General features: G+C 62.9%; 50 protein-coding genes and 1 riboswitch (2 of these 51 only partly in view). Of the genes, 22 read left to right on the top strand and 28 right to left on the bottom strand.

Annotated elements, in window-relative coordinates; translation table 11 throughout:
- Nucleotides 1-1,067 carry the 3' portion of an LOG family protein gene (locus tag AC6CH8_RS00785; protein ID WP_498188268.1) on the top strand. The gene continues 67 nt to the left of window position 1, outside the view, so the window shows 1,067 of its 1,134 coding nt (coding positions 68-1,134); its start codon lies off the left edge, out of view; the stop codon is at nt 1,065-1,067.
- A 4-nt stretch (nt 1,068-1,071) separates the two neighbouring features.
- On the opposite strand, the gene AC6CH8_RS00790 is transcribed toward AC6CH8_RS00785, so the two are convergent.
- From AC6CH8_RS00790 to AC6CH8_RS00800, 3 genes are all read right to left on the bottom strand, one after another.
- Nucleotides 1,072-2,073: a matrixin family metalloprotease gene (locus tag AC6CH8_RS00790; RefSeq protein ID WP_498188269.1), complete on the bottom strand. Its 1,002-nt coding sequence runs from the start codon at nt 2,071-2,073 to the stop codon at nt 1,072-1,074.
- A gap of 52 nt (nt 2,074-2,125) precedes the next feature.
- Nucleotides 2,126-2,962 carry a matrixin family metalloprotease gene (locus AC6CH8_RS00795; protein WP_498188651.1) on the bottom strand — a complete coding sequence of 279 codons (837 nt, stop codon included), beginning with the start codon at nt 2,960-2,962 and terminating at the stop codon, nt 2,126-2,128.
- A 142-nt stretch (nt 2,963-3,104) separates the two neighbouring features.
- Nucleotides 3,105-4,271: a VIT1/CCC1 transporter family protein gene (locus tag AC6CH8_RS00800; protein WP_498188652.1), complete on the bottom strand. Its 1,167-nt coding sequence runs from the start codon at nt 4,269-4,271 to the stop codon at nt 3,105-3,107.
- Between the two features lie 255 nt (nt 4,272-4,526).
- Between AC6CH8_RS00800 and AC6CH8_RS00805 the strand changes: the two genes are divergently transcribed.
- Nucleotides 4,527-4,718 carry a hypothetical protein gene (locus tag AC6CH8_RS00805; protein WP_498188271.1) on the top strand — a complete coding sequence of 64 codons (192 nt, stop codon included), beginning with the start codon at nt 4,527-4,529 and terminating at the stop codon, nt 4,716-4,718.
- A gap of 24 nt (nt 4,719-4,742) precedes the next feature.
- Here AC6CH8_RS00805 and AC6CH8_RS00810 read toward each other — a convergent pair whose 3' ends face one another.
- Both AC6CH8_RS00810 and AC6CH8_RS00815 read right to left on the bottom strand, forming a co-directional pair.
- On the bottom strand, nt 4,743-5,042 hold the full coding sequence (locus AC6CH8_RS00810) for a hypothetical protein (RefSeq protein ID WP_420180331.1): 300 nt from the start codon (nt 5,040-5,042) through the stop codon (nt 4,743-4,745).
- A gap of 16 nt (nt 5,043-5,058) precedes the next feature.
- Nucleotides 5,059-5,178: riboswitch (SAM riboswitch) on the bottom strand.
- A 475-nt stretch (nt 5,179-5,653) separates the two neighbouring features.
- Nucleotides 5,654-7,171, bottom strand: a complete 1,518-nt coding sequence (locus AC6CH8_RS00815) for a sodium:solute symporter family protein (RefSeq protein ID WP_498188273.1) — start codon at nt 7,169-7,171, stop codon at nt 5,654-5,656.
- A 267-nt stretch (nt 7,172-7,438) separates the two neighbouring features.
- On the opposite strand from AC6CH8_RS00815, the gene AC6CH8_RS00820 reads away from it, so the two are divergent.
- Nucleotides 7,439-8,014 carry a helix-turn-helix domain-containing protein gene (locus tag AC6CH8_RS00820; protein ID WP_024819844.1) on the top strand — a complete coding sequence of 192 codons (576 nt, stop codon included), beginning with the start codon at nt 7,439-7,441 and terminating at the stop codon, nt 8,012-8,014.
- Between the two features lie 87 nt (nt 8,015-8,101).
- Here the strand turns inward: AC6CH8_RS00820 and AC6CH8_RS00825 are convergent, their stop codons facing one another.
- Nucleotides 8,102-10,075, bottom strand: coding sequence for an APC family permease (locus AC6CH8_RS00825; protein ID WP_498188275.1), 1,974 nt, complete (start codon nt 10,073-10,075; stop codon nt 8,102-8,104).
- 217 nt (nt 10,076-10,292) lie between these two features.
- Between AC6CH8_RS00825 and speB the strand changes: the two genes are divergently transcribed.
- Together speB and AC6CH8_RS00835 are read left to right on the top strand one after the other, a co-directional pair.
- Nucleotides 10,293-11,363 carry an agmatinase gene (gene speB, locus AC6CH8_RS00830; RefSeq protein ID WP_091465770.1) on the top strand — a complete coding sequence of 357 codons (1,071 nt, stop codon included), beginning with the start codon at nt 10,293-10,295 and terminating at the stop codon, nt 11,361-11,363.
- Nucleotides 11,360-13,060, top strand: a complete 1,701-nt coding sequence (locus tag AC6CH8_RS00835; RefSeq protein ID WP_498188277.1) for a thiamine pyrophosphate-binding protein — start codon at nt 11,360-11,362, stop codon at nt 13,058-13,060. The genes speB and AC6CH8_RS00835 overlap by 4 nt, the downstream gene beginning before the upstream one ends.
- Before the next feature lie 77 nt (nt 13,061-13,137).
- On the opposite strand, the gene AC6CH8_RS00840 is transcribed toward AC6CH8_RS00835, so the two are convergent.
- The gene (locus tag AC6CH8_RS00840) at nt 13,138-14,472 is read right to left on the bottom strand and encodes an MFS transporter (protein ID WP_498188279.1); all 1,335 of its coding nucleotides are present in this window, start codon (nt 14,470-14,472) and stop codon (nt 13,138-13,140) included.
- A gap of 34 nt (nt 14,473-14,506) precedes the next feature.
- Complete coding sequence (locus AC6CH8_RS00845) at nt 14,507-15,535, bottom strand: MBL fold metallo-hydrolase (RefSeq protein ID WP_420180335.1); 1,029 nt, start codon at nt 15,533-15,535, stop codon at nt 14,507-14,509.
- 94 nt (nt 15,536-15,629) lie between these two features.
- Between AC6CH8_RS00845 and AC6CH8_RS00850 the strand changes: the two genes are divergently transcribed.
- The 13 genes from AC6CH8_RS00850 (at nt 15,630) to AC6CH8_RS00910 (ending at nt 34,353) form a co-directional block, all read left to right on the top strand.
- Nucleotides 15,630-16,529 (top strand): LysR family transcriptional regulator, encoded by a 900-nt coding sequence (locus tag AC6CH8_RS00850; protein WP_420180336.1) that lies wholly within the window; start codon nt 15,630-15,632, stop codon nt 16,527-16,529.
- 84 nt (nt 16,530-16,613) lie between these two features.
- A complete protein-coding gene (locus AC6CH8_RS00855; protein WP_017197676.1) occupies nt 16,614-17,096 on the top strand; it encodes a MarR family winged helix-turn-helix transcriptional regulator in 483 nt (160 codons plus the stop codon).
- Between the two features lie 10 nt (nt 17,097-17,106).
- A complete protein-coding gene (locus AC6CH8_RS00860; RefSeq protein WP_498188282.1) occupies nt 17,107-19,197 on the top strand; it encodes an MFS transporter in 2,091 nt (696 codons plus the stop codon).
- 308 nt (nt 19,198-19,505) lie between these two features.
- Nucleotides 19,506-21,239 carry an ABC transporter ATP-binding protein gene (locus AC6CH8_RS00865; protein WP_091465775.1) on the top strand — a complete coding sequence of 578 codons (1,734 nt, stop codon included), beginning with the start codon at nt 19,506-19,508 and terminating at the stop codon, nt 21,237-21,239.
- On the top strand, nt 21,236-23,314 hold the full coding sequence (locus AC6CH8_RS00870; RefSeq protein ID WP_498188284.1) for an ABC transporter ATP-binding protein: 2,079 nt from the start codon (nt 21,236-21,238) through the stop codon (nt 23,312-23,314). Before AC6CH8_RS00865 ends, AC6CH8_RS00870 begins: the two co-directional genes overlap by 4 nt.
- Before the next feature lie 56 nt (nt 23,315-23,370).
- Nucleotides 23,371-23,787 carry an acyl-CoA thioesterase gene (locus AC6CH8_RS00875; protein ID WP_498188653.1) on the top strand — a complete coding sequence of 139 codons (417 nt, stop codon included), beginning with the start codon at nt 23,371-23,373 and terminating at the stop codon, nt 23,785-23,787.
- Between the two features lie 25 nt (nt 23,788-23,812).
- Nucleotides 23,813-24,577 carry a copper homeostasis protein CutC gene (locus AC6CH8_RS00880; RefSeq protein ID WP_498188286.1) on the top strand — a complete coding sequence of 255 codons (765 nt, stop codon included), beginning with the start codon at nt 23,813-23,815 and terminating at the stop codon, nt 24,575-24,577.
- Between the two features lie 144 nt (nt 24,578-24,721).
- Nucleotides 24,722-27,793, top strand: a complete 3,072-nt coding sequence (locus AC6CH8_RS00885; protein WP_498188288.1) for a glycoside hydrolase domain-containing protein — start codon at nt 24,722-24,724, stop codon at nt 27,791-27,793.
- Between the two features lies 1 nt (nt 27,794).
- Entirely contained in the window at nt 27,795-29,732 is a 1,938-nt protein-coding gene (locus tag AC6CH8_RS00890) for a DUF5107 domain-containing protein (protein ID WP_498188290.1), read from the top strand.
- A 101-nt stretch (nt 29,733-29,833) separates the two neighbouring features.
- Nucleotides 29,834-30,436: a DUF1349 domain-containing protein gene (locus tag AC6CH8_RS00895; protein WP_498188292.1), complete on the top strand. Its 603-nt coding sequence runs from the start codon at nt 29,834-29,836 to the stop codon at nt 30,434-30,436.
- Between the two features lie 85 nt (nt 30,437-30,521).
- Nucleotides 30,522-32,756 (top strand): McrB family protein, encoded by a 2,235-nt coding sequence (locus AC6CH8_RS00900; protein ID WP_420180344.1) that lies wholly within the window; start codon nt 30,522-30,524, stop codon nt 32,754-32,756.
- A 94-nt stretch (nt 32,757-32,850) separates the two neighbouring features.
- A complete protein-coding gene (locus tag AC6CH8_RS00905) occupies nt 32,851-34,059 on the top strand; it encodes a 5-methylcytosine restriction system specificity protein McrC (RefSeq protein ID WP_091465812.1) in 1,209 nt (402 codons plus the stop codon).
- 33 nt (nt 34,060-34,092) lie between these two features.
- Complete coding sequence (locus tag AC6CH8_RS00910; protein WP_498188293.1) at nt 34,093-34,353, top strand: PLD nuclease N-terminal domain-containing protein; 261 nt, start codon at nt 34,093-34,095, stop codon at nt 34,351-34,353.
- A gap of 3 nt (nt 34,354-34,356) precedes the next feature.
- Here AC6CH8_RS00910 and AC6CH8_RS00915 read toward each other — a convergent pair whose 3' ends face one another.
- On the bottom strand, nt 34,357-36,027 hold the full coding sequence (locus AC6CH8_RS00915; RefSeq protein ID WP_498188295.1) for a sensor histidine kinase: 1,671 nt from the start codon (nt 36,025-36,027) through the stop codon (nt 34,357-34,359).
- Nucleotides 36,028-36,126: 99 nt separating this feature from the next.
- Here AC6CH8_RS00915 and AC6CH8_RS00920 point away from each other — a divergent pair, with 99 nt between their 5' ends.
- A complete protein-coding gene (locus AC6CH8_RS00920) occupies nt 36,127-36,867 on the top strand; it encodes a response regulator transcription factor (protein ID WP_420180347.1) in 741 nt (246 codons plus the stop codon).
- A gap of 71 nt (nt 36,868-36,938) precedes the next feature.
- Here the strand turns inward: AC6CH8_RS00920 and fdxA are convergent, their stop codons facing one another.
- The 10 genes from fdxA to AC6CH8_RS00970 all read right to left on the bottom strand — a co-directional run bounded on the left by fdxA (nt 36,939) and on the right by AC6CH8_RS00970 (nt 46,547).
- Nucleotides 36,939-37,259, bottom strand: a complete 321-nt coding sequence (gene fdxA / locus AC6CH8_RS00925) for a ferredoxin (protein ID WP_420180348.1) — start codon at nt 37,257-37,259, stop codon at nt 36,939-36,941.
- A 6-nt stretch (nt 37,260-37,265) separates the two neighbouring features.
- Complete coding sequence (locus AC6CH8_RS00930; protein WP_498188297.1) at nt 37,266-38,744, bottom strand: aldehyde dehydrogenase family protein; 1,479 nt, start codon at nt 38,742-38,744, stop codon at nt 37,266-37,268.
- 26 nt (nt 38,745-38,770) lie between these two features.
- Entirely contained in the window at nt 38,771-39,583 is an 813-nt protein-coding gene (locus AC6CH8_RS00935) for an SDR family oxidoreductase (RefSeq protein ID WP_420180350.1), read from the bottom strand.
- Complete coding sequence (locus AC6CH8_RS00940; RefSeq protein ID WP_498188299.1) at nt 39,583-40,518, bottom strand: dihydrodipicolinate synthase family protein; 936 nt, start codon at nt 40,516-40,518, stop codon at nt 39,583-39,585. Before AC6CH8_RS00940 ends, AC6CH8_RS00935 begins: the two co-directional genes overlap by 1 nt.
- Before the next feature lie 38 nt (nt 40,519-40,556).
- Entirely contained in the window at nt 40,557-41,363 is an 807-nt protein-coding gene (locus AC6CH8_RS00945) for an enoyl-CoA hydratase-related protein (protein WP_498188301.1), read from the bottom strand.
- The gene (locus tag AC6CH8_RS00950) at nt 41,360-42,610 is read right to left on the bottom strand and encodes a CaiB/BaiF CoA transferase family protein (RefSeq protein WP_420180353.1); all 1,251 of its coding nucleotides are present in this window, start codon (nt 42,608-42,610) and stop codon (nt 41,360-41,362) included. Before AC6CH8_RS00950 ends, AC6CH8_RS00945 begins: the two co-directional genes overlap by 4 nt.
- The gene (locus tag AC6CH8_RS00955) at nt 42,607-43,971 is read right to left on the bottom strand and encodes an FAD-dependent oxidoreductase (RefSeq protein WP_420180354.1); all 1,365 of its coding nucleotides are present in this window, start codon (nt 43,969-43,971) and stop codon (nt 42,607-42,609) included. The genes AC6CH8_RS00950 and AC6CH8_RS00955 overlap by 4 nt, the downstream gene beginning before the upstream one ends.
- A gap of 9 nt (nt 43,972-43,980) precedes the next feature.
- Entirely contained in the window at nt 43,981-45,312 is a 1,332-nt protein-coding gene (locus AC6CH8_RS00960) for an MFS transporter (protein WP_498188302.1), read from the bottom strand.
- 164 nt (nt 45,313-45,476) lie between these two features.
- Nucleotides 45,477-46,076 carry a helix-turn-helix domain-containing protein gene (locus tag AC6CH8_RS00965; protein WP_017197698.1) on the bottom strand — a complete coding sequence of 200 codons (600 nt, stop codon included), beginning with the start codon at nt 46,074-46,076 and terminating at the stop codon, nt 45,477-45,479.
- 90 nt (nt 46,077-46,166) lie between these two features.
- A complete protein-coding gene (locus AC6CH8_RS00970; RefSeq protein WP_498188305.1) occupies nt 46,167-46,547 on the bottom strand; it encodes an Hpt domain-containing protein in 381 nt (126 codons plus the stop codon).
- Nucleotides 46,548-46,738: 191 nt separating this feature from the next.
- Here AC6CH8_RS00970 and AC6CH8_RS00975 point away from each other — a divergent pair, with 191 nt between their 5' ends.
- Nucleotides 46,739-46,927 carry a hypothetical protein gene (locus AC6CH8_RS00975; RefSeq protein WP_498188307.1) on the top strand — a complete coding sequence of 63 codons (189 nt, stop codon included), beginning with the start codon at nt 46,739-46,741 and terminating at the stop codon, nt 46,925-46,927.
- On the opposite strand, the gene AC6CH8_RS00980 is transcribed toward AC6CH8_RS00975, so the two are convergent.
- The 7 genes from AC6CH8_RS00980 to bioB form a co-directional block, all read right to left on the bottom strand.
- A complete protein-coding gene (locus AC6CH8_RS00980; RefSeq protein WP_498188309.1) occupies nt 46,924-47,364 on the bottom strand; it encodes a very short patch repair endonuclease in 441 nt (146 codons plus the stop codon). The two genes, AC6CH8_RS00975 and AC6CH8_RS00980, sit on opposite strands and share 4 nt — an antisense overlap.
- 9 nt (nt 47,365-47,373) lie before the next feature.
- Complete coding sequence (locus AC6CH8_RS00985; RefSeq protein WP_498188310.1) at nt 47,374-48,552, bottom strand: cytochrome P450; 1,179 nt, start codon at nt 48,550-48,552, stop codon at nt 47,374-47,376.
- The gene (bioD, locus tag AC6CH8_RS00990; RefSeq protein WP_091465834.1) at nt 48,549-49,232 is read right to left on the bottom strand and encodes a dethiobiotin synthase; all 684 of its coding nucleotides are present in this window, start codon (nt 49,230-49,232) and stop codon (nt 48,549-48,551) included. Before bioD ends, AC6CH8_RS00985 begins: the two co-directional genes overlap by 4 nt.
- On the bottom strand, nt 49,229-50,386 hold the full coding sequence (locus AC6CH8_RS00995; RefSeq protein ID WP_498188654.1) for an 8-amino-7-oxononanoate synthase: 1,158 nt from the start codon (nt 50,384-50,386) through the stop codon (nt 49,229-49,231). The genes bioD and AC6CH8_RS00995 overlap by 4 nt, the downstream gene beginning before the upstream one ends.
- 8 nt (nt 50,387-50,394) lie before the next feature.
- A complete protein-coding gene (locus AC6CH8_RS01000; RefSeq protein ID WP_498188311.1) occupies nt 50,395-51,720 on the bottom strand; it encodes an adenosylmethionine--8-amino-7-oxononanoate transaminase in 1,326 nt (441 codons plus the stop codon).
- Nucleotides 51,717-51,824 carry a biotin synthase auxiliary protein BsaP gene (bsaP, locus tag AC6CH8_RS01005; RefSeq protein ID WP_476116495.1) on the bottom strand — a complete coding sequence of 36 codons (108 nt, stop codon included), beginning with the start codon at nt 51,822-51,824 and terminating at the stop codon, nt 51,717-51,719. The genes AC6CH8_RS01000 and bsaP overlap by 4 nt, the downstream gene beginning before the upstream one ends.
- Before the next feature lie 113 nt (nt 51,825-51,937).
- On the bottom strand, nt 51,938-52,972 hold the full coding sequence (bioB, locus tag AC6CH8_RS01010) for a biotin synthase BioB (RefSeq protein WP_498188313.1): 1,035 nt from the start codon (nt 52,970-52,972) through the stop codon (nt 51,938-51,940).
- A gap of 194 nt (nt 52,973-53,166) precedes the next feature.
- Here bioB and AC6CH8_RS01015 point away from each other — a divergent pair, with 194 nt between their 5' ends.
- Nucleotides 53,167-54,894, top strand: coding sequence for a purine-cytosine permease family protein (locus AC6CH8_RS01015; protein WP_498188315.1), 1,728 nt, complete (start codon nt 53,167-53,169; stop codon nt 54,892-54,894).
- A 151-nt stretch (nt 54,895-55,045) separates the two neighbouring features.
- Here the strand turns inward: AC6CH8_RS01015 and AC6CH8_RS01020 are convergent, their stop codons facing one another.
- Nucleotides 55,046-55,231 (bottom strand): CsbD family protein, encoded by a 186-nt coding sequence (locus tag AC6CH8_RS01020; RefSeq protein ID WP_026005342.1) that lies wholly within the window; start codon nt 55,229-55,231, stop codon nt 55,046-55,048.
- Nucleotides 55,232-55,341: 110 nt separating this feature from the next.
- Here AC6CH8_RS01020 and AC6CH8_RS01025 point away from each other — a divergent pair, with 110 nt between their 5' ends.
- Nucleotides 55,342-56,322 carry an SDR family oxidoreductase gene (locus AC6CH8_RS01025; protein ID WP_498188317.1) on the top strand — a complete coding sequence of 327 codons (981 nt, stop codon included), beginning with the start codon at nt 55,342-55,344 and terminating at the stop codon, nt 56,320-56,322.
- A gap of 26 nt (nt 56,323-56,348) precedes the next feature.
- Here AC6CH8_RS01025 and AC6CH8_RS01030 read toward each other — a convergent pair whose 3' ends face one another.
- Nucleotides 56,349-57,430, bottom strand: partial view of a zinc-dependent alcohol dehydrogenase gene (locus AC6CH8_RS01030; RefSeq protein WP_498188319.1) — the 3' portion only. It continues 94 nt past the right edge of the window; the window shows 1,082 of its 1,176 coding nt (coding positions 95-1,176); its start codon lies beyond the right edge, outside the window; its stop codon occupies nt 56,349-56,351.

The following is a 57,430-nucleotide window of genomic DNA, read 5'->3' on the forward strand; positions in this document are numbered from 1 at the left end:
ACCAGCTGGTAAGCGCAGGGGCCAGGTCCATGAACGGATGGCACGCACAGTCTCTGGACCTTCGGGGCCGTTCGCAGGACCTCAGGGCTCTGGACCCCCAAGGTGCGATCTTCCTGGGATGCACTTTCGACGACGGTGTGGAAGAAAGCCTCCGCCGGCGGGGAGCCCTCATCTTCCCCCAGCTTCACAACGTGCCCTTCAACCCGTACCGAAGCAGCGTTTACACGGCCAGTGAACTGTACGAGGACATCGCCTCCACGGAGTACGAATCCACCCTCGATGCCCGCGTCTACCAGTGGAGCATCCTGCCCGGGCAGCGGGGCAGCCTGGACGCCACCCTCGCCGCAGCCCTGCACGATCACGCAATCGGCGATGCCTTGGACGAGCTGCTGGACCATGGCGCGCTCTCCGGGAGAAAGATGGTTGGCGTCATGGGCGGACACGCCGCGCAACGGGGCACCAATGCATTCGCCGACGCCGCGCGGCTGGGACGGCTACTGGCCCAAGCAGGCTTTACGGTAGCCACGGGCGGAGGCCCCGGCGCCATGGAAGCAGCCAACCTTGGTGCCTACTTGAGCGGACTGCCCGACGCCGACTCCACGGCTGCGCTTGAGTCGCTCGCCGCTGTGCCGGGGTTCCGGCCCTCCGTGACGGCTTGGGCGCGGCAAGCAGCCGCCGTCGTCGAACGTTATCCCGCCGGCACCCCGACGCTCGGTATCCCAACATGGTTCTACGGTCATGAGCCGCCGAATTTGTTCGCCACCCACATCGCCAAATACTTCGCCAACGCCGTCCGGGAAGCGATCTTGCTGGAGCTCTGCAATGGAGGGATCGTGTTCCTCCCGGGCGCGGCAGGGACGGTGCAGGAGATCTTCCAGGACGCGTGCGAGAACTACTACGGAGCCCCCGAGACCATCACGCCCATGGTGCTGGTGGGCCCCGAACACTGGGAAAAGACCTTTCCCGCCTGGCCCATGTTGCGCAGCCTCGCGGCCGGAAAGCCCATGGAGGACAGGATTTTCCTGGTGGACACGGTGGAGGACGCGCTCGCAGTGGTTGCCGGGTAGGCCCTCAGAAGTCTTTGCTGCAGGGACCCGTGCCCAGCTGGGCCAAACCAGTCCGGTCGCCCGCAGCGTAACCGCGTACCCAGGAGGCTTGGTCGAACATGAGCTGCCGGGGATCATCCACGTGATCCAAGCCGAGGAGGTGTCCCAGCTCATGCATGATGACTGCTACGCCGATCTCTTCTCCGCTGGGAGCGTCCACGATGTCCGCGAATTGTGGGGCATCCAGGGACACCGTGCCCGTGACGTAGGCCTTAAAGCCGTTGCTGAGGCCAATGGAGGAGCTTCCGCCAAGGCCCACGGTCTGCCCGCTCAGGCGTGGCACCTGCTCCGGCGTGCTCCACGCAATGAGCACGGGAGCCCAGCGGTCTCCGTACCTTTCGGGCTGGTACCCGGACCTGTTGGGGGAAGGAACCTCGGAACTGGGGCCGTCGTAGATGAACTTCAAACCTGTGGCTTCGCCGGCCTGGCGCACGGCTTCTTCCACCAGCGGCTGCCAGGAGGGCGGTGCGAGGTCCGAGTTGATCACATAGTGGATGGGCCGGCACGGCGAGTACGCCAGCGGAGTTCCGTCTTCCTTGACGGCCAGGAACTTGTACGAGGAACTGGGGCGGTTCAGAGGTGCCGGCGTTCCAAGCGGTGCGTCGGCTTCCTCAAGCCCCGGAACCGGCTCCTGGCGCTGGCCGAAAGGTGCCAGCCCGGGGCGGGGCGCCTGGCTCTGCGTGGCGGACGATCCGTAAAGGAGCTGCTGGAGTTCGCCGCTGAAGTAGGCTCCCGCGCACACCAAGCCGAGCACGCTGAAGAGGAACAGGATGGCCGCGATGCTGCTGTGCTTGATCGGCGGCCTGACCGGTGGAGGCTCCGGTGAGCGTGGGGCACGCGGAAGGTAATTCGGACGAGGGGGATCGGGGTCCGGCCACTTGGGCGACCCATAAGGTTCCATGGAACCCCCTGACGTGGCGGCTGCGACGGGAAGTGGGGCGCCGCCGTCGGCCGTATTCGTCAGCATAAGTCCCACTCCACCGGGAGTCCATGCCGGGAATGCTTGAAGCGTGAAAGAGTCAGATGTCCTTGCGGCAGGGTGCCGAGGCGAGAAGATGAAGGCCATTCAGGTCGCCCGCCGCGAGGCCGTCGGGGGCGCCGATTTCCGGGTACATGAGTTGGATCGGGTCATCCACGTGGTCAAGGCCCATGACATGGCCCAGTTCGTGTTGCATGACTGCCAGGACGTAGTCGGCCCCGCCGGGACTCGCGAGTAGTTCCGTTACCTGTGGGGTGTCCAGCTCCAGGCTCCCGGTGATGTAGCTTTTGGGTCCCTTGTTGAGGGAGTACATGGTGCTGCCTCCCGTGCCGATGACGTTGTCTGCCAGCGCAGGGGCTTCCACCGGTGTGGTCCAGGAAATCAGCAGGGGAGCCCACCGGTCGCCGTATTTGGACGGCTGGTAGGGCTCGCGTCGGTCCACCGGCAACTCGTCAGTGGTGCCATCGTTGATGAACTGGATGCCGGACGCCGCAGAAATATTTGCCAAGGCGGCGGTCAGGAGGGCGTCTGAGCCAATGGGTGCGGACGCATCGTTGACAACGTAATGGAGCGGACGGCAAGGCGAGTAACCTACCGGGGTGCCGTCGTCGTTCGTGGCCAGGAACTTGTACGAATCGTTGGTGGTGCCGGGCGCTGAAGGCGAGGCCAGTGGGGCGTCCGCCTCCTCAAGTCCGGGCGGCGGCGCGTCGAGGGGGCGCGCCGGTTCGGCTCCACCCGGCTGGTCCTCTGTGGTTCCCGGCACGCTCACGCCCGGGAACAGCGCGGTGATGCGAGGGTCGCCCTGCAGGAATCCACTGACCAGAACGGCGACGACGGCGGCAATGACGGCCATGAGGACGCCGCGGAGAACACGCAAGGCTGTTCCAGTGCGTCGGTGCTTCGGCACGCGCGTTGCTTCCCGCTCCGGGTCCACGGTTCTCCATTCCTGATGCCCTGGTCACGCGGGGCAGCGCGGAGGACGAACCAACATTACGGTCTCCGGACCGAGCCGTCCAAACTTAGACGATCGCTGCTCCGAACGCCAAGCCCAGACCATACGTGGCCGCCGCCGCACCCAGGCCGATGGCAAGCTGCCGGAGTCCGCGGCTCAGCGGCGAGGTTCCGGACAACAAGCCGACGACGGCGCCGGTAGCCAGGAGCGCGATACCCACCAGAACGCCGGCAACCAGCAAGGCGGCGATGCCCGTCATGCCGAAAATGAACGGCAGGATGGGCACAATGGCGCCCGAAGCGAAGAAGCAGAAGCTGGACATCGCTGCACCCCACGCCGAACCGACGGATTCATGATCGTCAGTGGGTGGCTTCTCCGGCTGCAAGGAAAGGCTGGGATCGCAGTCGCAGCTGAACAATCCCATGCGCTCGGCAGCACGATGCTCCGCGGCTTCACGCGTCATGCCACGGGCCAAGTACACCAGGACCAACTCGTTGTGCTCGATGTCCAAGGACGGTGCCGCGGTCAGAGTGGCCTGCGTGGGCAGGGTTGCGTTAAGGAGCTCCCGCTGCGAGCGGACCGAGACGTATTCGCCCGCACCCATGGAGAGGGCCCCGGCGAGGAGACCCGCGACGCCACTCATGAGCACCACGGGGCTGGGCACGCCGGTTGCGGCCATGCCCATGACCAGGGAAAGGTTGCTGACCAGGCCGTCGTTGGCGCCGAAAACGGCCGCGCGGAAGGTTCCGGAGAGCCGGTTGCGTCCGCGTGTGGCCAAGCCGCGGACTACTTCTTCGTGGATTTGTTCATCGGCCACCATGGCAGGCGTCGCGGCAGGTTCGGTGCCGTACGGGGAACGGCCTTCGGCGCGCTGTGCCAGAGCGAGGACGAACACTGAACCGAAGTTGCGGGCCAGGAAGCCCAGGAACTGGCTGCGGGTGGAAGCTGCCTTGGGCATACCGGCATGCTCGCCAAGGAGCTTGAGCCAGTGGGCTTCGTGCCTGCCTTCGGCTTCGGCCAGGGCGAGCAGGATTTGGCGTTCTTCGCCGTGACGTCGCTGGGCCAGTTCGCGGTAGACGGCGGCCTCGGCACGCTCATCGGCGAGGTACTGCCGCCACCGGCGAATGTCCGCGTGCGAGGGCGGCGCGGGTTGCGTGCTGGCGTTTTCGGCGGTTGCTGATTCGGGGGTGGGGTCCGGAGCGGAGCTCGACGAACTGTGGGATTCCTGGTGCATCTGCACTTTGTCTCCTGTGCTGGTTGGGGTAGTTGCGGCCCCATTGCACGCCCCACACTACCGCTTATCCGCGCGGATTTTTGGCTGGTATTCCTTAACTGGAATGTTCGGTGCACCGTAATTTCCTTGACCCTCGACGGTGCCGGTGCTCAGATGGAAGGACAGGGGCGGGGCCCTTCCGCCACTGGATTCCTGCATTCGGGTCAACGGGCTGAACCGCCCACCAGAACAGGCCCACGAGACGGAGGTTGCACCATGAACACCACCGAATCACACGCCAACTACCCGGAACGGACAACCATTGAGTCCGACCCGGCCTACGACTACGCCGAAGACCAGGAAGTGGACGAACCCTGGGTAGGGGAAGTGGACGCCCCCGAGGACGACGAACGCGTTGTCCCCATAGATGAAACCGAAGAGTTCCGCGAAGAAGACGAGGAAGCTTAGGCCTGGTCCCTGTGCCCTAGAGCCCTAGTGCCCTAGTGTGAAGTGACGTTGGACGCCCGCCCGTTTTCCGACGGCCGCAACAGTCACCGTTAGTGTCGTGGACGACTCACACCAGTGCGTCGGCCGGACGGCCTGGGCCAACGCCTGCGCGATGAGCTGCGGTTGGGCATGTCTGAACTGCTCGGTTCCAGCCTTGGCAGTGATGGTCACCGTGCCCAGGAAGAGGTCGACGGCGGGGATCACCGCGACCGTGGGGGTGGCCGTTCCGGCCGGGGTACTGGGTGCTGTTGTGTTTACCGGGGTGGTATCGCCTTGGTACGGCAAGGGACTGCTCCTTGGGGGAGTGCTCTTGCCCGCTCGGTTGTCTCTGGTCCGGGACGGGCCGCTTCCTCATCCGAACCACCCGTGAACATGGGGTTGGTGTGTGGCCAGTCGGAGCTTGGCACCACATCTCTTGAAGCTGGGACCACCCTACCGCATTGGTGTTCGGCCACCCGTTGTGGGGTGGGGGTGTCTTGTGGGGCCTGCTTTGCGCGCTTTGGGGTGGTTTTGGCGTGTAGAGCGGGCCTTGCAACGGGTGGGGGTGTGTTGTGGGGCCCGGTTGTGTTGTGGGGCCTGCTTTGCGCGCTTTGGGGTGGTTTTGGCGTGTAGAGCGGGCCTTCCAAGGGGTGGGGTGTGTTGTGGGGCCTGCTTGTGTTGTGGGGCCTGGTTTGCGCTCTTTGGGGTGGTTTTGGGGTGTAGATCGGGCCTTCCAAGGGGTGGGGGTGTCTTGTGGGGCCTGCTTTGCGCGCTTTGGGGTGGTTTTGGCGTGTAGAGCGGGCCTTCCAACGCATGCTTCCCGGGCATAGCGCAACGGCGGCGCCGCCCCGAAAAGGGGAGGCGCCGCCGTCGAACTTTACTTGTTTCCCGAACCTTGCCTGGTTCTTTGTGCCCGCCTAGGAAGCGGGGGTAGTGAGCTCTTCCTCGGCCACGCGGGTACCGGCAACGCGATCCGTCCAGGCCTTCATGACTGCCGGATCCGTGGGCTTGCTGGCAAGTGAGACCACTATGTACACCAAAGCCGAGGCGATCAAACCGAAGTAGATGGGCTCGTTGGCGTAGATGCCATCGAGGGGAACTTCGGCGTTGATCTCAAGGACGATCATGGTTCCGAGGGTTACCACCGAACCGGCCGCCATGGACCATGCTGCGGCGATGCCCGTTCCACGCTTCCACACCAAGCCGCCAATGATGGCCACGAGGAGGCCGCCAACCAGGATGTCGTAGGCAATGGTTAGTGCGGCCACCACATCCTTGGTGGAGATGGCGATGATGATTGCAACGATCCCCAGGCCGAGTACCCAGTAACGGTTGGCCTTGACGTCGTGCTCAGGGTTATCGGAGTCGGAGGTGTCCACCTTCTTGCCAAACCAGCTGGCAACGAAAGGCATTACGTCTGCGCGGGCAACGGTTGCAGCAGCAATCAGTGCGCCTGACGCCGTGGACATCATTGCGGCCACAGCTGCAGCAAGAACCAAGCCGCCGATGCCAATGGGCAGGAGTCGGGTAGCGACCTCTGCGTAGACGTCGTCCTTGGCGGCGATTTCGATGCCGGAGAGGGCGACGCTGGCAGCCATGCCGATCAGGGCACCCGCGAAGCCGTAGAGGATGCAGTAGACGCCGGCGGTAGCGCCGCCCCAGCGGGCAACTGTGGGGTTCTTGGCGGTGAACACGCGCTGCCAGATGTCCTGACCGATGAGGAGGCCAAGGGTGTACACGACGAAATAGGTGATGATCGTCTGGAGGCCGATGCCGCCGATGTCGAAGAAGCTCTCATCGACGCGGGCTCGGATGCCGTCGAGGCCACCCGCGGCGTTCAGGGCGAAGGGGAGCATGAGGAAGAAGATTCCCACGGTCTTGATGACGAACTGGACCTGGTCGGCCAAGGTGATGGACCACATGCCGCCAATGGTGGAGTAGACCAGCACGATCGCGCCGCCGATGGCGATCGCGAGCCAACGCTCCCAGCCGAAGAGGACCACGAAGATGGTGGCGTAGGCACCGGTGGACGTGGCACACAGCATCAGCGTGTAGGCCAACATGACGATGCCCGAGGTCTGGGTTGCCGTGCTGCCATAGCGGAGGGTCAGCATCTGCGAGACCGTGTAGATCTTGAGCTTTTGGATGGTTCCGGCGAAGAGCAGGCTGAGCAGTAGCACGCCTGAACCGATGGCCACAACCAGCCACATGCCGGAGATACCGAACTTGTAACCGAGGCCGACGCCGCCCACGGTGGATGCGCCACCGAGGACCACTGCGGCCATGGTGCCGGTGTAAAGGAAGGGTCCCAGGCGGCGGCCGGCCACCAGGAAGTCGCTGTTGTTCTTGGTGCGGGACTTGCCCCACCAGCCGAATGCCAGCATGGCGAGCAGGTACACCACCACGATTGCGATGTTTATAGCCGAAGATTCCATGAACGGTCCTTGGAGCTGATGCACGGAGGTTGGGGTTTTCGACGATACTCCTGCGAAGCGTCGAAGTCTCTGTGCTGACGATTGGAGATTGGGGGATGTGTTGTGTGCCTCACAGACAACACTTGTTGCCTATGAGGATATGTTGTGATGGGAGTAACAGTCAAGATCCTTTGGTCATGCTTTCGCGTATTCTGGCGCTCTTGTCCTGTCTCCCGGCTACTATTGCTCCAATGACAGGGCCACATGACAGGCCTGAAAGGTTCGTGAATGAAGGCTCTACCCGTTGAACCGAGCAATGTTCCCGTTGCCATCGGTTCCAGAATCCGCGCAGCCCGGCAAGCGCAGCGGCTCACCATCGAGCAAGTGGCGGATGCTACCGGCCTGACCAAAGGCTTCCTCAGCCGTGTGGAGCGGGACCTGACATCGCCGTCGGTCGCCTCGCTGGTCACTCTTTGCCAAGTGCTGTCCGTATCCGTGGGGGACCTGTTCGCAGCTCCGGAGACACACCTGACCAAGCGCGACGACGGCCCCCGCATCTCCCTGGGTGGCCAGGGCATCGTGGAGCGTTTGTTGACCGCCCGCTCCGAGCGTCGGCTCCAGATCCTGCAGGCAACCATCGAGCCTCGTGGCCGCGGTGAAAACGAGCTCTATGCCGTGGACTGCGACGTGGACGTCCTGCATGTGGTCAAGGGCCGGATCAAGCTCATCCTGACCAATGAGGAGTACGACCTCGAAGAGGGGGACACGCTCTCCTTCCCGGGCCGCGAACCCCACACCTGGATTAACCCCACGGACGAGACCGTGGAGGTGTTGTGGGTGCTGGTGCCGGCCGCGAGCCGCTAGGCCCACCCCTCGCGAGGTGACAGATAATGCCCATGTTTGCAGCAAACATGGGCATTATCTGTAGTATCGGCGCGCGGATCCGGGCGGTTAGCCCACGTGCACCCACGGCCGGCGGGTGATGTCCGGCTCGGCTTCCCTCAGCACTTCGCGGGTTACCGGCGCAATCTCTCCTTCGCCAAAGAAGAGGAACTTGCTGAGGTTGGAAATCGGGTTGCCCTCGGTCCAGCGGAAGTAGATGTGCGGCATGAATCCGGTGACGTCCCGGATGTGGAGGAGTACTGCGGCCACTGTGTTGGGCACGTTGTTGCTGTGCACTTCCAGGATTTTGAACCCGTGCCGGAGCTTGCCCACAACTTGGAGTTCCTGCTCGAAGTCCGAGCTGTCGTCCACAATGACCTCGATGAAGACGGCGTCGCAGTCAACGGGCAGGTGGCTTGCCTGCTGGGCGTGCTGAAGCTTCTCCCTATAACGGCTTGCACTGAGGTGCTTGGGCTCGTGGGCAATGATGCGGACAGGGCCTTCGGAAGCGTTGGCCGTGAATTCGAGGGCTTTCTCGTCCATCTTGATGTGCGTGGCCCGGAGTTCGAAGGCGCGCCGCATGCGGGAGGTAAAACTGACAACCATGATGCCCAGGATGAAGAGGGCGGCAATCTTCAGGCCGTCGGGGCGCTCGATCGAGTTGACCACGGTGGTGTAGACGAAAACGAGCGAGATCAGTCCAAATCCAATGACCTGCGCCCGCTGCTTCTTTCGCCGCGCGGACAGGGTCACGGCTATTGAAGCCGAGGTAATCAGGACCAGCACGCCCGTGGCGTACGCGCCACCCTGGGCGTTGACGTCCGCCTGGAAAATGATGGTGACGATGAAGGCGATGACCGTGAACACCAGAACCAGTGGACGGAGAGCCCGGGCCCACGCAGGTGCCATGCCGTAGCGGGGCAGATAGCGGGGGACAAGGTTCAAGAGCCCGGCCATGGCTGACGCGCCGGCGAACCACAGAATGGCAATGGTGCTGACGTCATAGACAGTTCCGAAGCCGTCCCCAAGGAACTTGTGAGCGAGGTAGGCCAGCGCGCGGCCCTCGGCCTTGCCGCCGTCCTGGAATTCTGCGGCGGGGATCAGCATGACGGTGGTGAAGCTGGAGGTGATGAGGAACGAGCTCATGATGATGGCGGCGGTGGTGAGGAGCTTGTGGGCGCCCTTGATCCGGCCTGCCGGGTTGGCTTCGGTGTCTGTGGCGTGGCCCTTGATCTGGGGCATGACGGCAACACCGGTTTCGAATCCGGAGAGTCCCAGTGCCAGGCGCGGGAACACCAGCAGTGCCAGGGCGATCATCATGATGGGGTCGCCGTGGGAGGTGGTGAGTGCGGTCCACCAGTCGGTTATGACGCGTGATTCCGTGAGGAGGTGGGTCATGGAGACGGCAATCACCACGAGGTTGAGTGCAAGGAACGCCGCCACCAGCACTACTGCCACGTTGATGGCTTCCTTGAATCCGCGCAGGAAGACGACACCCAGGCCGGCGATCAAAGCCAGCGTGATGACCACTTGTTGGCCTTCGAGGAAGTGCGGCGCGAAGGGGTTCTCGATGAGGTGGGCTGTGGCGTCGGCGGCGGAGAGCGTGATGGTGATCATGAAGTCGGTTGCGGCGAAGCCAAGGAGGGCAAGGACGAAGAGCTTGCCTCCCCATCGTGGAAGCAGGCGTTCAAGCATGGCGATGGACCCTTCGCCGCGCGGGCTTTCCTTGGCCACGCGCCGGTAGACGGGGAGCGCGCCGGCCAGGGTTGCCAGGACCAGAAGTAGCGTGGCCAGCGGGGAGAGCAATCCGGCGGCAAGGGCGGCGATGGCCGGCTGGTAGCCGAGCGTGGAGAAGTAGTCGAGTCCGGTGAGGCACATGACCTTCCACCAGGCTTGCGGCTTATGCGAGTCCGCAGGCCGGCCGTGAGGTCCCTGCCGTTTCCCTGAGGTGTCCGGCATTCCTTCCAGCAGCCAGGATTTGAGCTTGAAGGAATTTTTGGGCTGATCGGCCGGGTCGGCCGGAGGCCTCGTCAGGGTGGTCACGGTGTCCTTTCGTGCAGCCGGATGCTGCGTCCGCTAGGAGCGTATGGCCGTATTCGACGCCGGGGCCCCGGTTTTTATGGAATCATAACGCCCGCTGTGACCGGCATCTCAAGCTGAACGCAGCCGAATCCCTTGTAAACATGTGATGCATATAAGGCAACTTCGAGTGTATGATGGGAGTCACAGCAACTGATCCAACTCGAAGGAGAGGCATATTTTGGAAGAGCTTCGCATTACGGCCAACGGGAACCTCGGACCCATCGATTCATCCCGCATTCCGCGTTACGCCGGTGCCGCCACTTATGCCCGCCTGCCCCGACTGGACCAGGTCTCCAAGGCTGACGTCACAGTAGTGGGCGTTCCCTTCGACTCCGGTGTCTCCTACCGCCCCGGGGCGCGCTTCGGTGCCAACCATGTACGCGAAGCCAGCCGACTGCTGCGCCCGTACAACCCTGCCTGGGACGTCAGCCCCTTCGAGAACATCCAGGTTGCCGATGCCGGCGACATGGCCGTAAACCCGTTCAACATCAACGAGGCCATCGAGACTGTCCAACAGAACGCCTTGGACCTCACGGCCAATGGCAGCAAGCTGGTAACCCTCGGTGGCGACCACACCATTGCACTCCCGCTCTTGAGGGCAGCGGCGGAGCGGGCAGGAGAGCCCATTGCGATGCTCCACTTCGACGCCCACCTGGACACCTGGGACACGTACTTCGGTGCCGAGTACACTCATGGCACCCCGTTCCGCCGCGCGGTGGAAGAGGGCATCCTGGACACCGAAGCCATCAGCCACGTGGGTACCCGCGGCCCCCTGTATGGCAAGAAGGACCTCGACGACGACCACCGCTTCGGCTTCGGAATCGTCACTTCAGCTGACGTCTACTACCAAGGCGTCCTGGAAACCGTAGCCAAGATCCGTGACCGCATCGGCAACCGCCCGCTGTACATCTCCGTGGACATCGACGTTTTGGACCCAGCACACGCACCCGGTACCGGCACCCCCGAAGCCGGCGGCATCACCAGCCGCGAACTCCTCGAAATTATCCGTGGCTTCCGTGGCATGAACCTCGTGGGAGCGGACATCGTTGAAGTTGCTCCTGCCTACGACCACGCCGAGATCACCGGTGTTGCAGGCAGCCACGTAGCGTACGAGCTCGTGACCCTCATGGCGGACAACGCCGTGGAAGGCGACCGCCAAGGTGCCCCGAACGGTTACGCGCAGCAGGCCCTCGGCGCTCGCATGGCCGAACTCGCACAGGCAACCGCAACGGCCGGGGACCAGCGATGATTGATTTCGATCCCGGCACAGCGGCCCCCACCAAGGGCACCAACCAGCGCAACGGCGGGGACCTCGTCGTCGAGACCCTTGAAGCGCTGGGCGCTAAGACCGTCTTCGGTATCCCCGGCCAGCACGCATTGGGTCTCTTTGACGCCATGGGCCGCGGCAACCTGCACTTCGTCTCCTCCCGCGTGGAGAACAACTCGGCGTTCGCAGCCGACGGTTACTCCCGCGCCACCGGCGAGGTAGGTGTGCTGTTCCTGTCCACCGGTCCTGGCGCGCTCACCTCCCTGGCCGGCCTTCAGGAGGCTTACGCTACGGGTGTTCCCATGGTGGTTGTCGCCAGCCAGATCCCCCTCGACGGCCTGGGTGCACGCCGCAAAGGCATGCTGCACCAGCTCGATGACCAGAAGGCCTCGGCCGCGAACGTCACCAAGAGCCAGCGCCTGATCCAGCACGCCTCGGGTATCCCGTCGGCCATCCAGGACGCCTGGACCGAGGCGATTTCCTCGCCACAGGGCCCGGTCTGGATCGAAATCCCGCAGAACGTCCTCCTGGATCCCATCATGGTTCCTCCGGTGGAGGATGCGCTGGCCGAGGCATTCGATAACCCGCCGCGCGTCGAGCTGATCCGCGAAGCCGTGAAATGGCTTTCGACGGCGGAACGTCCGGCGATCATCGCAGGCGGCGGTACGCGTCGTGGCCGGGCCGAGAAGTCCCTGCTCTCGATTGCCGAGCAGCTGCGCGCGCCGGTGATCTGTACTCCCGGCGGCAATGGTGCGTTCCCGTGGACCCACGAGTTGTCGTTGCAGTCGTGGATCGAGGACCGGTACATGACCGATGTCCTGGAAGACGCCGACGTTTTGATCGTCATTGGCTCGTCCCTGGGTGAAGTGACTTCCAATTACTTCACATTCGAGCCCCGCGGCCGCATCATCCAGATCGACGCCGAACCCCGGGTCCTCGAATCCAACCGCCCCGGCCTGGGTATCCGTGCCGATGCCGGCCAAGCGCTCGCCGCGCTGGACGAAGCCCTCGCAACGGCAGGGGCTTCGGACGCAACCAAGCGTGATTGGCACGGCACCAGCCCCGAAGACGTCGTCAAGGAATCCCTGGCTAAGGTCAAAGCACGCCTGGAATCACAGGATCTGGCCAAGGAACTGAAGTTCATGGCCGACATCCGCGAGGCCGTCCCGGCTGACATGCAGACGTTCTGGGACATGACCATCTCCGCGTACTGGGGCTGGAGCTGCTGGGACGCCCGGCAGGGTCAGTTCCACTCCGCCCAAGGGGCCGGCGGCCTCGGCTACGGCTTCCCGGCAGCAATCGGCGGTGCCGTGGGTCTTGAAACCACGGGCAAGCCGAGTCGTGTGCTGGCCGTATCCGGTGACGGATCTTCCATGTACTCCATCTCCGAGCTAGCCACCGCCAAGCAGCACAACGTCCCGGTCACCTGGCTGATCGTGGACGACGGCGGCTACGGCATCCTGCGCGAGTACATGGTGGGCGCCTTCGGCCAGGCCACTGCTACCGAGCTCGCCCGCCCGGACTTCGTCAAGTTGGCCGAGTCCTTCGGTGTGCCTGCCCGTCGGGTTGCCCCGGAGGAAGTGGGGGACGCGCTCAAGGCGTCCTTCGCAGCGGACGGTCCCAACGTCGTCGTGGTTGAAACATTGCTGAAGATGTTCGGCCCCACGCATCTGGACTAAACAGACGCGACTAACCCCACCAAAACAGCCAGCCCCCGCACGGAACACCGTGAGGGGGCTGACTGCGTTTCGTGGCACTAGTCGAGTTCGCGATGGGTGCCCTCGGGAGTTAGCCTCACGGCAACCACTGCCGCAAGCATCGCGGCGATCCAGAACGCCGCTATCAGCCACAACCCACCGCCGGCTGCGAGGCTCAGGCCAGCGACGATCATGGGTGTGAAGCCCGCACCGACCATCGAGGCACCTTGATACGCCAGCGAAGCGCCTGTGTAGCGGTTACGGGTGGGAAATTGTTCGGCCACGTAGGCGGCGATAGGGCCGTAGAGGAAGCCTTGCACCAAGCCGTTGCCCAGCACGATCGCCAGGGCAAACGCCCACAGTTCACCGTTGTCGATGAGCAGCAGGATGGGGTAAGCAAGGACGGCGCCCAAGAGGGATGCGCCGACGAGGACCCGACGCCGTCCGATCCTGTCGCTGAGTCGCGCCGAGTAGAAGCAGATAATCAACGTCAGCAGCGCTGCGAACGCTTTGATGTTCAGCACGCCGTTCTTGTCGGCGCCGTTCTCCACGGCAACCGATACGCCCCACACCGTGGTCATGGATTGGCACACGTAAAAGGCCGTGGTGGCGAGCAAACCGAGCACCACGGCGCGACGGTTGTTTTTGAGGACATCCAGTAGGGGCACCCGGCGCTTGGCTCCTTCTGCTTCAAGTTTCTGGAAAGCCGGTGTTTCGGACACCTTTAGGCGGATGACCATTCCCACCGCGATCAGCGCGGCGCTGAGCAGGAATGGTACGCGCCAACCCCAAGCCAGGAAGTCGTCGCCGGACAGTGCTGCGAACAGGGACAGCGCGAGGGTGCCCAGGATGGCTCCGGCCGGTCCGCCGGCGTTGGCGAAAGCTGCCGCGAAGCCGCGGTGTTTCTTGGGCGCGTGCTCGATGGCCATTAGGGCAGCGCCACCCCATTCACCGCCCACCGCCACGCCTTGGACCAGTCGGAGGACCACCAACGCAATGGGTGCGGCAATCCCAATCTGGGATGTGGTGGGCAGCAAGCCGATCATCGTGGTGCCGAAGCCCATGATGAGCATGGAGAGAACCAGCATCTTCTTGCGGCCCAGCCTGTCCCCGAAGTGTCCGAAGATCAGGCCACCAAGGGGGCGTGCAACGTAGCCGACGGCGAGTGTTACGAAGGATGCGAAGAGGGCAAAGCCGGGGCCAAGATTTGCAAAGAAGACCTTGTTGAATACGAGGCTGGCGGCAGTGGCGTAGAGCATGAAGTCGTAGTACTCGATTGCACTGCCGATGAAGCTGGACGCCAGGATGCGGCGCATGTCCTTGGACTTCATGGAGTTTTCAGGCACGCTGCCGGGTGCTTCAGGGAGGGTGTCCTGGGATGGTGCTGAGCTCATGTGGTTCCTCAGTTCCGGGGATGGGGTTCGCGCATCAGCGCTGGCGCGCGAACGGAATGACGTCGAGATCGTTGGGGACGGTGAATTTTCCGTTGAAGTGCTCTTCTGCTTCGAGCCACACGGATGTGGATGCGTGCCCGGGCACAAGATGATGCAGGGCAAGGTGTCTGGCACCGGCGGCATCTGCCAGCTTCGCTGCCTCGCGGACACTGGTATGGGACTTGTAGTGGTGGTCGCGGGCGGCGCGGCTGCCGTCGTCGGTCTTATCGGCGTAGAGCGATTCCACCCAGTCGAAGTCGATGGCCTCGTGCAGCAACAGGTCGGTGCCTTGGGCCAGGGTGATCATGTTTTCCGTGTAAGCAGTGTCGCCGGAGATGGTCACAGAACCTTCTGCGGTATCGAAGCGGAAGGCGAAGGCCGGCGCCACTGGAGGATGTTCCACCAGGATGGCGGTCACTGTCACCAGCTCGTCGCGGTAGATCTCGAACGGTTCCATGTCCGGCGTCGGGTTGTTGTTGGGGTGGTAGCCGGCTCGTGCAGGTATCTGGATGTCTTCGGCTTTGAAGATGTCCAAGGGGCTGGGTCGCAGGCTGTCCAGAATGCGGTCGTTGAGATCCGTGGCGTGAGCGGCCATCAATTGCTCAAACATCTGGCGGGTGCCCGGCGTTGGGTTCTCCGGTGCCAAGGGAAGAGGATCGACGACGGCGCGTGGCGACACCGGGGGCAGCTCCCCACGATTGCCGGGTCCAATGATTCTCACTGGATTGTCGGCGCGGTCTGCGAGGGCGTATAGGCCAAAAATGCCGAGGCCGGCGAGATCATAGACGTGATCCGAGTGGAGGTGGGTAATGAAGAGCGCCCTCAAATCCTTGAGTTCCAGGGCTGACTGGCTGAGCCTGCGTCCGGCGCCTTGGCCGAAATCCACTAAGTAGAAAGCCTCTCCGACCACCACTGCGGTGGCTATTCCGGTGCGCTCGCCGGAATCCGCCGCCGCCCACCATCTGGGCCCGCCAGCGGTCCCCAGGGTGACGATATGCGGTTTCAGGGATGACGTCAGTGTCACGGGTGTCTCCTTCGACTTTGGCTTTTCTCCAGTGTGGCCCGGCTCACTGATCTTGTATAATCAATCAATTCAAAGAAGTTCATAAGGAGAGCTGATGGCCGAGTTCACCCTTCGCCAGCTTGAGTATTTTGTGGCGGTGCTCGATCACGGCTCCCTCACCAAGGCTGCGAACGAGAGCAATATCTCCCAGGCCGCCGCTTCAATGGCGATTGCCCAGCTGGAAAAGAGCCTCGGCCTCGACCTGCTCATTCGGACCCGGGCGAAGAGAGTGGAACCCACGCCGGCGGGGCTGGAACTGGGCGTCCGTGCCCGGCGAATCCTTGGGGAAGCGGCGGATTTGCAGGCCGGGGCACTGATGGGGTCCCACGAAGAGATGCGCGGACGGGTGTCCATCGGCTGCATGGTGGCCATCTCGCCCCGGGTGATCCCGGAACTCATCGGCTATTTCGCCGAGAACTGGCCCGAGGTGGAGCTCGACTTCGTGGAAGGCGCTGCCGAAGACCTGCAGAAGGCGGTGGGGGAGGGCGCGTTGGACCTCGCGTTTGTTTACTCCCTTCAGGTGGTGCCGGGCGTCGATGTGGTCAAGGTGGTGGAATCCCGTCCGCAGTTCATGCTGGCTGCAAGCCACCCGTTGGCAGGAAGGGCATCGCTAAGTTTCGCCGACCTTGCCGGCGAGGATGTCATCCTCTTCAACGTTCCGCCCAGTGCTGAGCGCGTCACGTCTATGTTCCTCTCGGCAGGCATTGAGCCGAGGGTTCGCTGGAAGAGTGTGGTGGCGCAGACCATCCGCGGCGTGGTGGCCAGCGGAAGGGCCATCTCCGTGACTCACGCGTGGCCGGGGGTTGCTTCTGTTTACGCGGACTCCAAAGTTGCCTTGGTGCCCATTGAGGACGATCTCCCGGAGAGTTGGCTCGTGGCTGCTGTACCCCCGGGGATCAAGCGGCCCCGCAGGGTGGATGAGGTCATCGAGGCGGCGACCCGACTGGCCCGGTAACGCCCTTCTCCCCATCTTTAGTTTCCCAAAGCAATCAATCTGCGTTATAGTTGCTTTAGGCAAACAAAAAGAGGGGTGTTTCGCATGTCCGTCGGTTCTGCCACAGCAACCGATCTTGTGCATCAGATTTTCGATCTCCAGCGCACGCTGCGCTGTGTGGTGACTGCCCACATGGCCCGCGTGCCCGACGTCGGAATGGCTGTGCAGGGGGTGATGCGCTTCATCGGCGAGGGGGAGACCCGCGCAACCCAACTGGCCACTCGACTCGGCGTCAGCGCCCCGGTCCTCAGCCGGCACATCACCGAACTCGAGGAGCTTGGCTTTGTTGTCAGGCGGCCTGATCCAGCTGACGGCAGGGCGCAGCTTCTCGCCCTGACGGAAAGCGGCGCGGCGAAACTGCGCGAATTCGAAGAACAACGCAGCGTGAGACTGCGCGATTACCTGGCGGATTGGAGCGAGGCGGACGCCCTCGAGGCCTCCCAGGTCATCAACAAACTCACTGTGTCCCTCAAGGACTCAATCCGGGCAACGGCGGCCGGCTCCATAACAACAAACCAGACAGCTTAGGAGCCCACGCATGGCTACACCAGCAGTACACGACTCCCAGGCGGTGGACGCCTCAGTTAAAGGGGCGTCCGCGCCCATGACCCATCGGCAGATCATGGAAGCCCTGACCGGGCTCCTCGCTGCCTTCTTTACAGCGATCCTCAGCAGCACGATCGTCGCCAACGCGCTGCCCACCATCATGTCAGAGCTTAAGGGCACGCAAACCGACTTCGCCTGGGTCATCACGGCCGCGCTGTTGGCGAACGCTGCCACCACGCCCATCTGGGGCAAGCTCGCGGACCTCTTCGACAAGAAGCTCCTGGTCCAGCTGAGCATCATCATCTTCGTCGCCGGCTCGGTCATGGCAGGCCTTTCTGAAACCATTCCGCTGCTGCTGACCGCCCGTGTCATCCAGGGTGTGGCGATGGGTGGCCTCACCGCCTTGGCTCAGGCGATCATCGGCTCCATGATTCCGCCGCGCGACCGCGGCAAGTATTCCGGTTACATGGGTGCTGTCATGGCCGTAGGAACCGCTGGCGGCCCGCTGCTGGGCGGCTTCATCGTTGACAGCCCGCTGGGCTGGCGCTGGACGTTCTTCGTCTGTGTGCCGCTGGCCGTCGTCGCGCTCATCCTGCTCCAGGTGACGCTGAAGATCCAGCACATCAAGCGTCCGGCGAAGATCGACTGGCTGGGTTCCATCCTGCTGACGTCCGGCGTGAGCCTGCTACTCATCTGGGTTTCCTTCGCCGGCAACCCTGACTACTACGACTGGTTCTCCTGGCAGTCCGCGCTCATGGTGGGCGGCGGCGTAGCCCTGCTGGCACTTCTGGTGCTGGTGGAAACCAAGGTTCCCGAGCCCATCATTCCGCTCAAGATCATCTCCGAGCGCACCACCGCCTTGGCTATCGTTGCCTCCGTTGCCGTTGGTATCGCCATGTTCGGTTCGTCCACCTTCCTGGGCCAGTACTTCCAGGTTGCCCGCGGCGCCACACCCACCGAGGCCGGCCTGCTGACGCTACCGATGATCGCCGGCAACCTGATCGGTTCCGTCGCATCCGGCATTCTGATCAGCCGCTTCGGCAAGTGGAAGAGGTTCCTGGTTGCAGGGTCCGTCCTCCTCATCGGCGGCCTCGCATTCGCCGGAACCATGGACCACACCACTGAACTGTGGATTGTGGCGATCTATACCGGCGTGTTCGGCCTAGGCCTTGGCATGCTGATGCAAAACCTGGTGCTTGCTGTTCAGAACACGGTCCAGGCCAAGGACATTGGAACCGCCAGTGCTTCGGTGGCGTTCTTCCGCTCAGTGGGTGGTGCGATCGGCGTATCCGTCCTGGGCGCCATCATGTCCAACCATGTGAAGGAACTTGCCGTTGAAGGCATGACTGCCGCGGGCATTCCGGCCCAGGGTGGTGCCTCCGGAGCCAGCATGGATCTGGCCGATATGCCCGCTCCCATCGCCGAGATCATGCGGGCAGCCTACGGTGACGCGACCGCGCAGATCTTCCTGATCTCGGCGATCATCAGCGTTGTGGCGCTCCTGGCTGTGCTGTTCATCAAGGAACGCCCACTGCGCCGCACGGTTGATGCTGCTCCGGAAAAGGAACTCATTGCCACGGCTTCAGGAGACGCTGGTATGTCGCTGGACACTGCGTCCATGGACGCGGTGAAAGCGTCCGACGACGGCGCGCGCCGCTTGGGTGCCGACCCTGCGGTTTCAGGGGGTCCCCGTCATGTTCCGGTGGTGGAGCGACCGGTTCCAGTGGGGGAGCGACCGGCTTCGAACGCGGAGTCCGGGTCCGATCTTGACCTGGAGTTCGCCCGGATCCTCACGCAGGAACGACCCCAGGGCACGGCTGATGTGAAGGAAGTTCAGGAACAACTGTCCCGTACCCAGTACGTCCTGGCCGAACAGCAGCTGCAGCTCAGTCGAGCCAACGTGGAACTCCAGGCCCGGTTGCGGGAGCAGCAAACCATCGCGGAGCAGCAGGCCCATACCGCGGAGGAACTCGCCGCGATCCGTAAGGAGCTCAAGCGCGAACGCAGGCAGCAGGAACGGATGGCGTTGTTGCTCCTCCAAGGCGTAGAAGCCCGGGCGGACCACGGCAAGCACGCTGGCTGACTCCTCCACGGAGCCCGCCCTTGTTTGACACTCCTCGCGTACTACGTGGAGCTTGACCAACGAGGGCGGGACTGAAAACGCCGGCTGGGAAACCAGCCGGCGTTTTTGTTGCCGGCAGGGTGTCTACCCAAGGGGGATACCCCAGAGCGGGCACGACCGACACAGGAAATACTCCGCTGGGATGATCTTTTCCGTAAGTTGTTTCGCCCGGGCAACGGATTTCGTAGAGTGGGGAGGCTAATACTGTCAGCCCCTGCTGCCAAACTTCTCTTATCTCATTCACGCACTCTTTCTAAGGACCCGTGGGCATGCTTGTCACCCTTATACGGCGCTACTCCAAGCCGTATTTGCCGCAGATTGTGGCTGTGCTGATTTTTCAGTTGGCGTCCACCATCGCCACGCTCTACCTCCCCAGCCTCAACGCCAAAATCATTGATGAGGGAGTTTCCCGCGGAGACACCGACTTCATCTGGCAAACCGGTGTGCTCATGCTCGGTGTCGCCCTTGGACAGGTGCTTACCGCTATCATCGCCGTTTACTTCGGCGCCCGCGTTGCCATGGCAATCGGCCGCGACCTGCGCCGAAGCGTCTACCGGCAGGTCAGCAGCTTCTCCGCCCAGGACGTTAACCGATTCGGTGCTCCCACGCTGATCACCCGCGGCACCAACGATGTCCAGCAGGTACAGATGCTGGTGCTCATGGGCCTGAACTTCATGGTTTCCACGCCCATCATGTGTGTTGGCGGCATCATCATGGCCCTCCGTGAGGACCTCAACCTCTCGTGGCTCGTATGGGTTTCCGTTCCGGTCCTGGTGGCCGTAGTGGGCTACCTCGTAGTCCGGTTGATGCCGCTTTTCCGTTCCATGCAGACCAAGATCGACGCGATCAACGGTGTGCTGCGCGAGCAAATCATCGGCATCCGCGTGGTCCGTGCCTTTGTGCGTGAACCCCACGAGGCAAAGCGCTTCGGCGATGCCAATGATGACCTCACCGCAGTGTCCGTGAAGATCGGCAACCTGTTCGTCCTCATGTTCCCGGCCATCGGCATGATCCTGCACCTGTCTACGGCTGCCGTGCTGTGGTTCGGTGGCCAGCGCGTGGACTCTGGTGACATGCAGGTGGGTGCGCTCACGGCCTTCCTCCAGTACCTGTTGCAGATCCTGATGGCCGTCATGATGGGCACGTTCATGGCCATGATGATTCCCCGCGCGTCCGTCTGTGCAGATCGCATCGGCGAGGTGCTCGACGTCGAACCTTCCATTCACAACCCCACTTCACCGGTGGTGCCGGCTGAGAAGAAGGGTCGCGTGGAATTCCGCGACGTCACGTTCAAGTACCCGGGTGCGGAGGCGCCGGTGCTGAGCAACATCTCCTTCACCGCCGAGCCGGGCAAGACCCTGGCCATCATCGGATCAACGGGCGCAGGCAAGACCACCCTGGTTTCGCTCCTGCCGCGGCTTTACGATGTCGCCTCGGGCGACGTACTGCTCGACGGCGTGCCCGTCACCAAGATGGACGCATCTGAAATCACCAGCCGGGTCTCCGCGGTTCCGCAGAAGCCATACCTGTTCTCCGGGACTATCGAGCACAACCTGCGCTTCGGCAAGCCCGATGCCACCGACGAAGAACTGTGGGAGGCGTTGGAGACTGCGCAGGCCAAGGGCTTCGTCGAGGAAAAGTCATCCGGTTTGAACAGGCGCATTGCCCAAGGTGGTACCAACGTTTCCGGTGGCCAGCGCCAGAGGCTGTCCATTGCCAGGGCGTTGGTTACCAAACCGAATGTGTACCTGTTTGATGATTCGTTCTCCGCTTTGGACGTCGCTACCGATGCCAGGCTGCGGAAGGCCTTGAAAGCCAAGACCAGGGACTCCACGGTCATCATCGTGGCCCAGCGTGTGTCAACCATTGCGGACGCGGACGAGATCCTTGTGCTGGATAACGGCCGGATCGTCGACCGTGGAACGCACGACGAACTGCTGGAGACGTCACCCACGTACCAGGAAATCGTTGAATCCCAGCTGAGCGTGGAGGAAGTGGCATGAGCGAGCAGAACCAGCAGAAGAAGCGTGGCTGGGCTGCCAAGGCAGAGGCCGCCAAAGATGCCAAGGCGACGGCCGAGGCTGAGGTAGCAACCGAGCTGCTTGATGACGAGGACTTCGTCGAAGAGGAGTACGTCCCTTCCGAAGCCGACGGCGGCATGTTCGGCGACGTTCCGGCAAAGAAGGCCAAGGAGTTCTGGCCGTCCGCCAAGCGGCTCATGGGCCTGCTGAAGCCCGAGAGCGTTGGCGTGTACATCGTGATCGGCCTTGTCATCGTCTCGGTGGTGCTCAACGTGATCGCGCCCAAGGTCCTGGGTACTGCCATGGACGTCATTTTCGGCGGCGTCATTGGCAGGCAGGTGCCCGAGGGAGTCTCCCAAGAGCAGTTCGTGGAGCTCATGCGTCAGCAGGGGCAAGGCAACTTTGCGGACATGGTATCCAAAATGGAACTCACCAACGGGATTGACTTCCCCAAGCTGACGTTCCTGATTTCGATCGTGCTGCTCATGTACTTTGTGGCCAACATCTTCCTGTGGGCCCAAGGTTGGTTGCTCAACAGGATCGTCATGCGGGTCATCAAGAAGCTACGCAACGACGTCCAGGCCAAGCTCAACCGGCTCCCGTTGAACTACTTCGACACCCGCCAGCGTGGCGACATCCTGTCCCGCGTAACCAACGACGTCGACAACGTCCAGCAGGGTCTTCAGCAGGCGTTCTCCCAACTGGTCAGCTCCGTCCTCACGGTCCTGGGTATCACGGTCATGATGTTCATCGTGTCCTGGGAGCTGGCGCTGATTGCCTTGATCGCACTGCCGTTGTCCGGCATTGTTGCCGGCGTCATTGGTGCCCGCAGCCAGAAGCTCTTTGCTGCGCAGTGGAAGAACACCGGCGCACTCAATGGCCAGATCGAGGAATCGTTCTCCGGCCACGACCTCGTGAAAGTGTTCGGCCGAGATGCCGACATGCTGGAGCGTTTCGACGAGAAGAACGAGGAACTCTACAAAGCATCCTTCGGTGCGCAGTTCGTGTCCGGCGTGATCTTCCCGGCCATGAACTTCGTGTCCTACCTGTCCTACGTCGGCATCGCCGTGGTGGGCGGCCTCCGCGTTGCCTCGGGCTCCATGAGCCTCGGCGACGCCACGGCGTTCATCCAGTACTCCCGTGAATTCACCCAGCCGCTGGGCCAGATTGCCGGCATGGCCAACATGCTGCAGTCCGGCGTTGCCTCCGCAGAGCGCGTTTTCGAGTTCCTGGACGCCGATGAAGAAGTTGAAGAGAACGCCACTCGCCACCTGCCCTCCAAGACCGACGGCCACGTGGAATTCGAGCACGTCTCCTTCAGCTATGTGGAGGACAAGCCGCTGATCGAAGACCTGTCCTTCGCTGCGGAACCTGGTCACACGGTGGCTATTGTGGGGCCCACCGGTGCAGGCAAGACCACGCTGGTGAACCTCGTGATGCGTTTCTACGAGCTCAATGCCGGCCGGATCACCCTTGACGGCGTTGACATCAAGGACCTCAGCCGTGCTGAGCTGCGGTCCAAGGTTGGCATGGTGTTGCAGGATGCCTGGCTCTTTGGCGGGACCATCTACGACAACATCAAGTACGGAAACCTGGACGCCACCGAAGAGCAGATCATGGAGGCGGCGAAGGCCACCTACGTGGACCGCTTCGTGCGGGCCCTCCCTGACGGTTACCAGACGATCATCGACGAAGAAGGCAACAACGTCAGCGCAGGTGAAAAGCAGCTCATCACCATCGCCCGTGCCTTCGTCTCCGATCCTTCGTTGTTGATCCTGGATGAAGCCACGAGCTCCGTGGACACCCGTACCGAGCTGCTGCTGCAGAAGGCCATGGCAGCGCTCCGAACGGACCGTACGAGTTTCGTGATCGCCCACCGACTCTCTACGATTCGGGACGCCGACACCATCCTGGTGATGGAAAACGGCAAGATCGTGGAGCAGGGAAACCACACCAGGCTGCTCACTCTCCAAGGCGCGTACTACCGCTTGTACATGTCCCAGTTCGCGGGTGAGGAAGAGACTGCCATAGACGACTCGACGGCGGTGCACAGCTGAGCACGGAAACACTGAAGGAGCCCATGGCACCCCGGCGCATTGAGGTCCTTGTACCCATGCGCTGGGGTGACATGGACGCCTACGGACACATCAACAACGTCCAGATTGTGCGCATGCTCGAGGAAGCACGCATCGCAGCCTTCGGGCCGCCCCGCGGCGCTGGCCTCCCCGGCGTCGAACCTCCCGCTGCCCTCTTCAACGATGTTGAGGAGGGCATCATGACCCTGGTGGTGGAGCACAAGGTCCGCTACGTCCGGACGTTGGACTACCGCAACATCCCGGCTGTCGTTGAGATCTGGGTCGGTGCGGTCAAGGGCGCGAGCTTCGATCTCCACTACGTCATTAAGGACCCCGTCACGCGGGAAGACTGCGTCAAGGCCACCACTCACCTGGCTTTCGTGGCGGAGGCCACCGGACGGGTCCTTAGGCTCACTCCGGAGCAAAAGGAAAAGCTCGACCGCTACCGCGCGTAGGCCCTGCTGCCCGTAGAGTTTCAGCATGAAACTTGAAATTGCCGTGGTGAGCGCGGCGGGTGCAGGTACGGCTGCCGCCGAAGGAGCCAACCGCGTTGAGCTGTGCAGCGGCCTGGAACTTGGTGGAATCACTCCAAGCCAAGGACTCATGGAATCGAGCATGGAACACGTCGATGGCCGTCTGGAAATTCATCCGCTGATTCGCTCCAGGCCCGGCGATTTCCGGTACTCGGCGTCCGACCTGGACACCATGGTCCACGAGATCCGCCACCTGCTCGCCCAGGGTGCCCACGGGGTGGTGATGGGGGCGCTCACTCCCTCAGGCGAAGTGGACGTGCAAGCAGTACAGCGTCTGATGGGCTCGGCCAGGGATGCCAATCCTGAAGCGCAACTGACCTTCCACCGGGCCATCGACCATTCAAAAGACCCTTTGGCCGCCCTTGAGCAACTCATGGAACTGGGCTTCACCCGGGTCCTGACGTCAGGGCATGAAGCTACCGCCGGAGCAGGCCTGCAAACCTTGACCTCCATGGTGGAGCGGGCGGGGAGCGCACTGGAAATCATGGCCGGCGGCGGCCTTTCGCTGGAGGATATCCCGGCAATGCACGCGGCGGGCCTGTCCGCCGTTCACCTGTCCGCGAAGAAGACCGTCTCCACCCTTGGGGAAGGTGCCATCTCCCTGGGCGGCCAGGACGGCAGCGATCCCACTGCCTACACCGTCACCGACCGCGAGGTTGTCAGGGCAGCCAGGGCGAAAGTCAACGCGCTGAACCTCGCCATGCCCAGGTAGCCCCTGCTGTCCAGCTTACGGACGAGAAAATGGCAGTGATCGCGCATCGTAATGACTCTTTACGCCGCCGTGGAACCTCGGGATGATGTAAGGATTCACCAACTCGGTGAAAAGCCCCGGAAGCTACCTTCAGGAGTCCCAGCGATGCCGCTGCCCGTGCCGGTTTCACCGGCCCCCGTTTCCCCTCCCAAAACAAGCAGAAACAGTGCGCTGACCGAAGCCCACCCGGAGGTGGAATGTGGCATTGGGGCGTGGGACAAATTGCTCTACGGAAACCACCGGTTCGTGGTGGAAGTGGTCCAAGTAGGGGAAGAGGCCCAAGAGACCCACTTACCAGCCAGTGCTCACAGGGTGGTCATCCCTTGGCGACGGCAGGACCACCACCCGGCGTCGGTTGACGTCATCATCGTCTCGGAAAAGAGTGGCACCAGGGTCCGGAACGTGCTCGTGGAAGAGGCCAGCCGGGAGTCCGGAAGCATTATTTTCGAGGCGGTCGATGGCTTGGGGATCTACTTCGTCTATTACCTGCCCTACGCCATGCTGGGGAAACCCCACTATCCCCAGGCGCAGTACCTCCCGCATCGTCCGGCCGCAAACCCTGCCTGGGCTGCCGCCGTCGGGCGTTCAGCGTGGGTTCCGGCGAAGCGTGAGCTACCAAAGGCCACAGTCCTGCGATACGAGGCGGCCAGCGAGCGGGACACCTTCGCGCCGATGAACTTCACTGCCCGCATGGACGAACTGGAGAAGTTCCACCGGGCTTACGGGGGCGAGGCCTTCCTGGTGTTTCCCGAGGACCGCCTGCACCCCATCTCCATGCAGGGCGACCTTCCAGCACACTGGGTGATCAGCGGGCCGGGGACGACCTTCACAGCCAATGCCCGGCCCGGGGAGGACTACGTGGTCCAGCTTGGGTTGTACGCTCAGCAGGACCTCGCAGCCGTGACAGTCGAAGTCACAGCGCCGTCCGGGGGACACTGCATCAACACTGATGGCGTGGACCGTCTGGGCAGGCCATGGCAGAGGACCCTTGCGGTACCAGCCGGGAAAGTACAGGCGCTGTACGTGATCCTGCCAGTCCCGCGCAATGCTGCCGGAACCACCGTGGAGGCGTTGGTGAAGATTACCGCCACCGGTATAAGCGCCCCTGGCAAAGTGGCGCAGTACGTCGAGGTCACGCTTGATGTGGCTGCAGACGCGGACACAGAACCCGACGGCGGCTTAGGAGATCCGCGGTTGTTGGGGCGCCTGGCTTGGCTGGATTCGCGGGTGGCCCAGGACGCTGAGCTCGTTAGGCCCTTCACGCCCATCACGTTGGACGAATCGAGCAGGACGTTGGGGATTCTGGGCAGGTACCTGAGGTTGACGGAGTCGGGACTGCCGGCGCAGGTGACGTCCACCTTCACCGCCGCCGTCACCGCAACTGATGGTCCCGCCGTCGAGCTATTTAGTGCCCCGATGCGGCTGGACGTCGAGGGAATCGATTGGACGCATGGGCAGCTCATCTTCACTGAGGAGGGCCCGGGGCGGACGTCGTGGCGGTGCAGCTGGACGGGCCGAAAAGAGGGCAAGTCAGCGCTGACGCTGGAGCTGAACGGCGTTCTCGACGCCGATGGTGCCGTTTCGTACTCGTTGCACCTCAGTTCCGAGGGAACTGTGGACGTGAACGACGTCGGGCTGCAGCTTGAGTTTTGGGAGCCGGCGGTTCCGCTGGCCATGGGTTTGGGTGTCCCGGGTGGGCGGCGACCGGAATCTCTTGACTGGGCATGGGACGTATCGGCGAAGAACCAGGACGCGCTGTGGCTGGGAAGTGTGAACGCCGGAATCCAGCTTGCCCTTCGCGATGGCTGCTATGAACGGCCGCTCAACACCAACTTCTACCGGGAAAAACCGTTGGTGGAGCCGGGGTCGTGGGCCAATCGTCAACAGAGCAGCGGGGATGCCATAGTCCGAGGCGGGGTTAAGCTGCATACGGCAGGCGGCATGGTCACGCTGAACGCCTTCAGCGGCGCGCGGACACTGACTGCCGGCGAGCCCCTGGACTTCGATTTCCGCCTGTTGCTGACACCGTTCAAGCCGATCGAACCAACTGAGCACCTGGGGAAACGCTACTTTCACGCTCCTGAAAATCCGGCCGACATCAAGGCCGCGGGAGCCACCGTGGTCAACGTCCACCACGCAACGGCACCGGCTCCGTTCATCAATGATCCCCTGCTGACCCGGGACTCGCTTCGGAACTACGTTGCCGAGTGTCATGGGCAGGGTCTGAAGACCAAGGTGTACAACACGGTCCGCGAGCTCACATTCCGCAGTCCGGAGTTGTTGCCGTTGCTGCACCTGGACCAGGAGATCTTCAGTGATGGACCGGGCGAGGGACATATCTGGCTGCAGGAACATGCGGGAAGCGGCTACGTCTCAGCGTGGTTCGCGCCCAACGTGGATGACATTGCCGTGGTGACCACGGGTGAGTCGCGATGGGAGAACTTCTACGTTCGCAGCCTCCATGAACTGGCCAAGGGCGAGGACGGGATCGACGGCATCTACCTTGATGACATTGCTTATGACCGGCATGCCATGCTGCGGGTCCGCAAGGTCCTTGAGAGGGCCTGCCAATCCAGAGGTGTGGACGGACCGGAAATTGACCTTCATTCTGCCAACCAGTTCACAGCCCATGACGGATACGCGTCCTCAGCCAATCTGTACATGGAGCACCTGCCCTATGTGGACCGGCTCTGGCTGGGGGAGTACTTCGACTACCACACCACTGACCCCGACTATTGGCTGGTGGAGCTGTCCGGGATTCCCTTCGGACTCATGGGCGAGATGCTGGAAGGCGGTGGCAACCCGTGGCGTGGCATGGTGTTCGGCATGACAGGCCGGGCACCCGCCGTCGACAACCGCCCGCTCTGGGAGTTCTGGGCCGCAAGCGGGCTGGAAAGCGGGCAGATGCAGGGCTTCTGGGACCCTCAGGCACCTGTACGGACCAGCCACCCGGACGTGCTGGCCACCACGTGGGTGACAGAGCACGGAATGGTTGTAGCGCTGGCGTCATGGGCCGGTGAAACTGAGGATGTGACGTTGATTTTCGACGACGACGCTGCCGCCCAGGAGGTCGTAGCCCCGAGCATCCCCGGGTTCCAATCCGCCGCGAGCTACGCGCCCGGCGACCCCATCACCATTGAGCCGCAGCGCGGCCTCCTTCTCACGATTGGATACTGACGTGGCCATCACCGCAAGCTCCAACCTCACCGTCACCACTATTTCCCTGACAATGGCTGAGCTCGGCCCATTGAACCCGCTGCCGGTGGTGGCAGCCGAACTGGACCAGCCCTATACCGTGGGCGAGGGCGTGCCTGAGGAACTTCAAGCCTCGGCCCGCTACGGAGTGGTGCCCAACGTTTACCCGTACCTCCTGCAGGACGGCTACAGCCGCGACGCGGCACCCAAGGAACTGCCCGCCGTCGTGCTTGAAAACAGCAAACTCAAGGTGACCGTCGTCCCTTCATTGGGTGGCCGCATCTGGGAGTTGTTCGACAAAGCCACAGGCAAGCAGCTCCTGCACACCCACGATGCCCCGCAACTGGCCAACATTGCGCTGCGCAAGGCGTGGTTTGCGGGTGGGCTGGAATGGAATATCGGTACCCGTGGTCATTCGCCCACCAGTTGCGATCCGCTGCACACCGCGATTGTCCACACTCCGGACGGCAAACACATCCTGCGCCTGTGGGAGTACGAGCGGCTGCGGGAAGTGGTGTTCCAGGTGGACATCTGGTTGCCTGCGGACTCGGACGTCCTCTTCGCCGCCGTCAGGCTGCGGAACCCGAACGATCACGATGTCCCCATGTATTGGTGGAGCAACGCAGCCATCCCGGAAACGGATGGCACTCGGGTCATCGCTCCGGCGGATGAGGCTTTCGGCAGTGACTACGCCACCGACATCACCCGGGTCCGGCCTACTGACTATGAAGGGTATGACGGCACGTGGCTGGTCAACAGCCCGCACGCGGCGGACTTTTTCTTCGACATCGATCCTTCCGAGCGGCGCTGGGTTGTGGCAGCGGACGACGACGGCGACGGGCTGGCGATGCTGTCCACCGGCCTCCTCCGCGGAAAGAAGCTTTTCGTCTGGGGCCAAGGACAGGGAGGAAAGCGTTGGCAGGAGTGGCTGAGCCCCGGAGCCGGACCGTACGCCGAGATCCAGGCCGGCCTCGCACAGACGCAGTTCGAACACCTGGTGATGCCGGCCGGCGCCGAGTGGGCATGGGTTGAAGCGTACGGGAACGGGCACCTTGAGCCGCAGACCTCGCACGGTGCCGATTGGGATGCTGCGGTGGCCCACGCCAGCGAACGGTTGGAACAACTCCTGCCCCATGAGGAACTTGAGGCAATGCTTCCCGCGGCCATCAACGATGCCGACATCCCGCCGTCGAAAATGCTGCTGCACGGAAGCGGTTGGGGCGTTGTGGAGCGTGCCCGGCGCGACAGGGCAGGCATGGCCTGGATTGATGAAAGCGGGACACCTTTCGGGGAGGAGAGCGTCACGGCCGAGCAGGAACCGTGGCTTGGGCTGCTGCATGGAAAAGCGTTCGACGGCGCCCCCAGTTTCGTTGCGGGGGCGGACTGGGAAGACTTGCTGGCCGGGCAAGACAGTGCGGAGGCAAAGCTTCATTTGGCCACCATGAAGCATGCACGGCAGGACCTGGGCGGAGCGAAGGCGCTGTATCGCGAGGTATTGGCGGCCCGCGATGTGACGCCCGGTACCAAGGCGCTCGCGCACCGTGGTTTGGGCTTGGCGCTGCTTGCAGAGGGACAGGAAATGCAGGGTCTGGCTGAGCTTCGGAAAGGCGTGAAGATTGACCCTTCAAACTTAGCTTTGCTCACCGAAGCCGTAACGCTCAGCAACCGCCACGGTGACCCGGCCATGGCGCTGGAACTTGCAGAGATGGCACCCAAGGAGGCCGCCGCCGTCGGACGTTTGAGATTCCTGAAGGCGCTGGCGCTCGCGCGGACGGGAAACCCCGGTGAGGCGGCTGCCATCCTTCGCGCGGGCGTCGAAATTCCGGACCTCCGGGAGGGGGAGGACGCCATTGCGGCACTGTGGGAAGAGGTTTGTCCGGGAGAGCCTGTTCCGTTCAGCTATCAGTTCGGGATGCACTAGGGATTTTTCTGGTGGTGCCCGGGTGTGGCCTCCCGCACATCTATGGCAATCTCTGAAAGCGTGTTCTTGACCATTTTTTCAGGATACAGAGGAGCACCGAATTGATCCCCGAAATAGCTGGACTCCCGCCCTTGGAGTGGACGTCGTCCGCTGGTCACGCCAGCTATGACGAGACCGAGGGGACGCTGACGCTCGCAGCCGCGCCCGGGGTTGACTGGACCAACGACTCCCTCGGGGGAGAACCGCAGCACGGCGCCACAGCGCTGGGGTTCAGGGCTCCGGCGGCGTTCTCGTTGTCGGCCAGGGTTATGGTGGCCTCACCACGGACAACCTTCGACGCCGGTGTGCTGACCCTGTGGGCGGACAGTGAGCACTGGGCCAAGCTCTGCTTCGAGTATTCTCCGCAAGGGGAAGCCATGGTGGTCAGCGTGGTGACCAACAGCTATTCCGACGATTCCAACGGGCCTGTGGTGACCGCTCCGTGGGTTTACCTGCGGGTCAGCCGGGTGGGTCCAGCGTGGGCTTTCCACTCGTCACCGGATGGCCGGGACTGGTCCTTTGTCCGGTTGTTCAGGCTGGATACGGAGAAACCTGTGCACGTCGGGTTCATGTCGCAAGCCCCAATGGGGGAGAGCTGCGAGGCCCGTTTTGACACCATCGAATTGACGGAAGAACCTCCGGCGGACCTCCGCGACGGAAGCTAGCGGCGCGCCAACGCAGGCCACGCTGGTGGAACGGCAAGCCTGTGGATATCCAGATGCTTGGATAAGCCAAACAAGGTAAGTTGGCATGGTGATTCCCTCCGTAAAAACTGCCATTGACCGTGCCCCCGGAGTCTCCAAGGAGATCGAGGACGCAGCCTGGTATGTGCTCGGTCCGGCGCTTCACGGGAGACCTTCCGCGCTGGACGGCAGGACGTTGACGTGGACCGCGGATGCTGCGGGCGAGCTTCTCGAAAGGCTCGAACGCGGGGTTGAGGACTCAAAAGCCCCCATGATGACCAACCTGCGGCAGAACCTGGAAGGTGCGTCTCGGGAGGCCAAGCTGCTGGCCGTGGAACTGCTGTTCCTGCAATCCCTGCCGCTCGCGCACGAGGTCAAGTCCCTCAGGGTGAAGAGGGCACGCGTCGCCGAAGCGGCGTCATGGGTTGAGCCGCCCATCGAGCTGCCGGAAGAACTTTACGAGGGGATGACGGACCACGGTGTTATCCGCGACCGTACTGCCGAGTTCAACTGGACCATTTGGGATCATTTGAAGTGGCTGTGCCGTTTCGTGGCCCACGTGGACAGCCAAAGTACGGCCACCATCAACCAAGCCCTTGCTGACCCATTGAAGTTCCACGAACTAGCCGCAGCGACGCCCGAGGATCAGCCCGCCCTTCGCCGCAGCATCGAGTACCTGGTGTGGCCGAGCTACTTTGAGCCCGTGGTGGCCGATGTTGAACGCCAGGAGATCCGGGACGCCTTTGCTTCACTCGTCGGCGGTGCCAAAGGTGACACGGACGAGGACATCACTGCGGACATTCACCGCATTCGCCTCCACTTGGACGAGCAGGCCGGGCAGCGCATCGACTGGTATTCCCGCCAACTGGTGAGTCAGTGGCGCAAGGTGGGAGATCCGGGCCGTCGGTCCTGGCTCCTGCGCACCCATCATGACAACGGTGACCTCTTGGCCAGCTGGGTTGCCGAGGAAAAGGCCACTCTGGACGTGGAGCACCTGCGTACCCTCACGGCGGGCGTGACGGCTGGCGTGGTCCAGCATGCCGTGGACGAGGACTACAAGCACTTGGGCTACGTGGAACGAGAAGACACCAAGACGGCTGTTTTCGCCTTCCTGACAGTCATGAAGCCGGGCGACCTCACGCTGTACCAGCATGCCGGCCGAGTGCGCGTTGGTGTGGTTCTTGGTGAACCTGAACACCACGAGGACAACCGCCGTATCCGCCGCAAGGTCCGCTGGTTCGAGGACAGCTACGCCATCCCCGAGCTGCCCCGTCATGCCCAGCGGCAACTGTCCACTCCGGGCATCATCGTGGACGTCACCAGGGTGATCCAAGCCCTGCAGGAACTACTCCCTGTGGAGGCCGAAACCGATGGTGAGGACGAAGCTCCGCCCACCACCGTCGTCGAGGTTGTCCAGCAAGGTTTCCGGCCCCTGACGGAAGAGTTCGCGGCGTCCCTGCACATGGACCTCGAACCGCTCAAGGAGATCGCGGAACTGCTTGAAGAGAACCGCCAACTGGTCCTTTACGGTCCTCCGGGAACCGGTAAGACCTACCTGGCCAAGCACCTCGCCGCCGAGCTGGCCGGTGACCACACCGACGAACGCGTGAAGCTGGTGCAGTTCCACCCCTCGTATGCCTACGAGGACTTCTTCGAGGGCTACCGGCCGGACAAAACCGACGATGGCCAGGTGTCCTTCAAACTGGTCGCCGGGCCGTTGAGGCGTCTGGCCGAGGAAGCTGCCAAGGCTGAGAATGCGCACAAACCGTACTTCCTGATCATCGATGAAATGAACCGCGCCAACCTGGCCAAAGTCTTCGGTGAGCTCTACTTCCTCCTGGAGTACCGGGACGATCGCATTTACCTGCAGTACAGCCCCAACGAGCCCTTCAGCCTGCCGGACAACCTCTACATCATCGGCACCATGAACACTGCGGACCGCTCCATCGCCATGATGGATGCCGCCATCCGCCGTCGTTTCGCGTTTATCGAGCTGCACCCCAAGGAGGAGCCGATCCGCGGCACCCTGCGTCGCTTCCTCGAAGCCCGCGGGCTGGAGACCCTCAACGCGGACCTGCTGGACGCGCTCAATGACGCGATCGACGATTGGGACCGGGACCTGATGATCGGGCCGTCATACTTCATGAAGAATGCCGCGCAGAACCCCACGGGACTCCGTCGTATCTGGAAGTACGAGCTCATGCCGTTGCTGGAGGAGCACTACCACGGGCAGCTGAACCGGGCGCAGCTGGAGGAACGCTTCGGCCTGGACCAGTTGCTGGGACGTCTTGCAGCCCGCTAAAGCCATCCCGCCCAGGCCGGGCCGGGCGCCCGCTTCGGCCGGCAGCGCGCCTGCCTCTGCCGGGCGGGTCATTTCCGGGCCGCGGCATATCGTCATGGACGAGCTCTCCCGTGGGGTGGTGGACAAACTCGATCCCGAGTCGGCTGCGTTCATCAACACCAGCGGCCTGGCCAAGGCGTCGCCCATGGGCATGGGCCTTTACAGGATTGAGCCTGTTGGCAAGGTGGGTTCAGTCCGGACCGCCTCAGTGCAGCTGGAAGTCCGTCCCAAGGACCGGCTTGGCCTCAGCCGGCTTCTTTTCCTGCTCAGTTACGCCGGGGACCAAGGCTTCCGCGACCATTCCGTGGAGGCCGTGGAGCACCCGGATTTGTGGAGCGCGCTGGCCGAATCGCTCGCCCAGCTGGCAGATAAAGCCCTGAGCCGTGGCGTCCTGCAGGGCTATCTGACCGTGGAAGAGTCCCTGCGCACCGTCAAGGGCCGCATCCGTATCTCGGACCAGATCTCCCGACGCCCCGGAATGATGGTGCCGCTGGAGGTCTCCTACGACGAATTCACGGAGGACATCGCGGAGAACCGCATCCTCCGTGCTGCCTTGGAGCGCATGGGAAAGGTTCCCGGGGTGCGGCCGGATGTCTTGAGCCGCTTGCGGCAACTCAAGGGAAAGCTCGACGCCGTTACCCGGCTTCAGTCCGGAGCGCCGCTGCCGCCGTGGCGCGCCAGCAGGATGAACCTCAGGTATCACGCCGTGCTGCGTCTGTCCGAGGTAATTCTTCGGAACGCTTCCGCCGAGGCGGGCGAGGGCAAGCAGCAAACCGCGTCATTCGTGGTGGACATGGGCCAAGTGTTTGAAGAATTCGTGGGTACAGCCCTGAGGTCCGCCATGAGCGCGCACCCGGGGGAGATGCGCCTCCAGTACGGTGCCTTGCTCAATGAAGCCGTCAGGGACACCGATCGCCTGACGGTACGTCCCGACGCCGTCCACTTCCTGGGTGGCCGCCCCGTGGTGGTCTATGACTCCAAATACCAAGCAGCCTCCGACGCTGGTGCCTCGCTGAGCGCAGACCACTACCAGTTGCTGGCGTACTGCACGGCACTGCGGGTCCCCACCGCTTGGCTGGTTTACGCGGGGGCGGGGGAGATGAAGCTCCGCCGCATTCTCAACACGGACATCGACATCGTGGAGTACCCACTGGACCTGTCCCTGCCGCCGTCGGAAATCCTGGCCGCCGTAGCTGACCTGGCCGAGCAATCGTGGGGCGAAGTAGTACGCCAAGCTGTGGCGGGCCGGTCGGCGTCGGACTAGCCTGATAAGTAAATCTTCACGGATGGAGGCATCATGGCCCGCAAGAAATCGTGGCGCGATATGACCAAAGGCCAACGGATCATGCTGTTGGTCAGTGGAGCGCTGAATCTGGCCCTGCTAGGTGCTGCGCAGCGAAGCATCGGCAAGACCCCGGACGATCAGATCCGCGGCAAGAAGGCCATCTGGCGGGCGGTCTCCTTCATCAACTTCTTTGGGCCCGTCAGCTACTTCCTCTTCGGCCGCCGTCGGGATGCAGAGCATGCAGGGAAGGGCGCAGCGGCAGTAAAACACTGACGGTCAGGACGGCATCTTCACCGTAAAAGTGGTGCCCTGTCCGGGGACACTCTCCAGTGTGATGGTCCCGCCGTGGGCTTCAACAATGGCTTTGCTGATGGGCAACCCCAGTCCGACACCGGGGATGGCACTCTTGCGTACCCTGCCGGCGCGGAAGAATTTGGTGAAAGCCTCGGCCTGCTCCTGTTCGTTCATACCCATCCCGGTGTCAGTGACCCGGCAGAAAACAAAGTCCTGCTCCTCCCAGGCAGCTACTTCCACATCCCCGCCGTCGGGGGAGTACTTGATTGCGTTGGACACCAGATTGTCCAGCACCTGCGAAATCCGTGATGAGTCAACATGGGCTTCCAGCGCATCCGGGAGATCCATCGACAGTCGGATTCCGGCCTTGGCCGCGCGTGGTTCTGCTGAGGTGACGCTGCCACGCACCAACTCCACCACGTCCACTGAGTGCGGCTGTATGACGATCTGGCCCGAGCGCACGGCCAGCAGGTCCGAGACGAGCGTCAATAGCCGCTCTGCATTGCGCCTGACAATGTCGAGTTGTTTGCGGGCTCGGGCATCGAGGGTGTCCGGCTCATCCAGGATGAGCTCGACATAACCAAGGATGGACGTCAACGGGGTACGGAATTCGTGGGAGACATTAGCAACGAAGTCGTCCTTGGCGGCCAGCGCGTTCACCAGGTCCGTGACGTCGCTGAACACCACCACGGAACCGGCGAATTTCCCTGCGTCGTCCACCATGGGGCGTGCACTCGCTGTGAAGGCTCGTTGTTCCTTTCCGGAGCCCAACCACACCAACTGGTCCGTGAACCTTTCACCCAAGACAGCACGACGCACCGGTCGCCGGTCCGCAGCCAGTGGCGTTGTCCTGTCCGTGTCGAAGATCAGCAACTGGGATTCGTTGGGATCGTCGTTGTCCGGGGGAGTTGCCAGGGCATGAGTTTGGCGTTGGCGGCGGTTCATGAGGATGTCGTGCCCATCGCCATCCACAGCTACCACGCCAAGAGGCAGCGCTTCCATGACGGTGTTGAGGAGCCGTTCCTGTTTGGTACTGACGCTCAGTGCTTCCTTGAGTGCCTCGTCCTTCTCTTCCAGGGCGCGCTGCTGGCGCACCATGCTCAGCGTCAGGACACTGACGGAAACTCCGATGCCCAGCATGAGGATAGGGAACAGGAGCGGCTTGGTGAAGTCCTGTTCACTGAAGGTTCCGCGCACGAACAGGGGCACCCAGACAATCCCCAACGGTCCCAGGAAGGACATGACAATGGCGAGCTTCGGGTACAACCCTGAAGCGCACAGCCAGATGACCGGGAGTACCACCAGGACACTGAGGCCGGTGATGGATTCCATCGCGCCTTCCCGGGCGAAGCCGATGGAGACCATGTCCAGGATGGGGATGGTGAGGAAGCTGGCGAAAGGGAGCCGGTGCCACGGCACAATGATGCACAGCGCCAGCAGGAGTGCTTGGCTCAGCAGGAAAATGAGGAACAGCGGATTCTCAAGTGTGGCGGGGAAATACAGCCAAACCAGGATGGCTGAAATACAGACACACACAGACAACGGCAGTTGGCTAAGGACAACGCGCATACGCAGGGTATGTTCATGGAAAGAGCGCCTGAAAACCAACAATTTCTTCTTGTCACCAATATCCCAAGTTGAAGGGTGGGTCATGGCATATCCACCAGAGATGCGGAAGAAAGTCGGTTCATGAGATCAGCCTAACCATAATGGATATACTTCTGAGGTTATCGAAGGGGCTGAGGGGCAGCGATGAGTGAAGCACGTGTGGGGCTGGTCATTGAAGATGACCAGGATATCCGCGAATTGGTACGCGTAGTTCTATCCCAGGCGGGATTTGATGTACATGTCGCGTCCACGGGATCCGCAGGTGTGACATCGGCCCGCGAGCTGAATCCGGACGTTATTACGTTGGATCTCGGCCTCCCCGATATTGATGGTTTTGAAGTAGCTCGCCAGATCCGGAAATCCTCGGACGCCTACATCATTATGTTGACGGCACGCGCCGAAGAGCTGGACACCCTCATGGGTTTGGAAGCCGGCGGCGACGACTACCTCACCAAGCCTTTCCGTCCCCGGGAACTGCGCGCCCGTGTTGAAGCGATGATGCGACGCCCCCGCGCGTCGTCGGAATCCAAGAGCGTGCCGGAAGAAACGGACCCCGAAGTGAGCCACAACGGGCTGGCAGTTTCTGCCGGTTCCCGCACCGCGGTCCTGAACGGCAAAGAGCTCAAGCTGACCCGCACGGAGTTCGACCTCCTGCTTGCATTGCTGGAGACCGGACGGATAGTGCGGACCAAGGCAGACCTCGCGCGTCGCCTACGCAACGAACCATACGACGTCGGCAGTTACGTCAGCGACGCAGATGAGCGTGCCGTTGAGGTACATATGGGAAATCTGCGCAAGAAGCTCGGCGATAGCATCCAGGCACCACGCTGGCTTGAGACGGTGCGCGGGGTTGGTTACCGGCTGGCTCCCTCAAGCAACAACTAAACAAGCCCAACTGGGTCGCAGTTAAGCGCGTTATGAGCCCTTATAACGCGCACTACTGCGACCTACTTGGGTTAGCCGACGCGCAGAGGCTGGGCCGCGATCACTGGGTGATCGCGGCCCTGATTGCCCAACCCGCCCGCACCTTGCGGCGAGCCCAGTTCCTCGAAAAACTCAACGTTGGCCCTGACGTAGTCGGCCCATTCGTCCGGGACATCGTCCGCGAAGTAGATAGCTTCAACGGGACACACGGGATCGCACGCGCCGCAGTCCACACATTCGGACGGGTGGATATAGAGCGAGCGATCGCCCTCGTAGATACAATCCACCGGGCACTCGTCAATGCAGGCCTTGTCTTTCACATCCACGCAAGGCTGGGCGATCACGTAGCTCATGGCCCGCTACACGCCCGTGTAAACGGTTTTGCCCCACGTGTAGAAGTCCAGGGCGGACCTGCCTTGCTCGCGGAAGGTGTTGGTGGATGAATCCTTCACGCCACCGAAGGGAACGTTGAGGTCCAAGCCTGCGGTGGGGCGGTTTACCTTGACCACGCCTGCTTGCGCCCGGGCAGCGAAGTCCGTAGAGAGGGCCAACGAGTCCGTGCAGATGCCGGCGGTCAGACCGTAGCGGGAGTCGTTGATGGCATTCAAGCCGGCTTCATAATCGGCCACTTCAAGAACTGTAACCACCGGCCCAAAGATCTCCTCGGTGACCGCTGCGTCGTCCATCGGCAGGTCGGTGAGGACTGCGGCCGGGAAGAACAGCGGGCCGTTCGGGTCTCCGTCGTAGCTGCCGTGAAGGAGGGTGGCGCCGCGTTCGACGGCGGAGCGCACCGCGGCTTGGTCCTGCTCGAATTGCTGCCTGCTCACCACAGCGCCCATTCGCGTGCCGCTTCCCAAGCCATCACCAGAGGTGTACGCAGCGGCCTCCTCGATCAAGGCCTCTGTGAACGCAGCGCGGATCCCCGGTGTCACGTAAACGCGCGAGGTTGCGGTGCAGGCCTGGCCGGTCAGGCCAAACGCACCAGCAGCTACTACCTGAGCGGCTTTGCGGGCATCTGCGTCGTCCAGCACCAGGACGCCGTTCTTGCCGCCCATTTCCAGCTGGACCCGGGCTCGGCGGGCGTTCAGGATCTCCTGCAGCCCCAGGCCCACATTGGTGGAGCCTGTGAACGACATGCCAGCGATGCGCGGATCCCTGGCCAGCGCATCTCCTACTACACGGCCTTTGCCATGCACCACGTTGAATACGCCTGCGGGCAGTCCCGCGTCCTGCAGGGCACGGGCCAGGTGGTTTGCGGACAATGGTGTGAGTTCAGCGGGCTTGATGACAACGGTGTTGCCGCTAATCAGCGCCGGGGCGGTCTTCCAAGCCGGGATGGCGATGGGGAAGTTCCACGGAGTGATGAGCCCAATGACGCCCAGCGGTTCGCGGCGGGTGGTGATGGTGGTGTCCGGCAGGCCGCTGGGCAGTACCTCACCGGTGGCTGCCCAACCGAGAGAGCCGAAGAAACGAAGGACGTCCGAGGCACGTTTCACTTCGCCCTTGGCTTCGGCGAGTGTCTTGCCTTCTTCGCGGACCAAGTCCTCGGCGATGGCGGCCTGCCGCTCGATCAGCAGGTTCCCGGCAGCGATGAGAATGGCGCCCCGCGACGGTGCGGGCATTCCGGCCCATGAAGACTGGGCTGCTGCGGCTGCTGTGATGGCCGTATCAACGTCCTCGGCTGTGCCGCTGGGGGAGAGGGCTGCGAGTTCCCCCGGCCTGGCCGGGTTCATCCGCTGGGTGTCGGCTTCGCCCAGCCACTGGCCGTTAATGAGGTGTTGTGCGGTGCTTGTTTCGGCGTCGTTGGTGATGGTGGTTTCCAGGGCTGTGGACGTCATGGCGTTTCCTTTGAAAGTAGTGGCGTTTAGAGGCTGCGGATCAGGCCGCCGTCGCACCTGAGCGCGACTCCGGTGATGTACGACGCCGGCGCGCTGCACAGGAAGGCCGCAGCCGCACCGAACTCGGCGGGTTCCCCATAGCGGCGGGCGGGGATGGTCTTGCGCGACTCGAGCTGAATGTCTTCCAGCGTGGTGCCGCGTCGTTTGGCGGCGGCTTGGTCAAGCTGCGTCACGCGGTCCGTGGCGATCCTGCCGGGCAGCAGCAAGTTCACGGTCACCTCGTCCAGGGCGACTTCAGCTGCGAGTGTCTTGAGGTACCCGGCAAGTGCGGCGCGTCCGGTGTTGGATACTGCGAGATTGGGTAAGGGTGCCGACACTCCGCTGGACCCGATGGCCAGGATGCGGCCCCAACGCCGTTCCCGCATGCCGGGAAGGATGTGCTTGACCAGGGCGTGGTGCGGCTTGACCAGCAGATCGAACGCCGCAGCGATATCGTCGGTACTTAGCGTCGCAGCGGCCCCCGGCTTGGGACCCGGCCCGTTGAGTACCAGAATGTCGATTGGTCCGAGGTCGGCGACGGTTTGTTGGACGGCGGATTCGATGCCCTCCGGGGTGGTGAGGTCGGCCTCTATGGCCAACGCGTCAAAACCTGTAGAGCCCAGTGAGCCTATTCCGTACGCAGCGTGCAGTTCTTCGACGATCTCCTTGGCCCGGTCCCTGCGGCGGCCAATGATCGCCACCCGTACACCCTCTGCGGCCAGAGCCCGGGCAACGGCCAAGCCCAGCCCACCGGTGGATGCAGCAATCAAGGCGGTCTTGCCGGCGATTCCGAGGTCCATTAGAAGCTCCCTACAGTTGTTTTCGCGGCTTCCAGCGCCGCAGCAGCTTCGCGAAGGTGTGTTGCCATGCCGGTCCGCAGGCTTTCGGGGAACGCCGCGGCCGGCGAACGGACCCCGGAAGCCTTGATGAGGCCGCGCTCGCGCAGGCACTCCTTGCGGATGGCTAACGCCACCTTGGCTTGTTGCTCGAAATTGATGAGCGGCAGGTATGGCAGCAGCTCGCGATGGGCAGCCTCGTAACCGTCCTGGTGCCATGCCCGGACACAGGCAATGAGGGCTTCGGGGTACGAGAAACCGGTCATGGCGCCCGCCGCGCCGGCCATGAGTTCGTCCAGCAGTCCCTGCCCGCCCAGACCGCCAAAAACAGAAACGTCGACGGCGGGACTCAGCTCCGCGATCGCCACGCTGGTGGGCGGCGCTTCGGCCTTGACGGCGATGACGTAGTGGCAAGCCGAGACCACGGAGACCAGTGCCTTGGTGGGGATGCTGACGCCGCTGGCCAGAGGATAGTCCTGCAGGACTACTTTTGCTCCCGTAGCGCGGTGGATGGCGTCCAAGTGGGCGATCACAGTTTGGGGCGTGGCGGAGTTGGCCTGCACCATTACGGCCGCAAGCCGGGGTCCGGCCACGTCCTGGGCAGCGAGCACTTCCTGAATAGCGGGGCGGGTGGCCAAGGCGGTCACTCCCACAACGAGCGGAAGCGACGTGCATTCCACCACGGTTTCCAGTACCTGACTGCGTTCCTCGACGGTCAGTGCTGCGGCTTCCCCAAAGACGCCAAGGACGGTGAGCCCGGTAGCACCAATGGACTCGTAGTGCTCCACAAGCTCGGCCAAGCTATCCGTGTCCACGTCCAGCGTGCTGCCCTGGAACGGTGTGGCAACAACGCCCCACACACCTGCTGGCAAGGATTCACGCGCAACTGTTGGCTGCATCGGTATCTCCTTCTGTTCGTTTGAGTTGGTGTCCTGCATCAGCGGCCAGGCCAGACCGGCGGGCGCTTCTCCTGGAAGGCCCGGACACCTTCAGCAGAGTCGTCGCTGTCCAACGCCGCCATGAGGGCGGGCAGACGAAGCCCTCGCGCTTCCTTGGCAGTGAGGTGGGTCGTCTGCGTGACCATTTGCTTGACGGCACGGACCGAGGTGGGTGCGCAGGCAAGGATCTGGTCCACCCATCGCTGCACGGCGGCGTCGAGCCCTTCGGCGGGAACTACCTCGTTGACGAGTCCCATGGACTGCATTTCCGCGGCGTCCGCTTTACGGCCGGTCAACAGCATGCCCATGGCCTGCGTGTGGGGGATCCGCCGCACCAGCTGATGGATGCCGCCGTCGAGCGCCAACCGTCCAACACGGGGTTCGGTCAAGCCGAACTTCGCGGTATCGGCCGCCACCACGATGTCTGCGCCGAGCACCATCTCCATCCCGCCGCCCAGGGCGTAGCCGTTGACGCGGGCTATCACTGGGATGTCGAGGGTGGTGCGTAGGCTTAGGCCACCGAATCCGTTGGGATCCAAACCGGCCCAGTACTCCAGTCCGGTCTTATCCACGGCTGAGGCGGACATGTCTGCGCCAACGGAGAACGCCCGTGAACCGGCACCTGTAATCACCACGACGCGTACTGTGGGATCGTTCTCCAGCTGGGTCCAGATCTCGTTGAGCCGGGCCTGGGCGGTGGCGTCCACGGCGTTGAGCACGTGCTGGCGATCTATGACTACCGTGGCCACGTGACTCTCGATGCTGAGGGTGACGGTGTCAACGCGCTCTTGTACGGAAGCCGTCATCGCAGGACACCCAACTGCTGCAGGCGCTCGATGGTTTCCTCATCGAAGCCGTTTTCCAGCAGCACCTCCACGTTGTGCTCGCCGAGACGCGGCGCAGCACGACGGATGGTGGGAGGGGTCGCGGACAGCCGGATGGGCGCGTTCAACATACGGACCGTGCCCACAGCGGAGTGTTCCGCCTCCACGATCATTCCGTTGGCCTCCGTCTGCGCGTCCGCCAGCGCCTGCTCCAGCGTGTGAACAGGTGCGTTGAGTAGTCCCTGCTCCTCAAGCCGGTGGGTCCAGTACTCGGTGGAATTGGTTGCGATGTGCTCCCGGAAGATTGCCTGCAACGCCGGCTTGTTCTTGAATTGCTGTTCCAAGCTGGAAAACTCCGGTCGCTGCGTCAGGTCCTCGTCCAGTCCCAGGGCATCCGAAATGCGGGCCAACGGGTCCGGGGTGAAGCCGCCCACCATGCACACGGCACCGTCCGTGGTTTCGAACACACCGCTCAGCGGCATGGCACCCCAGTTGACCTCGTAACCGCGGTTGAGCTGCATGCACGCCTCTTGCATCTGCAGGTGCAGCATGGAGTCGTACATGGTCACCTCCACTTTTTGGCCCGAGCCGGAGGTTTCCCGGGTGCGCAACGCCAGCAGGATGCCCTGCATGAGGTGCATGCCCGTGATGTAGTCGCACAGGGTGGTGGGGTAGATGGAGGGCTTGGTGTCCTCGGACTCCCGCCGCCACATCACACCCGAGTACGCCTGGGCGATCGCGTCCTGGCCACCCTTATGGGAGTAGGGACCGTCCGGGCCGAAGCCGGTGCCCGATGCCCAGATGATCCCCGGGTTCGTGGCCTTGAGCTCTTCGTACCCGAAGCCCATGCGCTCCATGACACCGGAGCGGAAGTTACTGACCACGACGTCTGCATCGGCCAACAGCCGGTGCAGCACCTCGCGGCCTTCTTCGGTGCGGGTGTCGACGGAGACGCTGCGCTTGTTCCGGTTGATGGACAGGAAGATAGGGTTGTCCTGGCCATCCTGGTCCGGGAAGGAGTTGCGCGAGATGTCACCGGCGCCGGGGCGTTCAACCTTGATGATGTCCGCGCCGTAATCGCCCAGCAGTTGCGTGCAGGACGGGCCCATGAACACCTGGGTGAAGTCCACGATCTTGATGCCGTCCAGCGGGAGCGGGGTAGTGGCCGGGGCAGCTGCGGTGAGTGCCGCCGTCGTGCCTTCTGCCTGTTCCAAAGTCACAGTGCTCATGCCGGCACCGCTGTGGTTGCGTCTACAGTGGCGTTCGACGACGGGACGTCGCCCGGGTCTGCACCGTGGCGGCGCATGCCCTGCTGGATGTCCAGCGCGGAGACGTCGCGGACCAGGAGATTGTTCTCCACTGCCAGGGCTGCGGCGACGCCGACGGCTTGGCCCATGGCCATGCAGGGCGGGATCTCGCGGGACATCTTCTGGGCTTCCGGTGTGGCGGAGTAGTGCCGGCCGGCCACCAGGAGCTGGTCCACTTCCTTGGGCAGCAGCGAGCGGTACGGGTAGTAGTAGTCGCGGCCGCGGGCCACGGTGTCAGCGAAGTGGCGGCGTTGCGTGACGTCGTCCTTGGTCATGACGTACTCGCCTTGCAGGAGCCGGGTCTGGCGGACACCCATCTGGGAGGCGACGTCCAGCATGTAGCAGTTTTGAAAACCGGGGAGGTGAGCCCGGACGTAGTCCACGGCCTCGGAGATACGGTCCCGGGCTGCAAACTCGGCCGCGGTCATGTCTGCAGGGTCCACGCCGTCGAAGCCTGACATGTGCGGGGCGTTGCACCAGACCACGCCATCAATGGGAGTCTTGAGCCACCACAGTTCCCACGCGCCGCCGAGGAGGCGCTTGATCTTGCGGTTGATGGCGCGGGCTTCCTTCGGGTTGGCCTGTTCAAAAGCTTCTGCGGCATTGGTGTCCACGTTGCCGAGGCGGAAGACCAAGGTGGTGAGGTAGTTGTCCTTGGCGTAGCTGGCGCCGGCACGGGAAGCGACGTCGATGTCGCCGGTTGTGTCAATCACGACGTCGGCCATGAAGGCTTGCGGGCCAAGCTTGGTTTCGCAGATGACACCCTTGATCACGCCGTTGTCCACGATGGGACGGGAGAACCAGGAGTGCAGGCGAAGGTCCACGCCGGCCTCGCGGACGAGGTCGTTGGAGACGCGCTTCCAGCCATCGGGGTCGAAGGCCGCTGCGTAGCAGATGGGCTTGGGGTTGGTGTGGGAATGGAAGTCGAAGGTGCCGTAGCGGCCCCACTTGTTCCAGAGTTCCTCGGAGGTCTTGCGGTCATCGGCTGGCGGAACGATGGCCAGGCCCAGCTTCTGCAGCCGTTCCACGTACTCGGAGACGATGCCGGTGACGGTGATTTCCTGGCCGTTGATCATGTCGTCCAGCACCAGGACCATGCCGCCGGAGGCCAGGCCACCCAGGGACGAGTAGCGTTCCAGCAGCGTGACCTTGGCCCCCGAGCGGGCGGCGGTAACTGCGGCGGCCACGCCTGCGGGACCACCGCCAACTACCAGGACGTCGGAACGTGAGATGACCGGGGCGGTGAGGTCCGCCGTCGTAGTGCTGAGTTCAAGCGAGTTCATGGTGAGTCCTTACTTTCCGACGAAGATGCCGTTGGAACGGCGGGCCGCGAGATAGAAAACGATGCTGAGGATGGAGAGGATGGCTACGTAGACCGGGAAAACCCAGGTGAGGTTCAGCGATTGGAGCCAGACCAGGAGGTAGGAGGCTGTACCGCCGAAGAGCGCCACACCGACGCCGTAACCCAGGGCCACACCTGTGCCTCGGATGTTCTTGGGCATCAGGGACGAGCTGACCACGTTGTAGAGGGTCATGTTCAGTACCAGGACGATCGAGCCGCCCAGGAGGACGGCTGCGAAGCCGCCAATGCCCGGCTGGACGTACATCAGCATGAGGAACACTGACGGGATGGCCAGAATACGGGTGACCAGGAACCACTTGGACATCGCCTTGCCGTCCGCCAGCTTGCCGATGATCCAGCTGCCCACCACCAGGATGACGCCAAGGATGGTTGTCAGGGCGAAGACGGCGGTGGGGTCTTCCTTGAAGCCGCTGCGTGCTGCGCTGGGGAGTCCCACGTTCCAGGCGTAGTTGTAGGCTTGTGCCGCGCCCACCACGAAGATGATGGCAAGGACGGACAGCCAATGCTTGCGTACTCCGGACCACACAGCCCGGGGAGTGTTGGTGGCCATTTCCTCGGCCTTGAGGGTTTCGGGCAGTGAGCGGCGGAGGTAGAGCACCACGAAGCCGAACAGTGCGCCGATGATGAAGGGTACGCGCCAGCCCCATTCGGCCATTGCTGCGCCGCCAAGGACCAGGCTGCACAGGAAGCTGATGAGCGAGGCGAGCAGGATCCCGATGTTGACGTAGAACGACATGATGCCCGCCACGTAGCCCTCGCGGCCAACAGGTGCCAGTTCTACCGCGTGTGAGGTGGACAGCGGCGCTTCGATGCCGGTGGAGATACCTTGCAGGATGCGGCATACCACCAGGATGATGCCCGCTGCGGGACCGATCGTTTCATAGCTAGGCGTGACGGCGATGACCAAGGTGGTGCCGGCCATCAGCATGATGGACAGCAGCATCACGCGGCGTCGGCCGATGCGGTCCGCCAGGGTTCCGAGAAGGATGCCACCCAAGGGGCGGAACGCGAATCCGACGGCGAACACTGCCAAGGCGTTCAGTGTCGCCGAGAGCGGATCGGTGTTGGGGAAGAAATTGGGGCCGATGAAGGCGGACAGGAGGCCGAAGACCATCCAGTCGTACCATTCCAAGGCGTTGCCCAAGCCAAGCCCGAGCAAGCCCTTACGGACTTCGGGGGTGAATTTGGTGTTCTTTTGGGGGGATGGGTGACTGGTGTTTGGTGACGGGACTACGTTGTCCGTCGTGGTGGTGTGGAGCATGGAATTGTCCTTACGCTGACGCCCCGGAGGGCGTGGGAGGGTATGACGCAGGAACGCCCGTTGGAGGAGGCGTTTGATGCGAAAGTGGCAAGGATTGTCAGCGGCCACGGTTTCGTGTCCGGACAGTTAAGGGAAAACGCTGGCGCCGTATGGGGGCGGCAGGGTTACCACGCGTGTGGTGCGTTGACCCAGATGGCTACGCATACCTCTTCGTAGCTGTTCTTGTACCAGTGCGGGATCTCTGAGGAGTAGGTGATGGAGTCGCCCTCTTCAAGGCTGTAGCAGACGCCGTCGAGGTAGACGTCCTTACGACCGGAGATGATGTAGCAGAACTCTTCACCGCTGTGGGTAAAGGGGGTGTCGCTTGTGTCGTGCCCTGGGGGCGTGCTGATCCACTGGGCTTCGATGCTTCCATCGCGGTTCGGGGTGAGCAGCTCATGCACTGCTTCACCCACGGACTCGCGGGTGACGTTCTTGAGGTTGCGTCGGTCGGATCTGCGGACCACGGGGGACTTTGATTCTTCCTGCCCAATGAAGAACCTCCCTACGGGGATGTCCAGGCCGTGTGCCAGCTGGGCCAACGTGGTGAAGGAAGGGTTGGCCATTCCGCGTTCGATTTGGCTGACGATCGCTTGGCTGAGGCCGGTGATGTCCGAGAGTTGGGCGAGGGTCATGCCCTTTGCCTTGCGCATGGTGCGCACCTTGTTTCCCACAGTTGCCAGCAGTTCGCTGGTGGCTGGCGGAGCAGGAGTCTCGGTTGTCATTGCCGCATCCTTCGTTGGTGAGCTAACTCACACAACTATAGTGAAGATCTTTACGGAGTCAATGGTTTTTCTTCAATAAGGTGAAAATTTTTACGGAAGTGGGGTTTCCAGTTCCCGGATCGTTGCCGAGACGAAGTGCTCTATTTCGTTGACCAGCGCGCGGAGCTCGTCCAAGTGGGCTGGGCCGGGCAGGAGCCTGATGCTGATTTCCAGCTCCGTGGCCAATCGACTCATGCAAATGGCACCCACCATGTGGCTCGAGGTCTTCAGGCTAAGGGCCGCATCCATGGCGTCTTCGATGTCGAGCTTTTCCACGGCATGATGAAGCCGGTCTACACGCCAAGGAAGAAGGTCCACGTAGTTGCGGACGAAGGTGCTGATGATGGCTTGGTCGCCGCCAAGCTCGGCTTGGAGTTCGGTGAGGACGGTGGGATCCACCAGGGCGTCGGTGCACTCGTCATACTCAGACACCAAATCCCTCCCGCCTCCAAACAGTAGATTCACAATTCAACAGTAGGGCGCGTGGAACTTCCGCAGCGCCATATAGCCAAAGATTGATCCAATCTTGAGCGGACTCAGAGCCACTCTTGATCCCGGCCCCACAAAGTAGTGAAAAGCAGATCTGGGTGTTTCCAGGCTGCATCACGGGAACGGGAAACAACATGGAAAGTGGTGCTCGCACGTCACCGGGCCTCATGCTCATCATCGTGGTCTGTATGACTGTCCTGCTGGGCATTGGGGGGTCCGCCGCCTTCGCACTGTGGCAGCAGAGCTCCCAAACGGCTGTCACAGATCGATCCGCGGAGTCCGCATCGACCACTACCACCGCGCCCACCACAACTGCGCGTTAGTCCACCGCTGATTCCAGAAATTCCGTGAGCCGCTCCTCGAGCATGGATCTGTCCCTCAGCTGACACTCCCAGACCGTGAGCACCTCCCAGCCGGCAGCTTCCAGCTGTTCCCGCTGCAACGCGTCCCTTTCGCGGGTTCGTGTTCTCTTGGCTTCCCAGAATTCCGCGTTCGCTGCCGGGGCGTGCTGCCCTGCCTTGCACTCATGGACATGCCAGAAACAGCCATTGACGAAAATGACCTTGCGCCGGCCCGCGAACACAAGGTCGGGGCGGCCCGGTAGTTGCGCCGTTCCGGCCTTTCCGTGGAGGCGGTACCGGTAGCCTTTCGCGTGCAGGAGCCGCCGGACCAGCAACTCCGGTTTCGTGTTCTTCCCACGGATTTTGGACATGTTGCGGCTGCGCTGCTCCCGCGTTAAAAGGTCCCGGCTCTCGCCCATGCATCAAGCCTACCCAGGCTCTACCACCACTGTTCGGGGGGCTTGGAAGGACAGCAACCGTATCCAGTCCGGGCTTGAATTCTGCAGCCGGACCCCCTTGATGGCCGCTGCTGTTTCATGAACGACGACGGCGGCCTCCAGCTCTGCGAGTTTGGCGCCGAGGCAGCGGTGGATCCCGGAGCCGAACGCCAAGCCGTAGGGTGTCGGTCCCGGGCGGTCGGTCCTGGAATGGTCAACGTCTGCCGCCTCGGTGTCTGCATTTTCGGCCCAAGGAAATCCGTGGTTGCCCGTCAATTCCAGCAGGATCTCTTCACCGGCCGCGACGGCTCGTCCGTCCAAGAAGGTGTCCTGGTTTGCCACACGCCGCCATGTGGGAACCGATGACTCGGTTGCGAGGACGTGCCGGACCAGGTCGCGTGCCTTCAGGGCCGTTGCTGCCTCACTCCACGAGATGCCCCGGGATCCCTCGGCCAGCCGGAACAGCGTGGTGCTGATGAGTTGGGTAGTGGTCTCTTGCCCCGCGATCAGGAGGAAGTAGCCCAGGGAGCAGATTTCCGGTGTGCTCAGACCGTGGCGGGCCAGCGCGTTGAAGAGGTTGGGTTCCGCCGACGCCACAAACTCCACAACCAGTTCCCTCAACCAGCGGTAGAAATCCGCGGCGCTGTGTGCTAATTCGAGTTGCCGGTCAGCATCCGGCCAACCCCAGAACAGCTCCAGGGAGTCCAGGCTCCAGGTCTTCAACGCGGGGAGGTCACGCACGGGCAGCCCCAACATCTCCAGCATGATGACAGCCGGGGGATTTGCGGCGACGGCCTGCACCAGGTCCACGCTTCCCCCAGAGGCCAGACGCTTCGCGGCCCGGGCTGCCGATTCCCGGGCCAAGCCCCGAATACGTGGCTCCATGGCCGCCACTCTTGCCGGGGTGAAGAATCCCGCCACCACTTTTCGAATCCCGGCATGGGTCTCGGTATCGTTGCTCGCAAGGATCGGCGGCAGCGCAAACCGGGCCTTCTGCAATATGCGTAGCGCCTGTCCGCTCAAGGGAGTTACCGCCAGCAGGGCATTTGCCGGACTGAAGTCCTGGGGTCTATGCAGCACTTCCCTCACGGTGTCGGGGTTCCGCAATACCCGGTAAGGACAGCGGCCGGTTCCGGGAAGTCCCGCTTCGGCAGACATCGCCGCGCTCATACCGGCAACCCCTCAAGCCATTCGCCTGCATGAGAGCGGAAAACGGTCGGATCAAGTCCGGAGGCACCGTCAGGAACCGCACCCAGGAACGGAACGGGCCAACTCCGCAGAGTCGCCCGGTTGCTGAGCTCCACCGCACCTGGCCTTGCCGGCCAGCTCCCGAGGACCACCCCCACCACCGGCAGGGTCCGGGAATCCAACGCCTCCAGGGTCAGCGCCGTATGGTTCAACGTGCCCAACGCCGGCCTGACCACCACGGCAAATCCAGCCATGCCTCCAAGGTGCGTGCCGAGATCAGCCAGCGTGCCGCCGTCGTGGTCCAACTCCACCAGCAACCCGCCGGCGCCTTCCACCAGCACGTGGTCGTGGCGGGCGGTCAGCTCACGAATCCGATTGGCATGGGCGGCGAGCGACGGCAAAGTGACCTCGTCCAGTGCCGCGGCAGGTACGGGTGCCATAGGTTCTTCGAGAACCACACCGGCTTCCGACGTCACAGGATCAGCCAACCGTGCTACCTCGGCACAGTCTGAATCACCCAGCGCATTTCCGCTCTGGCACGGCTTGTAAACGGCAACCGTCCGGCCGCGTGCATGAAGTGCGGCGGTGATGGCAGCCGACGTGATGGTCTTGCCGACGCCGGTATCGGTACCGGTGACCAGAATGACAGGAGGCAGTTTCATGATGTTCTCTCCAGGATGCTGCGCAACGTTGCGCAGGCTTGCTCGATGTCCGCCGATGTGAGCGTGGCGCGCGCCGTGAGACGAAGGCGCGACACCCCATCCGGGACGGACGGTGGACGGAAGCAACCCACACGGACACCCGCCTCATGTGCTGCTCGGGCTGCTGCAAGGGCAGCCTCGGCGGACGCCATGGGAATGGACTGGACTGCCCCGAGGGAATGTTCGACGGCGGTACCGGGCCTTCCCTGCGCAGCTTGCAGTCCGGTAGCCAGTGCGGCTGCATTGTGATGGACAGCCGCGGGACGCCACGGCTCGGCCTTGATGACGCCAATGGCAGCGAGCGCGGCAGCTGCCGCAGGGGGAGCCAACGCGGTGTCGAAGACGAAGCTCCTGGCCCGGTTGACCAGGTGCTCCCTGAGCAACAGTGAGCCAAGGACAGCCCCGCCTTGGCTGCCGAGTGCCTTGGAAAGAGTGGCGGTGACGATGACGTTGGGATGGCCGGCCAACCTGGTTCCAGCGATGGCCCCCCACCCTGTGTTGGATCCCGAGCCCGAGACACCCAGGCTATGGGCTTCGTCAACCAGCAGCATGGCGTCATGTCCTTCCGCCAACGCCAGGAGTTCCGATAACGGTGCCGCATCTCCGCCCACGCTATAAATGGACTCCACGGCGATGAGCGCCCGTGGCTGCGTGCGGTTGGCCAGCTTGTCCGCCGCGTCCTGCACACTGTTGTGCCTGAAATTCCGCACCTCGGAGCGGCTCAACCTGAAGCCGTCGATCAGCGAGGCGTGGCATTGCTCGTCGGCCACGATCAACGTTCCCGGACCGCCGAGGGCCGTGGTGACTCCAAGGTTCGCCAGGTAGCCGGAGGAAAAGACCAACGCTGCGTCCATTCCCGTCAGTTGTGCGAGTTCGTGCTCCAACTCCACGTGCAGCTCGGTTGTACCCGCCACCAACCGGGATGAGGTGGCGCCCGTGCCCCACTTCGCGATGGCTTCCCGTGCAGCTTCGGCGAGCCTGGCATCCGTGGCCAAGCCGAGATAGTCGTTGCTGGCAAGATCAACCATCCGGTCGTTCGCCACGCGCACCAACGGACTCCTCACCAGGCCCCGGCGCTCGCGGACCCGGGCCTGCTCCTCCAGCCACTGGGTCATGGTGATACTCACGCAGCCACCCTTTGTTTGGAGGTTTCTTCCACTGCAGCCACCATCGCAGAGGCCATCACGCCCACGTCGGTGTCGGAACTGATGTACGGCGGCATTGCGTAGACGAGGTTTCTGAAAGGGCGGACCCACACGCCGTGTTCGACGGCGGCATGTGTCACCGCGGCGACGTCCACGGCGTCGCTCAACTCAATGACCCCCACGGCACCGAAGGTGCGGACGTCAGCAACGGCGTCGAGCTTCAACGCAGGAGCCAGCCCCGTTGTGAGACCGGCACCAACGCGTGCTACGTCCGCACGCCAGGCCCCCGTTGCAAGGATGCCGAGGCTTGCGTTGGCCGCGGCGCACGCCAAAGGGTTGGCCATGAAGGTGGGCCCGTGCAGGAGTGCCCCGGCCTCGCCGGAGGAAACCGTGCGGGCGACCTCGCCCGTACATAGCGTCGCAGCGAGGGTGAGGTAGCCGCCGGTGAGCGCCTTACCAACACACAGAATGTCGGGGACAACGCCGGAGTGCTGCGCGGCGAAGAGCTCACCGGTTCGCCCGAAGCCCGTGGCGATCTCGTCCAGGATCAGCAACAAACCGTGGTGGTCCGCGATATCGCGCAGGATCCGCACGCACTCGGCCGGGTACATGAACATACCGCCAGCACCTTGCAGCATCGGCTCCACAATGATTGCCGCGAGTTCGTTGGAATGCTGCCTGGCCAGCTCTTCCACTTCTGCCCGCCATTCTGCGATGGCTGCTGTGGTGACTGTTGCAGCGGCAGGCGGGCGCGGTGCAAACACGTTGCGCGCCAGCAGCCCGGGGAAGGACGAATGCATGCCGTCCACAGGATCGCAGACGCCCATGGCCGCGAACGTGTCCCCGTGGTAACCGCCCCGGATGGTCAGGAATCGCTGCCGTTTGGGCCGGCCGCCCGCCGTTTGGAATTGCACAGCCATCTTGAGGGCGACCTCCACGGAGATGGAACCGGAATCTGCCAGGAACACGCGCTCCAAACGGCGGCCCGGTTCAGCCGGTGCCATGGCCAGGAGGCTTTCCGCGAGCTCAACAGCAGGTTGATGCGTCAGCCCGCCGAACATCACGTGGCTGAAGCTGCTGAGTTGGCGTCGGATGGCGGCGTCCATGACCGGGTTCCGGTAGCCGTGGATCACCGACCACCACGACGACATCGCATCCAGCACCTCATGCGTCCGCCCCTGCTCGTCGCGCAGCCGCAGCGCCACGCCGTCGGCTGCTTCCACTTCCCACAGCGGCAACGTGGCCGAGGCCGGCGCGTACGGGTGCCACAACGTAGCCCGGTCCCGCCCGATCAGCGAGCTCATGACGCCAATCTTCCGTGCCGGGAACAGTCAGCGGTCCACCCCAAAGGCGTGACCTGCACTTTCATGCGGCGGCGGCACTGCGGGCAAAAGCGCGGCGGCTCCATCGCCAGGCGCTCCCGGCAGCTGCGGTGGGCGTCCGACGTCGGGCAGTCACCGCCGCCGTTGCCGTCACCGCCACCGCCGCAGTGCCCGCAAAACTGCTGGGAGACTGCGGTGGTCACAGCGACTTCTGGAATTCCTTGATGGGCATGTTGAGCTCCACCAGGAGGTTGAGGTCGGCGTTTGCCGGCCGGCCCAGAGTAGTGAGGTAGTTGCCCACTATGACGGCGTTGATGCCACCGAGCAGGCCCTCGCGGGTGCCGAGGTCGCCGAGGGTCAGTTCACGCCCGCCGGCATAGCGCAGTACCGTGCGCGGCATGGCGAGCCGGAATGCGGCGATGGCACGGAGGGCGTCTTTGCCGTCCATGACGCCTTGGTTCTCCAGCGGTGTGCCGGGGCGCGGGTTGAGGAAATTGAGGGGGACTTCGTGGGGTTCGAGGGCAGCGAGTTGGGCTGCGAGTTCAGCCCGCTGCGCCACTGATTCGCCCATGCCGATCAGCGCACCGCAGCACAGTTCCATCCCGGCAGCCTTCACCATGGCGCAGGTTTCCAGGCGTTCCTCGTAGCTGTGAGTGGTCACGACTTCAGGGAAGAAGCTGCGGGCCGTTTCAAGGTTGTGGTTGTAGCGGTGGACACCCCACTCGGCCAACTGGTCCACTTGTCGTTGCGTCAGCATGCCCAGGGAGCAAGCGATGTTGATGTCCACTTCCTCCCTGATGCGGTCGATCGCGAACTTGATCTGGTTCATGAGCTTGATGTCGGGGCCACGGACTGCGGCGACGATGCAGAACTCGGTGGCACCCGTTGCCGCGGTTTCCTTCGCGGCCTTGACCAACTCCGGGATATCCAGCCACACACCGCGGACGGGGGAGTCGAACAAGCCGGATTGGCTGCAGAAATGGCAGTCCTCGGGGCAGCCGCCGGTCTTGATGGAGATGATCCCTTCCACTTCCACGTCCTCGCCGCAGTGCTTGAGGCGAACCTCATGGGCGAGTTGCAGGGCCGCGGGGATAGCCTCGTCCGGCAGCTCGAGGATTTCTTTGAGTTGAGACTCGTTCAGGCCTTCGCCGCGTTCGAGGACCTGCTCGCGGGCGGTATCCAGGATGGCGTAGGTGCCGGCTTCATGGGCTTCTTCTGTTGCTTGGGTGGTCATGTCCTTGACGGTATCCGCGCTGGTTGATGGCGATTTTGTGGAGTGCGTACAAACCCTGGTGCTTGATTTTGGTGGTGGGTGCGCGGGGCGGCTGATGCAGAAGTTACAGCTGTGAAACATGGACGTGACTGAATTGACGCGCTGCGTGACTAGCGTCGGGGGCGAGGCAAAGTCCCCGACGAAAGCGACCACGCATGAGCGACGATAAGACGAGTACCGCAACACTGGAGCCGATGACGGCGGCAGGAACCGCCGTCGGAACCGGTACTTCAGGTGTCCCGACGGCAGGCAACGCCGACGCGATGAGTGCCGCGAAGGAGAGCCTGGAGGACTACACGCTCCGGTTCGCCCCGCGTTCCTACCGGAAGTGGAGTGCCGGGGTTGTGGCAACGAGTGCGCTGGGTGGCATCGCGTACTTGGCCGACTTCTCGATCGGCGCGAATATCGGCATTGCCTACGGAACCGTGAACGCGATCTTCGGCATCATCGTGGCTGCGGTCATCATCTTCGCTACGGGTTTCCCGCTGGCCTACTATGCCGCACGGTACAACATCGATCTGGACCTGATCACCCGCGGCTCAGGCTTTGGCTATTACGGCTCGGTGGTCACCAACATCATCTTCGCCACCTTCACATTCATCTTCTTCGCCCTCGAAGGCTCCATCATGGCCCAAGGCCTGCAGTTGGGTCTGGGCATCCCGCAGTGGATCGGCTACGCGGTGTCCACCATCATCATCATTCCGCTCGTGATTTACGGCATGAAGACCTTGGCTACCTTGCAGGTGTGGACTACGCCCCTGTGGCTGCTGCTCATGGTGGTTCCGGTGGGCTACCTGCTCCTGTCCCACCCCGAAAGCATTGATGCCTTCTTCGCGTTCACCGGCGCTTCCGGCGAGGGCGGCCCCAACCTGGCTTCGGTGATGCTGGCCGCTGGTGTCTGCCTGTCCCTGATGGCGCAAATCGCTGAGCAAATCGACTACCTTCGCTTCATGCCGCCCAAGACGGCCGAAAACAGGGGCGCCTGGTGGCGGGCGGTGATCCTCGCCGGACCAGGTTGGGTCATCTTCGGCGCCATCAAGCAGATCATTGGATTGTTCATCGCGATCTACCTCATCGCCAAGCTTGACCCCGCGGCAGCCGCTTCCGCGAATGAGCCTGTCCACCAGTTCCTTGGTGTCTACGAAGAAATGATGCCGGCGTGGCTCGCCATGACCCTGGCCGTGGTGCTGGTGGTCATTTCGCAGATCAAGATCAACGTCACCAACGCCTACTCCGGCTCGTTGGCGTGGACCAACTCCTTCACGCGCATCACCAAGACCTACCCGGGCCGCATGGTATTCGTAGTGGTCAACCTGGTCATCGCGCTGATCCTGATGGAGTCGAACATGTTCGAGTTCCTCAACACGATCCTGGGTTTCTACGCCAACTGCGCCATGGCATGGGTTGTCACGGTGGCCTCCGATATCGCCATCAACAAGTACCTGCTGAAGATCTCGCCCAAGGTTCCTGAGTTCCGCCGCGGGATGCTCTACGCAGTGAATCCCGTGGGTTTCGTGTCCATGCTTGTCTCCGCGGCGGTGTCCATCGCAGTGTTCTTTGGGGCGTTCGGTGCAGCTGTCCAGCCGTTCTCGCCCATCTTCGCGGTTGGCCTGGCCTTGGTGCTGCCGCCGGTGCTGGCTTTGCTGACCAAGGGCCGCTACTACCTTCGCAGGACCGACGACGGAATCGACCTCCCGATGTTCGATGCCGACGGAAACCCCAGCGACGCCAAGCTGCTTTGCCATGTCACCGGGCTTGAGTTCGAACGCCCGGACATGCTCCGCTCAGCCCAGGACGGGCCCGACGGCGAACCCCAGTACATCTCGTCCCTCGCCTTGTCCACGGATAAGTCGGGCGAGCTGGTGCTGCCGGCGCAAAAGTAGCCCCGCCAGACCCAAGTAGGTCGCAGTTAATGCCGTTATGAGAGCTGAGAACGGCATTAACTGCGACCTAGCTGGGTGCACGCAGAACGCCCCGGCTCCTTTGGGTGGCCGGGGCGTTGCGCTCGTTCTGTGTGTGATTCTTGCTGCGGGCTTACTTGTCGAAGGCGTCCTTCGCGGTGTCCTTCACGTTCTCGCCCGCCTGCTTGGTCTTGGCAGCCGCTTGGTCAGCGACACCTTCGGCCTGCAGTTTCTCGTTGTTGGTGGCGTCGCCCAAGGCTTCCTTCGCCTTGCCGGTGACTTCCTGTGCCTTGTTGCTGATCTTGTCTCCGAGTCCCATGGGCCCTCCTTCGATGTAATCCAACACTGACGATTGCTACGCTAACGAGCGATTCTGGGTACTTCCTGAACGCGCGTCTCAAGGATCATAAGGATGCTTACACTGGGAGCATGGCTGAGGAGACCCGCGACGAAAACACGGAGCAGACCGACCTTGACGAGGACATCGCCATGGCATTGGTGAACCACGTCATCAGCACCCCGGACGACTCCGGGGAAACGGATCCAAGGACGAAGTATCCGTCGGAAGAATTCGAGCCGCAGACCCAGGACTATCCGGGGTGGACCGAAGCCATGGACCCGCGGCCGGATCACGGCGAGCAAAGCTACGTAGGGCATCACCGCATGATGGGCATGCGGACGTTGATCACCGGTGGTGACAGCGGAATCGGCAGGGCGGTGGCCATTGCCTACGCCCGCGAAGGTGCGGATGTCGCCTTCACGTACCTGCCTGAAGAAGAACAGGACGCCGAGCAGACCGTCCAGTTCATCGAGGATGCGGGCGGCAGGGCCTTGGCCTTGCCCGGCGATCTGCAAGACGAAGAATTTTGCCAGGAAGTCATTGCGCAGACGGTGGCTGAATTCGATGGGCTCAACGTCCTGGTGAACAACGCTGGCTTCCAGATGACCACGAGTGAGGGCATCGAGGACCTCAATAGCGAACAGTTTGATCGGACCTTCAAGACCAACGTCTATGCACTATTTTGGCTCACCAAAGCCGCCTTGCCGCACATGAAGCCTGGCGCAGCAATCATCAACACTTCTTCGATTCAGGGCTACCACCCAAGTCCGTCGCTGATTGACTACGCAGCCACCAAGGCAGCGATCAACAGCATGACCTTCTCTCTGGCAGAGTCGCTCGGATCCAAGGGGATCCGGGTCAACGCTGTGGCTCCGGGTCCCGTGTGGACACCCTTGCAACCTCCCACCCAGCCGGCGGAAACGATCCAAAGGTTCGGCCAGGACACCCCGCTAGGTAGGGCGGGACAGCCTGCCGAACTGGCCGCCACCTACGTTCTTTTGGCAACGGAAGAATCCAGCTACATTTCCGGATCAGTCATCGGTGTGACAGGCGGAAAGCACCTGGCCTAGGCTGCGGGTTGAGAGGCAGGTCATGATCAGGGCTTGAGCACTACTTTGATGCAGCCGTCCTGCTTCTTCTGGAACTTCTCGTAGAGCGCGGGGGCGTCATCCAGCCCTCCCGTGTGGGTGACCAGATGCATGACCCCCAGCGGATCGGCCTCGTCCTCCACCAAGGGGAGCAGATCGTCGGTCCAGCTGCGCACATTGCACTGGCCCATGCGGAGCTGGATCTGCTTGTCGAACATGGTCATGAGCGGCATGGGATCGGCTTGGCCGCCGTAGACACCGCTAAGGGAGACCGTCCCGCCGCGTCGGACCAGGTCCACGGCTGTGTGGAGCGCCGCAAGCCGGTCAACGCTCATGGTTTCCATGGCCACCTGTGCAGGTTTGTCCGGCAACAGAGAGACGGCCCGGTGAAGGAATGACGCCACGGGGGATCCGTGAGCTTCCATGCCGACAGCGTCCACCACGGAGTCGGGTCCGCGGCCGAGTGTCTGCTCACGGATATGGGAGGCGACGTCTGAACTGTAGTCCATGGTTTCTACGCCATGTGTCTCGGCCATCGCACGGCGTTCGGGGACCGGGTCCACCCCAATCACCCGGAAGCCCTTGTGGATGCCGATCCTTGCAGCGAACTGGCCCACCGGGCCTAGCCCGAGCACGGCAAGCGTGCCACCGGCCGGCACATTCGCATACTCCACTGCCTGCCACGCTGTGGGCAGGATGTCTGAGAGAAACAAGTAGCGCTCGTCCGGTGCGTCCGAGTCGACTTTGACGGGTCCGTAATCCGCGAAGGGAACGCGCAGGTATTGTGCTTGCCCACCGGGGACGGAGCCATACAGTTCCGAATAGCCGAAGAGTGCCGCCCCTGATCCTTTGGCTGTCACTTGCGTGGTTTCGCATTGCGATTGAAGGCCTTGGTTGCACATGTAGCAATGACCGCAGGAGATGTTGAACGGCACCACCACGCGGTCGCCCTTTTTGAGCCTGTGGACTTCGGAGCCTACTTCTTCCACGATTCCCATGGGCTCGTGCCCGATCACATCGCCCTTGTGCATGTACGGGCCCAGCACCTCGTAAAGGTGAAGGTCTGAGCCGCAAATGGCCGTGGACGTGA

Source organism: Paenarthrobacter sp. GQ52 (assembly GCF_059759005.1).

Bases quoted from the DNA above. Each gene is read 5' to 3' on its own strand.
- AC6CH8_RS00790 (WP_498188269.1), bottom strand. From the start codon at position 2,073: ATGCTGACGAATACGGCCGACGGCGGCGCCCCACTTCCCGTCGCAGCC.
- AC6CH8_RS01015 (WP_498188315.1), top strand. From the start codon at position 53,167: ATGAGCGACGATAAGACGAGTACCGCAACACTGGAGCCGATGACGGCG.
- AC6CH8_RS00805 (WP_498188271.1), top strand. From the start codon at position 4,527: ATGAACACCACCGAATCACACGCCAACTACCCGGAACGGACAACCATT.
- AC6CH8_RS00820 (WP_024819844.1), top strand. From the start codon at position 7,439: ATGAAGGCTCTACCCGTTGAACCGAGCAATGTTCCCGTTGCCATCGGT.
- bioD (WP_091465834.1), bottom strand. From the start codon at position 49,232: ATGAAACTGCCTCCTGTCATTCTGGTCACCGGTACCGATACCGGCGTC.
- AC6CH8_RS01020 (WP_026005342.1), bottom strand. From the start codon at position 55,231: ATGGGACTCGGAGACAAGATCAGCAACAAGGCACAGGAAGTCACCGGC.
- bsaP (WP_476116495.1), bottom strand. From the start codon at position 51,824: ATGGAGCCGCCGCGCTTTTGCCCGCAGTGCCGCCGCCGCATGAAAGTG.
- AC6CH8_RS00980 (WP_498188309.1), bottom strand. From the start codon at position 47,364: ATGGGCGAGAGCCGGGACCTTTTAACGCGGGAGCAGCGCAGCCGCAAC.
- AC6CH8_RS00975 (WP_498188307.1), top strand. From the start codon at position 46,739: ATGGAAAGTGGTGCTCGCACGTCACCGGGCCTCATGCTCATCATCGTG.
- AC6CH8_RS00955 (WP_420180354.1), bottom strand. From the start codon at position 43,971: ATGAACTCGCTTGAACTCAGCACTACGACGGCGGACCTCACCGCCCCG.
- AC6CH8_RS00915 (WP_498188295.1), bottom strand. From the start codon at position 36,027: ATGACCCACCCTTCAACTTGGGATATTGGTGACAAGAAGAAATTGTTG.
- AC6CH8_RS00945 (WP_498188301.1), bottom strand. From the start codon at position 41,363: ATGACGGCTTCCGTACAAGAGCGCGTTGACACCGTCACCCTCAGCATC.
- AC6CH8_RS00995 (WP_498188654.1), bottom strand. From the start codon at position 50,386: ATGACCCAGTGGCTGGAGGAGCAGGCCCGGGTCCGCGAGCGCCGGGGC.
- AC6CH8_RS00800 (WP_498188652.1), bottom strand. From the start codon at position 4,271: ATGCACCAGGAATCCCACAGTTCGTCGAGCTCCGCTCCGGACCCCACC.
- AC6CH8_RS00965 (WP_017197698.1), bottom strand. From the start codon at position 46,076: ATGACAACCGAGACTCCTGCTCCGCCAGCCACCAGCGAACTGCTGGCA.
- AC6CH8_RS01025 (WP_498188317.1), top strand. From the start codon at position 55,342: ATGGCTGAGGAGACCCGCGACGAAAACACGGAGCAGACCGACCTTGAC.
- bioB (WP_498188313.1), bottom strand. From the start codon at position 52,972: ATGACCACCCAAGCAACAGAAGAAGCCCATGAAGCCGGCACCTACGCC.
- AC6CH8_RS00930 (WP_498188297.1), bottom strand. From the start codon at position 38,744: ATGACGTCCACAGCCCTGGAAACCACCATCACCAACGACGCCGAAACA.
- AC6CH8_RS00960 (WP_498188302.1), bottom strand. From the start codon at position 45,312: ATGCTCCACACCACCACGACGGACAACGTAGTCCCGTCACCAAACACC.
- AC6CH8_RS00875 (WP_498188653.1), top strand. From the start codon at position 23,371: ATGCGCTGGGGTGACATGGACGCCTACGGACACATCAACAACGTCCAG.
- AC6CH8_RS00905 (WP_091465812.1), top strand. From the start codon at position 32,851: ATGGACGAGCTCTCCCGTGGGGTGGTGGACAAACTCGATCCCGAGTCG.
- AC6CH8_RS00815 (WP_498188273.1), bottom strand. From the start codon at position 7,171: ATGGAATCTTCGGCTATAAACATCGCAATCGTGGTGGTGTACCTGCTC.
- AC6CH8_RS00870 (WP_498188284.1), top strand. From the start codon at position 21,236: ATGAGCGAGCAGAACCAGCAGAAGAAGCGTGGCTGGGCTGCCAAGGCA.
- fdxA (WP_420180348.1), bottom strand. From the start codon at position 37,259: ATGAGCTACGTGATCGCCCAGCCTTGCGTGGATGTGAAAGACAAGGCC.
- AC6CH8_RS00950 (WP_420180353.1), bottom strand. From the start codon at position 42,610: ATGAGCACTGTGACTTTGGAACAGGCAGAAGGCACGACGGCGGCACTC.
- AC6CH8_RS00835 (WP_498188277.1), top strand. From the start codon at position 11,360: ATGATTGATTTCGATCCCGGCACAGCGGCCCCCACCAAGGGCACCAAC.
- AC6CH8_RS01000 (WP_498188311.1), bottom strand. From the start codon at position 51,720: ATGAGCTCGCTGATCGGGCGGGACCGGGCTACGTTGTGGCACCCGTAC.
- AC6CH8_RS00920 (WP_420180347.1), top strand. From the start codon at position 36,127: ATGAGTGAAGCACGTGTGGGGCTGGTCATTGAAGATGACCAGGATATC.
- AC6CH8_RS00985 (WP_498188310.1), bottom strand. From the start codon at position 48,552: ATGAGCGCGGCGATGTCTGCCGAAGCGGGACTTCCCGGAACCGGCCGC.
- AC6CH8_RS00940 (WP_498188299.1), bottom strand. From the start codon at position 40,518: ATGCAGCCAACAGTTGCGCGTGAATCCTTGCCAGCAGGTGTGTGGGGC.
- AC6CH8_RS00885 (WP_498188288.1), top strand. From the start codon at position 24,722: ATGCCGCTGCCCGTGCCGGTTTCACCGGCCCCCGTTTCCCCTCCCAAA.
- AC6CH8_RS00935 (WP_420180350.1), bottom strand. From the start codon at position 39,583: ATGGACCTCGGAATCGCCGGCAAGACCGCCTTGATTGCTGCATCCACC.
- AC6CH8_RS00840 (WP_498188279.1), bottom strand. From the start codon at position 14,472: ATGAGCTCAGCACCATCCCAGGACACCCTCCCTGAAGCACCCGGCAGC.
- AC6CH8_RS00850 (WP_420180336.1), top strand. From the start codon at position 15,630: ATGGCCGAGTTCACCCTTCGCCAGCTTGAGTATTTTGTGGCGGTGCTC.
- AC6CH8_RS00880 (WP_498188286.1), top strand. From the start codon at position 23,813: ATGAAACTTGAAATTGCCGTGGTGAGCGCGGCGGGTGCAGGTACGGCT.
- AC6CH8_RS00865 (WP_091465775.1), top strand. From the start codon at position 19,506: ATGCTTGTCACCCTTATACGGCGCTACTCCAAGCCGTATTTGCCGCAG.
- AC6CH8_RS00910 (WP_498188293.1), top strand. From the start codon at position 34,093: ATGGCCCGCAAGAAATCGTGGCGCGATATGACCAAAGGCCAACGGATC.
- AC6CH8_RS00900 (WP_420180344.1), top strand. From the start codon at position 30,522: ATGGTGATTCCCTCCGTAAAAACTGCCATTGACCGTGCCCCCGGAGTC.
- AC6CH8_RS00855 (WP_017197676.1), top strand. From the start codon at position 16,614: ATGTCCGTCGGTTCTGCCACAGCAACCGATCTTGTGCATCAGATTTTC.
- AC6CH8_RS00860 (WP_498188282.1), top strand. From the start codon at position 17,107: ATGGCTACACCAGCAGTACACGACTCCCAGGCGGTGGACGCCTCAGTT.